Annotated in this window: 53 protein-coding genes, 1 tRNA gene, 4 pseudogenes and 1 riboswitch (1 of these 59 only partly in view); of the genes and pseudogenes, 24 read left to right on the top strand and 34 right to left on the bottom strand. The window is 53.5% G+C overall.

The features are described 5' to 3' along the window. Positions 1-1,294: pseudogene (locus ACI2I2_RS16580) on the bottom strand (hemagglutinin repeat-containing protein) (its annotated part extends 8,015 nt beyond the left edge of the window); the annotation flags it as partial. Between the two features lie 12 nt (positions 1,295-1,306). Then, entirely contained in the window at positions 1,307-2,968 is a 1,662-nt protein-coding gene (locus tag ACI2I2_RS16575) for a ShlB/FhaC/HecB family hemolysin secretion/activation protein (RefSeq protein WP_404658879.1), read from the bottom strand. 380 nt (positions 2,969-3,348) lie between these two features. Here ACI2I2_RS16575 and ACI2I2_RS16570 point away from each other — a divergent pair, with 380 nt between their 5' ends. The 3 genes and pseudogenes from ACI2I2_RS16570 to ACI2I2_RS16560 all read left to right on the top strand — a co-directional run. Beyond that, the gene (locus ACI2I2_RS16570; RefSeq protein WP_404658878.1) at positions 3,349-3,648 is read left to right on the top strand and encodes a DUF1889 family protein; all 300 of its coding nucleotides are present in this window, start codon (positions 3,349-3,351) and stop codon (positions 3,646-3,648) included. A 420-nt stretch (positions 3,649-4,068) separates the two neighbouring features. Then, on the top strand, positions 4,069-4,314 hold the full coding sequence (locus ACI2I2_RS16565; protein ID WP_404658877.1) for a hypothetical protein: 246 nt from the start codon (positions 4,069-4,071) through the stop codon (positions 4,312-4,314). A gap of 152 nt (positions 4,315-4,466) precedes the next feature. Continuing rightward, positions 4,467-4,574, top strand: a pseudogene (locus tag ACI2I2_RS16560) (ATP cone domain-containing protein); the annotation flags it as partial. 261 nt (positions 4,575-4,835) lie between these two features. Here the strand turns inward: ACI2I2_RS16560 and ACI2I2_RS16555 are convergent. Then, positions 4,836-5,301: pseudogene (locus tag ACI2I2_RS16555) on the bottom strand (tyrosine-type recombinase/integrase); the annotation flags it as partial. A gap of 169 nt (positions 5,302-5,470) precedes the next feature. Further along, positions 5,471-5,546, bottom strand: a tRNA-Ile gene (locus ACI2I2_RS16550). 126 nt (positions 5,547-5,672) lie between these two features. Here ACI2I2_RS16550 and mug point away from each other — a divergent pair. Beyond that, a complete protein-coding gene (gene mug, locus ACI2I2_RS16545; RefSeq protein WP_404658876.1) occupies positions 5,673-6,179 on the top strand; it encodes a G/U mismatch-specific DNA glycosylase in 507 nt (168 codons plus the stop codon). A 33-nt stretch (positions 6,180-6,212) separates the two neighbouring features. Here mug and ACI2I2_RS16540 read toward each other — a convergent pair whose 3' ends face one another. The 4 genes from ACI2I2_RS16540 to rpsU all read right to left on the bottom strand — a co-directional run bounded on the left by ACI2I2_RS16540 (position 6,213) and on the right by rpsU (position 10,998). Then, entirely contained in the window at positions 6,213-6,632 is a 420-nt protein-coding gene (locus ACI2I2_RS16540) for a hypothetical protein (protein ID WP_404658875.1), read from the bottom strand. Between the two features lie 291 nt (positions 6,633-6,923). Next, a complete protein-coding gene (gene rpoD, locus ACI2I2_RS16535; protein WP_404658874.1) occupies positions 6,924-8,768 on the bottom strand; it encodes an RNA polymerase sigma factor RpoD in 1,845 nt (614 codons plus the stop codon). A gap of 155 nt (positions 8,769-8,923) precedes the next feature. Further along, positions 8,924-10,669: a DNA primase gene (gene dnaG, locus ACI2I2_RS16530; RefSeq protein WP_404658873.1), complete on the bottom strand. Its 1,746-nt coding sequence runs from the start codon at positions 10,667-10,669 to the stop codon at positions 8,924-8,926. A 113-nt stretch (positions 10,670-10,782) separates the two neighbouring features. Further along, positions 10,783-10,998, bottom strand: a complete 216-nt coding sequence (rpsU, locus tag ACI2I2_RS16525) for a 30S ribosomal protein S21 (RefSeq protein WP_001144069.1) — start codon at positions 10,996-10,998, stop codon at positions 10,783-10,785. A gap of 227 nt (positions 10,999-11,225) precedes the next feature. Between rpsU and tsaD the strand changes: the two genes are divergently transcribed. After that, a complete protein-coding gene (gene tsaD, locus ACI2I2_RS16520; protein ID WP_404658872.1) occupies positions 11,226-12,239 on the top strand; it encodes a tRNA (adenosine(37)-N6)-threonylcarbamoyltransferase complex transferase subunit TsaD in 1,014 nt (337 codons plus the stop codon). An 80-nt stretch (positions 12,240-12,319) separates the two neighbouring features. Here the strand turns inward: tsaD and ureG are convergent, their stop codons facing one another. The 8 genes from ureG to plsY all read right to left on the bottom strand — a co-directional run bounded on the left by ureG (position 12,320) and on the right by plsY (position 18,030). Next, entirely contained in the window at positions 12,320-12,937 is a 618-nt protein-coding gene (gene ureG, locus ACI2I2_RS16515) for an urease accessory protein UreG (RefSeq protein WP_404658871.1), read from the bottom strand. 9 nt (positions 12,938-12,946) lie between these two features. After that, complete coding sequence (locus tag ACI2I2_RS16510) at positions 12,947-13,621, bottom strand: urease accessory protein UreF (protein ID WP_404658870.1); 675 nt, start codon at positions 13,619-13,621, stop codon at positions 12,947-12,949. Then, the gene (gene ureE, locus ACI2I2_RS16505; RefSeq protein ID WP_404658869.1) at positions 13,621-14,100 is read right to left on the bottom strand and encodes an urease accessory protein UreE; all 480 of its coding nucleotides are present in this window, start codon (positions 14,098-14,100) and stop codon (positions 13,621-13,623) included. Before ureE ends, ACI2I2_RS16510 begins: the two co-directional genes overlap by 1 nt. A gap of 9 nt (positions 14,101-14,109) precedes the next feature. Continuing rightward, positions 14,110-15,813: an urease subunit alpha gene (gene ureC, locus ACI2I2_RS16500; RefSeq protein WP_404658868.1), complete on the bottom strand. Its 1,704-nt coding sequence runs from the start codon at positions 15,811-15,813 to the stop codon at positions 14,110-14,112. Further along, on the bottom strand, positions 15,810-16,127 hold the full coding sequence (locus ACI2I2_RS16495; protein ID WP_330984943.1) for an urease subunit beta: 318 nt from the start codon (positions 16,125-16,127) through the stop codon (positions 15,810-15,812). Before ACI2I2_RS16495 ends, ureC begins: the two co-directional genes overlap by 4 nt. A 10-nt stretch (positions 16,128-16,137) precedes the next feature. Next, on the bottom strand, positions 16,138-16,440 hold the full coding sequence (locus ACI2I2_RS16490) for an urease subunit gamma (RefSeq protein WP_404658867.1): 303 nt from the start codon (positions 16,438-16,440) through the stop codon (positions 16,138-16,140). Between the two features lie 9 nt (positions 16,441-16,449). Beyond that, positions 16,450-17,274: an urease accessory protein UreD gene (locus ACI2I2_RS16485; RefSeq protein WP_404658866.1), complete on the bottom strand. Its 825-nt coding sequence runs from the start codon at positions 17,272-17,274 to the stop codon at positions 16,450-16,452. Positions 17,275-17,418: 144 nt separating this feature from the next. After that, the gene (gene plsY, locus ACI2I2_RS16480; protein ID WP_404658865.1) at positions 17,419-18,030 is read right to left on the bottom strand and encodes a glycerol-3-phosphate 1-O-acyltransferase PlsY; all 612 of its coding nucleotides are present in this window, start codon (positions 18,028-18,030) and stop codon (positions 17,419-17,421) included. A gap of 107 nt (positions 18,031-18,137) precedes the next feature. Here plsY and folB point away from each other — a divergent pair, with 107 nt between their 5' ends. Next, positions 18,138-18,500: a bifunctional dihydroneopterin aldolase/7,8-dihydroneopterin epimerase gene (folB, locus tag ACI2I2_RS16475; RefSeq protein WP_330984939.1), complete on the top strand. Its 363-nt coding sequence runs from the start codon at positions 18,138-18,140 to the stop codon at positions 18,498-18,500. 109 nt (positions 18,501-18,609) lie between these two features. Next, on the top strand, positions 18,610-19,431 hold the full coding sequence (gene bacA / locus ACI2I2_RS16470) for an undecaprenyl-diphosphate phosphatase (protein ID WP_404658864.1): 822 nt from the start codon (positions 18,610-18,612) through the stop codon (positions 19,429-19,431). Here bacA and ACI2I2_RS16465 read toward each other — a convergent pair. Together ACI2I2_RS16465 and ACI2I2_RS16460 are read right to left on the bottom strand one after the other, a co-directional pair. After that, the gene (locus ACI2I2_RS16465; protein WP_404658863.1) at positions 19,424-20,662 is read right to left on the bottom strand and encodes a multifunctional CCA addition/repair protein; all 1,239 of its coding nucleotides are present in this window, start codon (positions 20,660-20,662) and stop codon (positions 19,424-19,426) included. The genes bacA and ACI2I2_RS16465 overlap by 8 nt on opposite strands. Positions 20,663-20,733: 71 nt before the next feature. After that, on the bottom strand, positions 20,734-21,354 hold the full coding sequence (locus ACI2I2_RS16460) for a TIGR04211 family SH3 domain-containing protein (protein WP_404658862.1): 621 nt from the start codon (positions 21,352-21,354) through the stop codon (positions 20,734-20,736). A gap of 199 nt (positions 21,355-21,553) precedes the next feature. Between ACI2I2_RS16460 and ACI2I2_RS16455 the strand changes: the two are divergent. The 3 genes and pseudogenes from ACI2I2_RS16455 to hldE form a co-directional block, all read left to right on the top strand. After that, positions 21,554-22,456, top strand: a pseudogene (locus tag ACI2I2_RS16455) (inorganic triphosphatase); the annotation flags it as partial. Between the two features lie 31 nt (positions 22,457-22,487). After that, positions 22,488-25,328, top strand: a complete 2,841-nt coding sequence (gene glnE, locus ACI2I2_RS16450) for a bifunctional [glutamate--ammonia ligase]-adenylyl-L-tyrosine phosphorylase/[glutamate--ammonia-ligase] adenylyltransferase (RefSeq protein WP_404658861.1) — start codon at positions 22,488-22,490, stop codon at positions 25,326-25,328. Between the two features lie 47 nt (positions 25,329-25,375). Beyond that, complete coding sequence (hldE, locus tag ACI2I2_RS16445; protein ID WP_330984934.1) at positions 25,376-26,809, top strand: bifunctional D-glycero-beta-D-manno-heptose-7-phosphate kinase/D-glycero-beta-D-manno-heptose 1-phosphate adenylyltransferase HldE; 1,434 nt, start codon at positions 25,376-25,378, stop codon at positions 26,807-26,809. Between the two features lie 88 nt (positions 26,810-26,897). Here the strand turns inward: hldE and ACI2I2_RS16440 are convergent, their stop codons facing one another. After that, the gene (locus ACI2I2_RS16440) at positions 26,898-27,176 is read right to left on the bottom strand and encodes an accessory factor UbiK family protein (RefSeq protein ID WP_404658860.1); all 279 of its coding nucleotides are present in this window, start codon (positions 27,174-27,176) and stop codon (positions 26,898-26,900) included. Positions 27,177-27,309: 133 nt separating this feature from the next. Then, positions 27,310-27,459: riboswitch (FMN riboswitch) on the top strand. A gap of 102 nt (positions 27,460-27,561) precedes the next feature. Here ACI2I2_RS16440 and ribB point away from each other — a divergent pair. Beyond that, complete coding sequence (gene ribB / locus ACI2I2_RS16435; RefSeq protein ID WP_404658859.1) at positions 27,562-28,215, top strand: 3,4-dihydroxy-2-butanone-4-phosphate synthase; 654 nt, start codon at positions 27,562-27,564, stop codon at positions 28,213-28,215. A gap of 96 nt (positions 28,216-28,311) precedes the next feature. On the opposite strand, the gene zupT is transcribed toward ribB, so the two are convergent. Further along, a complete protein-coding gene (gene zupT / locus ACI2I2_RS16430; RefSeq protein ID WP_404658858.1) occupies positions 28,312-29,085 on the bottom strand; it encodes a zinc transporter ZupT in 774 nt (257 codons plus the stop codon). A gap of 195 nt (positions 29,086-29,280) precedes the next feature. Between zupT and ygiD the strand changes: the two genes are divergently transcribed. Then, positions 29,281-30,072, top strand: a complete 792-nt coding sequence (ygiD, locus tag ACI2I2_RS16425) for a 4,5-DOPA dioxygenase extradiol (protein ID WP_404658857.1) — start codon at positions 29,281-29,283, stop codon at positions 30,070-30,072. 98 nt (positions 30,073-30,170) lie between these two features. Here ygiD and ACI2I2_RS16420 read toward each other — a convergent pair whose 3' ends face one another. The 3 genes from ACI2I2_RS16420 to tolC all read right to left on the bottom strand — a co-directional run bounded on the left by ACI2I2_RS16420 (position 30,171) and on the right by tolC (position 33,661). Next, positions 30,171-31,331, bottom strand: a complete 1,161-nt coding sequence (locus ACI2I2_RS16420) for a glutathionylspermidine synthase family protein (RefSeq protein ID WP_404658856.1) — start codon at positions 31,329-31,331, stop codon at positions 30,171-30,173. A gap of 5 nt (positions 31,332-31,336) precedes the next feature. After that, entirely contained in the window at positions 31,337-32,002 is a 666-nt protein-coding gene (locus tag ACI2I2_RS16415; protein WP_404658855.1) for a DUF1190 family protein, read from the bottom strand. A 171-nt stretch (positions 32,003-32,173) separates the two neighbouring features. Further along, complete coding sequence (gene tolC, locus ACI2I2_RS16410; protein WP_404658854.1) at positions 32,174-33,661, bottom strand: outer membrane channel protein TolC; 1,488 nt, start codon at positions 33,659-33,661, stop codon at positions 32,174-32,176. 201 nt (positions 33,662-33,862) lie between these two features. Here tolC and nudF point away from each other — a divergent pair, with 201 nt between their 5' ends. Genes nudF through parE form a run of 5 tightly spaced genes read left to right on the top strand, consistent with a single transcriptional unit; the run spans position 33,863 to position 38,264 of the window. After that, positions 33,863-34,495: an ADP-ribose diphosphatase gene (gene nudF / locus ACI2I2_RS16405; RefSeq protein ID WP_404658906.1), complete on the top strand. Its 633-nt coding sequence runs from the start codon at positions 33,863-33,865 to the stop codon at positions 34,493-34,495. Further along, the gene (locus ACI2I2_RS16400) at positions 34,492-34,914 is read left to right on the top strand and encodes a DUF1249 family protein (protein ID WP_404658853.1); all 423 of its coding nucleotides are present in this window, start codon (positions 34,492-34,494) and stop codon (positions 34,912-34,914) included. Before nudF ends, ACI2I2_RS16400 begins: the two co-directional genes overlap by 4 nt. A gap of 24 nt (positions 34,915-34,938) precedes the next feature. Continuing rightward, positions 34,939-35,766 carry a 3',5'-cyclic-AMP phosphodiesterase gene (gene cpdA / locus ACI2I2_RS16395; protein WP_404658852.1) on the top strand — a complete coding sequence of 276 codons (828 nt, stop codon included), beginning with the start codon at positions 34,939-34,941 and terminating at the stop codon, positions 35,764-35,766. Then, on the top strand, positions 35,766-36,341 hold the full coding sequence (gene yqiA, locus ACI2I2_RS16390; protein ID WP_404658851.1) for an esterase YqiA: 576 nt from the start codon (positions 35,766-35,768) through the stop codon (positions 36,339-36,341). Before cpdA ends, yqiA begins: the two co-directional genes overlap by 1 nt. Before the next feature lie 27 nt (positions 36,342-36,368). Beyond that, on the top strand, positions 36,369-38,264 hold the full coding sequence (gene parE / locus ACI2I2_RS16385) for a DNA topoisomerase 4 subunit B (RefSeq protein WP_404658850.1): 1,896 nt from the start codon (positions 36,369-36,371) through the stop codon (positions 38,262-38,264). Positions 38,265-38,309: 45 nt separating this feature from the next. On the opposite strand, the gene ACI2I2_RS16380 is transcribed toward parE, so the two are convergent. Further along, positions 38,310-39,776 (bottom strand): catalase, encoded by a 1,467-nt coding sequence (locus ACI2I2_RS16380; RefSeq protein ID WP_404658849.1) that lies wholly within the window; start codon positions 39,774-39,776, stop codon positions 38,310-38,312. A 292-nt stretch (positions 39,777-40,068) separates the two neighbouring features. Between ACI2I2_RS16380 and ACI2I2_RS16375 the strand changes: the two genes are divergently transcribed. After that, complete coding sequence (locus ACI2I2_RS16375) at positions 40,069-40,278, top strand: CsbD family protein (protein ID WP_404658848.1); 210 nt, start codon at positions 40,069-40,071, stop codon at positions 40,276-40,278. 38 nt (positions 40,279-40,316) lie between these two features. Here ACI2I2_RS16375 and blc read toward each other — a convergent pair whose 3' ends face one another. From blc to ACI2I2_RS16360, 3 genes are all read right to left on the bottom strand, one after another. After that, entirely contained in the window at positions 40,317-40,853 is a 537-nt protein-coding gene (gene blc, locus ACI2I2_RS16370; RefSeq protein ID WP_404658847.1) for an outer membrane lipoprotein Blc, read from the bottom strand. A gap of 510 nt (positions 40,854-41,363) precedes the next feature. Continuing rightward, a complete protein-coding gene (locus tag ACI2I2_RS16365) occupies positions 41,364-42,338 on the bottom strand; it encodes a hypothetical protein (RefSeq protein ID WP_404658846.1) in 975 nt (324 codons plus the stop codon). 504 nt (positions 42,339-42,842) lie between these two features. Then, complete coding sequence (locus ACI2I2_RS16360) at positions 42,843-43,727, bottom strand: SDR family oxidoreductase (RefSeq protein WP_404658845.1); 885 nt, start codon at positions 43,725-43,727, stop codon at positions 42,843-42,845. Positions 43,728-43,969: 242 nt separating this feature from the next. On the opposite strand from ACI2I2_RS16360, the gene yajD reads away from it, so the two are divergent. Continuing rightward, positions 43,970-44,317 carry an HNH nuclease YajD gene (gene yajD, locus ACI2I2_RS16355; protein WP_404658844.1) on the top strand — a complete coding sequence of 116 codons (348 nt, stop codon included), beginning with the start codon at positions 43,970-43,972 and terminating at the stop codon, positions 44,315-44,317. 51 nt (positions 44,318-44,368) lie between these two features. On the opposite strand, the gene ACI2I2_RS16350 is transcribed toward yajD, so the two are convergent. The 7 genes from ACI2I2_RS16350 to qseB all read right to left on the bottom strand — a co-directional run bounded on the left by ACI2I2_RS16350 (position 44,369) and on the right by qseB (position 50,367). Next, positions 44,369-44,806, bottom strand: a complete 438-nt coding sequence (locus ACI2I2_RS16350; RefSeq protein WP_404658843.1) for a hypothetical protein — start codon at positions 44,804-44,806, stop codon at positions 44,369-44,371. 610 nt (positions 44,807-45,416) lie between these two features. Beyond that, the gene (locus ACI2I2_RS16345) at positions 45,417-46,262 is read right to left on the bottom strand and encodes a hypothetical protein (RefSeq protein WP_404658842.1); all 846 of its coding nucleotides are present in this window, start codon (positions 46,260-46,262) and stop codon (positions 45,417-45,419) included. A gap of 110 nt (positions 46,263-46,372) precedes the next feature. Beyond that, positions 46,373-46,882 carry a hypothetical protein gene (locus ACI2I2_RS16340; RefSeq protein ID WP_404658841.1) on the bottom strand — a complete coding sequence of 170 codons (510 nt, stop codon included), beginning with the start codon at positions 46,880-46,882 and terminating at the stop codon, positions 46,373-46,375. 444 nt (positions 46,883-47,326) lie between these two features. Further along, positions 47,327-47,641 carry a putative quinol monooxygenase gene (locus ACI2I2_RS16335; protein ID WP_404658840.1) on the bottom strand — a complete coding sequence of 105 codons (315 nt, stop codon included), beginning with the start codon at positions 47,639-47,641 and terminating at the stop codon, positions 47,327-47,329. A gap of 32 nt (positions 47,642-47,673) precedes the next feature. Next, positions 47,674-48,255, bottom strand: coding sequence for an NAD(P)H-dependent oxidoreductase (locus ACI2I2_RS16330; RefSeq protein WP_404658839.1), 582 nt, complete (start codon positions 48,253-48,255; stop codon positions 47,674-47,676). 106 nt (positions 48,256-48,361) lie between these two features. After that, on the bottom strand, positions 48,362-49,711 hold the full coding sequence (gene qseC, locus ACI2I2_RS16325; protein WP_404658838.1) for a quorum sensing histidine kinase QseC: 1,350 nt from the start codon (positions 49,709-49,711) through the stop codon (positions 48,362-48,364). After that, on the bottom strand, positions 49,708-50,367 hold the full coding sequence (gene qseB / locus ACI2I2_RS16320; protein ID WP_404658837.1) for a quorum sensing response regulator transcription factor QseB: 660 nt from the start codon (positions 50,365-50,367) through the stop codon (positions 49,708-49,710). The genes qseC and qseB overlap by 4 nt, the downstream gene beginning before the upstream one ends. 151 nt (positions 50,368-50,518) lie before the next feature. Between qseB and ACI2I2_RS16315 the strand changes: the two genes are divergently transcribed. From ACI2I2_RS16315 to ftsP, 5 genes are all read left to right on the top strand, one after another. Beyond that, complete coding sequence (locus ACI2I2_RS16315; protein WP_404658836.1) at positions 50,519-50,908, top strand: YgiW/YdeI family stress tolerance OB fold protein; 390 nt, start codon at positions 50,519-50,521, stop codon at positions 50,906-50,908. 117 nt (positions 50,909-51,025) lie between these two features. Continuing rightward, positions 51,026-51,892, top strand: a complete 867-nt coding sequence (locus tag ACI2I2_RS16310) for a GyrI-like domain-containing protein (RefSeq protein ID WP_404658835.1) — start codon at positions 51,026-51,028, stop codon at positions 51,890-51,892. 118 nt (positions 51,893-52,010) lie between these two features. Continuing rightward, on the top strand, positions 52,011-54,269 hold the full coding sequence (parC, locus tag ACI2I2_RS16305) for a DNA topoisomerase IV subunit A (RefSeq protein WP_404658834.1): 2,259 nt from the start codon (positions 52,011-52,013) through the stop codon (positions 54,267-54,269). Between the two features lie 156 nt (positions 54,270-54,425). Further along, a complete protein-coding gene (gene plsC, locus ACI2I2_RS16300) occupies positions 54,426-55,166 on the top strand; it encodes a 1-acylglycerol-3-phosphate O-acyltransferase (protein ID WP_404658833.1) in 741 nt (246 codons plus the stop codon). Between the two features lie 84 nt (positions 55,167-55,250). Next, on the top strand, positions 55,251-56,663 hold the full coding sequence (ftsP, locus tag ACI2I2_RS16295) for a cell division protein FtsP (RefSeq protein WP_404658832.1): 1,413 nt from the start codon (positions 55,251-55,253) through the stop codon (positions 56,661-56,663). Positions 56,664-56,883 lie beyond the last annotated feature (220 nt).

Here is a 56,883-nt window from a genome sequence, read left to right as displayed (position 1 = left end):
TGCCACGGTTGGTGAGCGTGCTGGCGTTAAGCTGTGTGTTGCCGTCCGCCAGCAGCTTGCCGCTCTGTGTCAGCGTGGTGGCGCTGGCCGTCAGGTTTTGCCCGGCGGTATTCTGGCCTTGGGTGGTGAGCGCGTCACTGGCATTGAGCGCAACGTTGCGCGCTGCGTTGATCTGGCTGGTGGCGTCCTGGCTGATATTTTTGGCTTTCAGCGCCGCATCCCGTCCGGCGGTCAGACTGGTCTTGCTCTGCGAAAGCGTGCCGTTGGCATTCAGCACCAGGTCGTTATCGCTGTTCAGCGATCCGTTGCTGAGCGCGATGTCGCTCTGACTGTTCAGCGTGATGTTGCCGCTGGCTTTATGGTCGCCGGTCAGGGTGATGCTCTGGCCTTTGGCGTCCAGTGCTCCGCTGGCAAGGCTGTTATGCACGGTGAGCTTGCCGTTGGCGTCGAGGGTGATATCGCCCTGACGAGCATTCAGGTCGCCAAGGTTAACGCCCACGCCTTTGTCGCTGGACACCAGATGAATTCTGTTGGCGTACATGCCGCCCAGCGCGCCGGTATCGACCGCCACCGACGGCGCAGCCCCTTCGCCTTGTTGCGCCGTGACGCTGCCGTCAGCGCCAACCCGGTTGGCCCCGACGATCACTTTCAAATCCTTTGCATGAATGGCGGCATTCACTTCGGTCGCACGCGAGATGATCGACAGCGCATCGCTGCCGCTGGCGTCAACCCCTTTGCCTTCAATCGTGATGCTGCCTTTTTTGACATCCAGCGCCTGTAAATTGCCGTTCGCGTCGAAAACGGGTTTGCCCGTGGTCAGCGTTGCCTGCGGAGTGTTGATAAAGCCGCAGCCGTTACAGGTGATGCCGTACGGGTTGGCGACCATTACATTCGCCGCTTTGCCCGCTACTTCGGTATAGCCCTGAAGCTGTGAACGGTTGCCGCCGGTCACTTCGTTGATAATGCCTTTCGCTTCCTTGCCTGCCTTCAGGTTCGGGTTGCCGTTGATGATCCCGCCGAGCTGTGTCTGGTTCAGCTTGCCGGTGGCATTGTTGAGGATCAGGCCTTCTTTGCCGACGTTGTAGTCTTTGAACTGGTTGTGCGAAATCCCCGCGCCGTTTGGCGTGGCGATGTTCACCACCGGCACTCCGTTCGCCGCTTTGTCTGCGGAGGTGTTGCCCGTTGGCGTCAGCGTGGCAGAAATCGCAGGCAGCAATGGCTGACCGGCGAGCAGGGCGCTGACCAGATAGCTGAGCAGACGGGACGTTAAGCGAACAGGAGGCTGCTGATTCATGACGATAATCCCTTAAAACGCGACGGCAACGCGGTAGTAAATGCTGACGTGGTCTGGCCCGAGCCAGTCCGGGTAAACAAGAGGAAGCCCAACGGTGAATGACGTTGATACCCAACGGTTGGCAGTACTGAGCCCGGCGGCTGTGCCCCAAAGGGTGCCTCCGGCATACGGATCGAGCCTGTCGGAGTGCAGCCAGCCGCCATCAAGAGCCACCAAAGCGCTGACCTGGCCGATGACCGGCAGCGTGAATAGCGTGTAGTTGAGTTCGTTACGCCAGTACGCGCCGTTGTCGCCGGAGATGCTTTGTTCTTTGAATCCACGAACCGAGCTTTCCCCGCCAATCGTCATGCGTTCGCTGCCGTACAGGCGGTCTGGCGTCCACTGGCCGTAAGCACTCGCCAGCCACCATAAATTGTCGGCAACGGGGCGCTGATAACTGGCGTTAAGGCTCCATTTGCGGAACTGGGCTTTAGGCAGGTCGCCGTTCTTATTGCCGTCACTTTCGGCATCAAACCACGGCATGCCGCGGCTGAACGTCGGGTTCAGCGTTGCTACGCCACCCAGAATTTTTTGCGTGTGATTCAGGCCAAACAACAGGCTGGTGAGCTTGCGGCTGCTGCTTTGCAACAGAACGTCATCCAGATAATTGCGGTTGATGCGGTGGCTCAGGCCCACAGACACGCCCGTCTTGATATCGCCATTGCGGAACAGAACGTGGGAAAAGTTAAAGCGGTGCGTTTCGGTGTCACCGCTGGAGCGCCAGATATAGCCGTTGTTATCAATGGTGCTGAGGTAGTTGTTCCAGCTGTAGCTGTAGTCAAACAGGCTGTAGCCGTAGGGGACGCTAACGCCTGCGGCAAAATTCTGCGCATCTTTAGAATTCGAAAACGCGCTGCTACGCCCGCCGCTGACAAACCAGCTGTCGGCTAGCCCCAGCAGGTTGTTGCCTGTCAGTCCGGCATTAATTTGCCCCACGCCTGTACTTTTTTGGCCGCTATTATCAAAACTCACTGAGCCAGAAAGGGGGAATTCCGGTGTGGCGGTCAAATTAACAATCGACCAGCCCTGTTTGCTTCCCGGCAATATTTCAATCTGAACCGGCGTGGTGCGGGCACGGTTAATTTGCTCCATGCCTTGTTCAATATCGCGAAGGTTAAGAATATGGCCCTCAAGCCCCGGGAATGCCATTTTCAGCTCGCGGTCCGGTGCGCCGTCCATACGAATTTTTTCGAGCCGACCTTCAAGAATGGCTAAATGCAGTTCACCCGAGCGTAAATCTTGTTCCGTCAAAAAAGCGCGGCTGGTGATATATCCCCGGCTGATATACCAGTCAGAAACGGTATTCGTGAGTTGGTTAATCCGCGCCATATCCAGACACTGGTTCAGCCAGGGCGCGAGTAATTTTTGCTGCTTGCGGGCATCAATCAGCGTGGCATCGTCGAGCACAATGCGATGGATAGTGAAACAAGGGCCAGTCGCTGAGGCAGGGAGTTCAGGCTGCGAGGGACGCGTTAGCGGTACAGCGCGCTCCAGCGACTCACGCTGCTGCTGGTTCTGAAGGAGCAATTGCTGCTGTTGTTGTTCGATGCTGTTGCGATCTGCTGGTGATAACGGTGCAGCGAAAACAGACTGACTGAATACCAGTAACACCCACACCGGGTATAACGCTTTCATCCCTGATCCTGTGGCTCTTAGTTATTTACGTTACTAATGCACTTAATGACATTTGTTTACATTTTTTGGTTACTTTAAACACAGTTCGGAAAATGTTCAAACAATAAAGGTGCGTAAACGGACTAATTCGGATTTTTAAAAGTTTTAATGTTGCAAAAATCGAGACTTTGGCTAAGGGGCGTATGTCGCGGGTGCGTGATTTTTATCGGAGGTGCGAAAGAGGGGCAGACCAAACTTGCAGCTCTAACTCAGTCATCCATACTTAGTTCACATTTGAGAGATTTAGTGTGAGTAAAGTGAATAAACGCTTTGATGTTTAAGTAAAAGTTGGGCGATATTATAACCTTGTACAGTGTCTGGACAATTTTAAGGATATGAATATGGCACCAGTAATCGATAAAGCATTGGACTTCATCAATGGTATGAATACTTCTGTTCCTGTCCCCCAGCCCATGGACGAAAGCACGACGAAAGGAATTTTGAAGTATCTGAAAGAGTTGGGCGAACCCGTCACTGCCGAAGATGTGATGGCCCGAGGCAGCCAGGAAGGCTGGGATGAGGGATTCACTCACAAAGTGGCCGGTTGGGCTGAAAAAATCAACGCCGGTGAGCGTCTGGTGATTAAAGATCCGGAATACTTTTCTGCGTACATGAGAGAAGAGCTGCAAGCACTGGTCTGAGTCAGCCATGCTCGAATGGACATGTCAGGTGTTGACTGCCGCCACGCCATTTTTGCGACACTGCGCGGTAGATAAAACAAAAAAGCCACTCTGTCGAGTGGCTTAATTATATGATTTTAAAGCTAAAATTTGGTTGGTCCTGTTGGGTTGAATCAACAGCCTGGCGATTATGAGTCCCTACTGATACTACCTAAAATCAATAGGTTGCGTTATTTGTCATTGACATACTTTGCATCTGTTTGCCAATGATTACCCGTTATATGCCATTTCTATCGCCACTTTATCGCCATTAAAAAACTTTACATTCTAAGCAGTTGATCTGCAGGTAAGCAATTCATATAACAATGTTATGTCCAGACTCAACCCGATGGACTGTTTAAAAGTGGTAAGGCGGCTTCCTCATATCCTTAAGGAATGGATATGAAAAAGCTTAAACGTAAACGTACAACCTGTGCTAAAACCGCTGGCTGCTCGAACAGTAGGGCCATTGAGAAGAAATTCCTATTCTCAGATAACCAACTGAGAACATTGGGTTTAACTGCTTCTTTAATCTCGATTTATAGGTCCGCTAAAGAGCTAGGTTGGTTTGAAAACCTACCAGTGATATGGGAGATACTAGGCACAGAATTTACCATTTTTTATCATTTTATTGATAAGTTCTTATAAAACAGGAGGTTGTATGAAAACAGCCGACATTTTGTATCTGAGTTCAGTAGTCTAACACCACTTATTAAACGGAGGAGTCTCCTCCATTGCACCTATCAGAAGGAAGTAGAACTTTTGATAGTTAGGGTTAACGTAAAAATGGAGTATTGAAGTTGTTAACACCTCATGTCATTAAGCGCGACGGCAGCATAGCCAACTTTTGTTCTGAAAGAATAAACGAAGCGATCATGCGTGCCGCGCTTGAGGCAATTATTGAGGAACAGCTTGGCAAGACTAATGACAGCCACCCTTTCAAGTTCTGCCGCCGTAGATTTGTTGGCTTTGAAAATAGCTACATATGTTTAGGGCTCAAAAGAGAAAAGAGAAGAGTAATACTTTTCGTTTCTGAACAGGGTGTCACTGAGCGTCTAGTCTCTGCGATTACGGGCACAATGGGTTACCTCTCGATCCCAGACATGCTTGCTCCAGTTGCGGCCATCCATCTACTTAAAGCATCGAGAAGGCTCGCTCGATCTCCCCCATCAGACCCTTCCTTGCATGCTTAAGTTAAGCGGATTTAGCTTTACAGCATCCTCTAAATGATCTGGCGCAAAGTGCGCATATCGCATCGTCATCTTTATATCTGTATGTCCGAGCACTCGTTGTAAAACCAATATGTTCCCTCCATTAATCATAAAGTGGCTGGCAAAGGTGTAGCGCAAAACGTGGGTGAATTGTCCTGCTGGCAGTTCAATGCCTGTTCTTTCCATAGCCGACCGAAACGCGCCATAACAATCACTAAACAACCAGCCGTTTTTATCATCAGGCAGAGACTCATAGAGTTCTTTGCTGATTGGAACAGTGCGGTTTTTCCTGCTTTTCGTTTTGGTGTAAGTGATTTTGAATTTCGCGAGCTGGTTTTTCCTGACTCTCAGCCTCAGACCACCGAGCGCCAGTGGCGAGACAGATTCTTACCACGGTTTTTAAATCAGGATGGTCATGCCGTTTGCTAATGGCTACAAAAGCAGACACCGGAAGGAGTGACCCGTTCGCTAGAGGCCCAAGCCAGTCGTACTGGGTTGCTGTTCCTGTCGCCATTTTATAGCCACTCAGAAAACAGATAACAAAAAAGCCACTCTGTCGAGTGGCTTAATTATATGATTCTAAAGCTTAAATTTGGTGGCCCCTGTTGGGTTTGAACCAACGACCAAGCGATTATGAGTCGCCTGCTCTAACCACTGAGCTAAGGGGCCGTGGCGGGGAATTATAAAGGAACTCCCGAAGCCAATCCAGTAAATGCTCTGCGGGTGCTGTTTTTATAAACAATGGCTTATCAATCTCTTATACTTTCCCACTCATTCCCTCAGTCGAGTTGTGTCATGGTCAAGGATATTCTTAAGCCCGGGTTGCGGGTGGTCTTCTGTGGTATCAATCCCGGTAAGTCTTCTGCGCATCTGGGGCTGCCTTTTGCCCATCCGGCGAATCGTTTCTGGAAAGTGCTGCATTTGGCCGGATTTACCGACCGTCAGCTTAAACCTGAAGAGGCTGAGCAGATGCTGGATTACGGCTGCGGTGTCACCAAACTTGTTGAGCGCCCTACGGTGCAGGCCAGTGAAGTGGCGCTTCACGAACTGCGTGAAGGGGGCCGGGGGCTTATCACCAAAATGCAGGACTACCAGCCGATGGCGCTGGCCATTTTGGGGAAGCAGGCGTTTGAGCAGGCATTCAGCCAGCGTGGTGCGCAGTGGGGCAAACAGGAGGTCACGGTAGGGGACACTGAGGTGTGGATTTTACCCAATCCCAGCGGCCTGAGTCGTATCACGCTGGATAAACTGGTTGAGGCATACCGGGAATTAGATCAAGCGCTGGTGGCTCGCGGGCGTTAACCCTGCCAGCCACCGCGATGAGCGTTGCTGTTCTTAGAGCTGAGTGGCCTGTGAAATCATAATCTGGCCTAAGGTGCTTTCAATCCGGTAGCAGAGCGTTTTCATTCTGGAATCGTAGGAATTGAGAACCAGCTCGTTAATCTGCGGTGAAATCTTCTCTTTTACTGACGCAAACTGGCTGCTTTTACGGGTCAACTGGCGCATTTCGGCACTGTACTTATTCCAGCTTTTCGGGCTGTAGCTTTTCAGCGCAGCCAGTTCATTGGCGCAGGTTGCTTCTGTCGCCAGGCGGGGTTTTGCCTGATTTTCGTTGTTGGCTGGCTTCTCTGGCTGCACTTCTGTGGCGATGGCCGGCGGAGAAGGCGGCGTCACCAGAGACACTGGCGCGAGTGGAGACTTGCTGGCACATCCAGCCAGTGCCAGACACAACACTGTGAGCCACAATTTGTTCATTAAATACGTTTCCCTGAAAGTGTGTAGACAAAAAGAATAAGAAAGATGGAATGCAGGAGGCGGCGCTTCGTTGGGTGCGCGAGTCAACGTCAGCCCTCGCGCAGCCAGCATTTTTTGTGAGTATACGGTGAGAGGCCTTCATTCTGATAAGTGCAAAAGCGAGCACAAATAGCCGCAAATAGAGCAACGAAGAAAACGGAGAGGGATGTTCTGGAATAAAGGCGAGGGTGATGAAATCAGGGACAAAAAAAGACCGCAGCAAGCTGCGGTCTTTTCATCTGAAGCCAGTGATTAATCGTCGAGGAAGCTACGCAGCACTTCAGAACGGCTCGGGTGACGCAGTTTACGCAACGCCTTCGCTTCAATCTGACGGATACGTTCGCGGGTCACGTCGAACTGTTTACCCACTTCTTCCAGCGTGTGGTCGGTGTTCATGTCGATACCGAAACGCATACGCAGGACTTTCGCTTCACGCGCGGTCAGACCGGCCAGCACGTCGTGCGTTGCCGCACGCAGGCTTTCTGTGGTTGCAGAATCCAGCGGCAGCTCGAGGGTAGTATCCTCGATGAAATCGCCCAGATGTGAATCTTCATCGTCACCGATTGGGGTTTCCATGGAGATCGGCTCTTTGGCAATTTTCAGCACTTTGCGGATCTTGTCTTCCGGCATCAGCATGCGTTCTGCCAGTTCTTCCGGCGTTGGCTCACGGCCCATTTCCTGCAGCATCTGGCGGGAGATACGGTTGAGCTTGTTAATGGTCTCAATCATATGCACCGGAATACGGATGGTGCGCGCCTGATCCGCGATCGAACGGGTGATCGCCTGACGGATCCACCAGGTAGCGTAGGTGGAGAACTTGTAACCACGACGGTATTCAAACTTGTCTACCGCTTTCATCAGGCCGATGTTGCCTTCCTGAATCAGGTCGAGGAACTGCAGACCACGGTTGGTGTATTTCTTAGCGATAGAAATCACCAGACGTAAGTTCGCTTCAACCATCTCTTTCTTCGCACGGCGGGCTTTCGCTTCACCGATGGACATGCGACGGTTGATGTCTTTAACCTGCTCGATGGTCAGGCCGGTTTCTTCTTCAATCTGCTGCAATTTCTGCAGGCCGCGCTGAACGTCTTCTTTTACGTCGTTCAGTTTTTCAGACCACGGCTTGTTCATTGCGACGGCGGCGTTGAACCAGGTTTCGCTGGTTTCGTTACCGGTGAACAGGGTGATGAAGTTTTTCTTCGGCATTTTGCACTGTTCAACGCACAGCTTCATGATGATACGCTCCTGAACGCGAACGCGCTCCATCATGGTACGCATGCTGTTGACCAGATAATCGAACTGTTTTGGCACCAGGCGGAACTGTTTGAAGACTTCAGACAGTTTCAGGATTTGTTCCTGAGCGGCGGCATGGCTGCGGCCTTTCGCTTTGATGGTGTCACGTGCAAGTTCGTACTGGGTACGTAGTTCGCCGAATTTTTCACGGGCCAGTTCCGGGTCGATGCTGTTGTCATCGTCACTGGAATCGTCGTCTTCTTCTTCGTCTTCATCTTCGTCGTCAGCCATCTCTTCCTGAGAGAGTTCAGACCCGACGTGAGTGGCGGTTGGGGCCAGATCTTCTTCGGCGTTAGGATCGACGAAACCGGTGATCAGATCGGACAGACGAGCTTCTGCCGCTTCAACACGATCGTACTGCTCAAGCAGATAGGTGATCGCTTCCGGGTATTCAGCAACGGAGCACTGTACCTGGTTGATGCCGTCTTCGATACGCTTGGCAATATCGATCTCGCCTTCGCGGGTCAGCAGTTCAACGGTACCCATTTCGCGCATGTACATGCGCACCGGGTCGGTGGTACGTCCGATTTCAGACTCAACGCTCGACAGCACCTGTGCGGCAGCTTCTTCCGCATCTTCGTCGGTGTTGTTTGAGTTTTCAGCAAGCAACAGATCATCGGCATCCGGTGCTTCTTCCATCACCTGAATGCCCATGTCATTGATCATTTGGATGATGTCTTCGATCTGATCGGAGTCGACGATATCTTCCGGCAGATGGTCATTGACCTCGGCATAGGTCAGATAGCCTTGCTCCTTGCCCTTGGTAACAAGAAGTTTAAGCTGTGACTGCGGGTTTTGCTCCATAAGACGGTATCCACACTTAATTCATTGATTGGTGTCGGTCGGCGAAAACAAGTTACCGACTTTTAAAGCGAGGGCCTGCTTATATTATTGCCGCTGCGCCTCGGTGCGGCCTTCGGGATCGTCCCGATTGCTATTCGGCACTTAAGCCGTTGAATTCATTTTTTGGCCAGTTCCTGGTTCAGTGTCCAGAGTTCCCGGCGTTCATCACTGCTTAACCCGTGTGTGCGGTCTCGAGCTATCAACTCTTCTTGCCGCTGGACTAACAGTGAATCGAACATATGGTTCAGTGAGTCGGTGAACGTTTTCTCAGCGATTTCCTTATCTGCTATATCGTCCCACATCGACAGTTTTTCAAGGGTAGCGGCTTCATTTGTACCGCGATACTGCTCCAGAAGCTGGCCGGTTGTCAGTCCAGGTTGTGACAGACAAGTGTTGACCAGTTCAGAAAATAAGCCAAGTCCGGGCAGCTTTTTCGGATCAAGCCCGGTCAGGGGTGGAACCAGAGCGCCAAGCTCGGGGTTTTGCACCAGTAACCCTATCAGTATACGCATGGTCGTGCGTTTTAGCTGTGGAGCAGGGCGGGCAGTGCCATTTTCTGCCTGTTTTGGCATTAAACGCTCAAGCTGGGCATCATCAAGAATGCCGAGCTTTTTCCCTAACTCCTGACGCAAATAGATGCGCAGCGTTTCGCCAGGAACCTGAGTAATCAGCGGCAGCGCCAGCGTACTGAGTTGTGCTCGCCCGTCCGGGCTACTCAAGTCGACCTGTGGCATCAGGCTGTTAAACAAAAACGTGGAGAGCGGCTGTGCCTGCTCCATCCTCGCTTCGAACGCCGCTTTGCCTTCTTTACGCACCAGCGTATCCGGATCTTCGCCATCCGGCAGAAACATAAAGCGCAACTGACGGCCATCTGTCATGTACGGCAGCGCGGTTTCCAGCGCGCGCCATGCGGCGTCTCGTCCTGCGCGGTCTCCGTCATAACAACAGATAACGTTGTTCGTCACCCGAAACAGCAACTGAATGTGATCGGCAGTAGTCGAGGTGCCCAGTGACGCAACGGCATAGTTGATGTCGTATTGCGCCAGTGCCACCACATCCATATAGCCTTCGACCACCAGCAGACGCTGCGGTTCAGCTTCGGTTTGTTGCGCTTCATAAAGGCCGTAAAGCTGGCGGCCCTTATGGAAAATATCGGTTTCCGGGGAGTTGAGGTACTTTGGCAGGGCATCGCCCAGCACACGCCCGCCAAACCCAATTACCCGGCCACGTTTATCGCGAATGGGGAACATCACTCGTTCGCGAAAACGATCGTAACTGCGTCCCTGATCGTTCGTGACTAACATGCCTGCGTCGGTCAGTGATTGCTGATTTTCGCGGTTGTTGCCAAAACGCTTTAATACGTTGTCCCAGCCTGGCGGTGCATAGCCAATCGCAAAACGGGCGATGACTTCACTGCTCAAACCGCGTTTCGTCAGATACTGACGCGCAGGGTCTGCGGTGGGTTGATTCAGGGATTGCTGATAAAACGTACTCAGGCCTTCCATTAACTGATAGAGACTTTGCCGCTGATGGCGTTCTATCTGGGTGGGGCCGGAGCCTGCTTCGTACGGCACTTCAAGGTTGTGCATGGCCGCCAGTTCTTCGACGGTTTCCACAAACTCGAGCTTGTCGTAGTTCATCAGAAAGTCGACGGCGTTACCGTGCGCACCACAGCCGAAGCAGTGGTAAAACTGTTTCTCACCGTTGACGGTGAACGAAGGCGTTTTTTCGTTATGGAAGGGACAACACGCGTGATAATTTTTGCCCTGCTTTTTCAGCTTAACCCGTGCATCGATAAGATCGACGATGTCCGTTCTAGCCAGCAAGTCATTGATAAAGACACGTGGGATACGTCCAGCCATAAGCCTCGTTATTTATCAGTTTTATAAACGAAAATAAGCCGCGCATTCCTTCCGGAAGCACGGCCTTTACAGCTTAAACTCGGTCTGGATTGAGAGCGTGCGCTCTCAACAGATTAGTACAGACGAGTGCGGCGTGCGTTTTCGCGAGCCAGTTTCTTCGCGTGACGTTTCACAGCAGAAGCTTTAGCGCGCTTACGTTCGGTCGTTGGTTTTTCATAGAACTCACGACGACGAACTTCCGCCAGAACACCTGCTTTTTCACAGGAACGCTTGAAGCGACGCAGTGCTACGTCGAACGGCTCGTTTTCACGTACTTTAATTACCGGCATGTAACTCTCACCTTTGATAAATTCGGTTTGCCGCTGGCATCAACGCCAGCTTATTTCAAAATGGTGCGGAATTTTACTGCAACTCCTGCTGCTTTGTAAAGCACCAATGCCGTTTTTGAACGGGACTTTTGTAAGGGGGAAGAGTATACACGAAGTCACCCCTCAGGGTATACATCGACCCGCATTCGCCCTACACTGCGCGGTATTGAAACGAGGTAAAAGCAACCATGCGTGTACTGGGAATCGAAACATCCTGTGATGAAACTGGCATCGCCATTTACGACGATGTAAACGGATTGTTAGCCAACCAATTGTATAGTCAGGTGAAACTGCACGCTGACTACGGCGGCGTTGTGCCAGAACTGGCCTCCCGCGACCATGTGCGGAAAACCGTTCCGCTGATTCAGGCTGCCCTGAAAGAAGCAAATTTAACGTCGCAAGATATTGATGCTGTCGCCTACACCGCTGGCCCAGGCCTGGTTGGTGCGCTGCTGGTCGGCGCAACGGTAGGGCGTTCTCTTGCGTTCGCCTGGAACGTGCCTGCGATCCCGGTTCACCATATGGAAGGCCATTTACTGGCCCCGATGCTGGAAGATAACCCGCCGGAATTTCCGTTCGTGGCGCTGCTGGTCTCTGGCGGCCACACTCAGCTTATTAGCGTGACGGGCATTGGTGAATATGAACTGCTCGGCGAATCTATCGACGATGCTGCCGGTGAAGCGTTCGATAAAACAGCCAAACTGCTGGGGCTTGATTATCCTGGCGGGCCAATGTTGTCGAAAATGGCTGCGCAAGGGACGGAAGGGCGCTTTGTCTTCCCACGTCCGATGACGGACCGTCCTGGTCTGGACTTCAGTTTCTCCGGCCTGAAAACCTTCGCAGCCAACACTATTCGTTCGAATGGCAATGACGATCAGACCCGCGCTGATATCGCGCGCGCGTTTGAAGATGCCGTCGTGGATACGCTGATGATCAAGTGCCGTCGTGCGTTAGATCAGACTGGCTTTAAGCGTCTGGTGATGGCGGGCGGCGTGAGCGCTAACCGCACGCTGCGCGCAAAACTCGCCGAGATGATGCATAAGCGTAAAGGCGAAGTGTTTTATGCGCGTCCGGAATTTTGCACCGATAACGGCGCGATGATTGCCTACGCGGGCATGGTTCGTCTCAAAACCGGCGAAAACGCGGGCCTCGGCGTCACCGTGCGTCCTCGCTGGCCGCTGGCTGAGCTGCCTGCTGCGTAGTTATTGCCGGGCGGCACTTCGTTTGCACCGGCCTACGGTTTTGTAGGCACGGTAAGCGAAGTGCCACCGGGCAACACACATTACCCCTTCAGCATCCCTTTATCTTCCAGAAACGCAATAATCGCAGGTAAGCCTTCGCCGGCTTTCAGGTTGCTGAAAGTCCAGGGTTTGTCGCCGCGCATGCGATTTGTGTCGCGTTCCATCACTTCAAGAGATGCTCCCACGTAGGGCGCAAGATCGGTTTTATTGATCACCAGAAAATCAGATTTAGTGATCCCCGGGCCGCCTTTGCGTGGGATCTTTTCCCCTTCGGCTACGTCGATCACGTAGATCGTCAGATCCGCCAGTTCCGGGCTGAAAGTCGCACTCAGGTTGTCGCCGCCGCTTTCCACGAAGATCAGATCCAGATTGCCGAATTTCTCGCTTAATGCCTCGACCGCCGCCAGATTCATCGAGGCATCTTCACGGATTGCGGTGTGAGGACAGCCACCCGTTTCCACGCCGACAATACGCTCCGGTGCCAGTGCGCCCGCTTCGGTAAGAATGCGCTGATCTTCTTTGGTGTAGATATCGTTGGTCACCACCGCCAGGTGATATGTGTCGCGCATTGCTTTACACAGCGCTTCCAGCAGGGCGGTTTTACCGGAGCCCACCGGGCCGCCTACGCCCACGCGCAGGGGATGTTTATAGCTTGCCATACCTTCTCCTCAGGAACGGAACAGTCGGGAATATTGGGTTTCGTGGCGCGCCGAAGCGATAGCCGCCAGCGGCGTCGCGGAACCAATGTGTTCATCGGGGCAATTCAGCCCTTGCTCGATGCCTGCGGCGTAATGCTCGCAGAGTGTCATAATCAGTTTTTGCGCGGCCTGTTGCCCAAATGGCACCAGCTTGACGCCAGCCATCACCGCGCTTTCAATCCAGCTGTAACCGAGCGCCAAAGCCAGTTCGGGCAAATCGATTTTCCAGCGTACGCCAAGCCATGCCATGCCGCACAGTTGGCTTTGGTTAAACAAAGATCGCCACTCCTGTGGACATTCCGGATGCCAGTCATACAGCAGGCGGGTGAAAGCTTGCCCGCGATTACGTTCTTCTTCGCGCAGTTCACGCGTTTCGCGACAGGCCAGAAGCCATGCCGTCCAGCGCATTGCGGCTTCCGCGTCGTTTTTCTCCCACGCGTGGTACAGCCTGGAAAACAACGGCAGATCCACATGAAAAAAGCTGTGTTCCATCTGCTGCAGCTGCCAGTGGGCAAACGCCTCAGCATTTTTGACCCAGCCTGCTTCAACCGCCCATTCCAGCCCTTGCGACCAGCTATAGCCCCCGACGGGCAGATTGCTGCTGGCGAGCTGCAACAAACGCAATTTTTGCGTGGTGTTCGTCATCAGTGGCTGTGCGAAGGGTCGTGCGAATGATGATGGTGGTGGTGTCCTTGCGCTTCGCTGGTATAGGCCCCGGCTTCTGGCTCGAAAGGCAACTGCGCGAAGCTCACTTCTAGCCCGAACTGGCGCAGCATATCGTCCAGCACGTGGTCGTGGTGATAACGCAGTTCACCCGGCATGATTTGCAGTGGCACGTGGCGGTTCCCAAGGTGATAACAGGCTTTGGCTAGCTGGAACGGATCATCACAGCGCACCACGGAGACGCCCTCATCGGCGGCTATTACCGCAATAAATTCGTGTCCGTCTTCGCTGCAAAGAACGTCGCCGCCTCTTAGCTGCAGGCCTCGTGGAAGCATCAGGCCTGCTTCGCGGCCATCGCTGAGCGTGACTTTGGCGCGGCTTTTCACTCGCACGTCGATGGGGAGCGTCACGCTGGCCGTGAAGTGATGGGCGTTATCCACCCGTTGAGTCAGATACAGCATTGTCGCTCCTTAAAACAGAAAATAGCGTTGTGCCATCGGCAGCACATCCGCGGGTTCGCTGGTAATGAGTTGCCCGTCGACGCGCACTTCATAGGTCTGTGCATCGACGGTGATATCAGGCTGCAGGCTGTTGTGGATCATGTCGGCTTTTTTGACCGTTCGGCAGCCTTTCACCCCTGCTATCTGGCTCTTCAGCCCAAGCTGTTGAGGGACGTTGTTATCGATAGCGGCTTGAGAGAGAAACGTCAGGCGGCAGTGATGTCTTGCAGCGCCCAGTGCGCCAAACATCGGGCGATAGTGCACGGGCTGCGGTGTCGGAATGGAGGCGTTGATGTCGCCCATTGGTGCCATAACAATCATCCCGCCTTTGACGATCGCCGCAGGTTTGACCCCAAAAAAGGCCGGCGACCAGAGCACTAAATCAGCCAGTTTTCCCGCTTCTATCGACCCGACTTCATGGGCGATACCGTGCGTCAGCGCCGGGTTGATGGTGTATTTGGCGATATAACGTTTCACGCGGAAGTTATCGTTCTCGCCTTGCTCTTCCTCCAGCGCGCCACGCTGAACTTTCATGCGGTGCGCCACTTGCCAGGTGCGAAGAATGACTTCCCCGACGCGGCCCATGGCCTGGGAATCCGAAGAGGTGAGCGAGAACGCGCCGATGTCATGCAGGACGTCTTCTGCGGCAATGGTTTCACGACGAATACGCGATTCGGCAAACGCCACGTCTTCAGCGATATCCGGCGACAGATGGTGGCAAACCATCAGCATATCGAGATGCTCGTCGATGGTATTGACGGTGTACGGCAGCGTCGGGTTGGTGGAAGAGGGCAAAATATTCGGCCGCGAACAGGCGGTGATAATATCCGGTGCGTGGCCGCCGCCCGCGCCTTCGGTGTGGAAGGTGTGAATGGTGCGATCGCCAATGGCGGCCAGCGTGTCTTCCACAAAGCCAGCCTCGTTGAGGGTGTCGCTGTGCAGCGCGACCTGAATATCCATTTCCTCTGCCACCGTCAGCGAACAGTTGATCGCCGCGGGCGTTGAGCCCCAGTCTTCATGAATTTTCAGGCCAACCACGCCTGCCGCGACTTGCTCACGTAAAGCATCAGGATTCGAGCCATTGCCCTTACCGAGCAGGCCGATATTGACGGGCAACGAATCAATCGCCTGAAGCATCCGGCTGATATACCACGGGCCTGGCGTACAGGTGGTCGCGTTGGTGCCTGCTGCCGGGCCAGTGCCGCCACCAATCATGGTTGTGACACCGGAGACTAAAGCTTCTTCGGCCTGCTGCGGGCAGATCCAGTGAATGTGGGTGTCGATCCCACCTGCGGTGACGATCTTTCCTTCGGCGGCGATCACTTCTGTGCCTGCGCCAATCGGGATTGTCACGTTGGGTTGAATATCCGGGTTGCCCGCTTTGCCGACGGCGAAGATCCTGCCGTCTTTCACGCCGATATCGGCTTTAACGATCCCCCAGTGATCGACAATCAGCGCGTTGGTCAGCACCAGATCCACGCAGGCGTCGGCGGTCATCTGGCCCTGACCCATGCCGTCGCGGATAACTTTGCCACCGCCGAATTTCACCTCTTCACCATAAGTGGTCAGATCGTCTTCCACTTCAATCCACAGTTCGGTATCGGCAAGCCGCACTTTATCGCCGGTTGTCGGGCCGAACATGTCTGCATAGGCCTGGCGGGAAATCTCGCTCATGGTTTTGCCTCCAGTTCGCCCATGACCTCGCCACGAAAGCCGAAAATGCGTTTGTTGCCTGCTACTGCCACCAGCTCGACTTCTCGCTTTTGCCCTGGCTCGAAGCGCACCGCGGTGCCTGCCGGAATATTCAGGCGATAGCCTTTGCAGGCTTCGCGATCGAATTTTAGCGCGGGGTTAACCTCGTAAAAGTGATAGTGCGATCCCACCTGAATCGGCCTGTCGCCGTGGTTTTCGACGATCGTTTTTCGCGTTTCCCGCCCTGAGTTCATCGCAATGCTGCCGCTCTGGATCTTGTATTCACCGGGGATCATGAAAGCCTCTTCAGATTATCGGGTTATGAACGGTGACAAGTTTGGAGCCATCCGGGAAGGTGGCTTCAACCTGAATATCCGGGATCATCTCTGGCACGCCTTCCATCACCTGATCGCGGGTTAAGACATGGCGGCCGTCTTCCATCAGCGAAGCCACGCTTTTCCCGTCGCGGGCACCTTCCATGATGAAGGCGCTGATCAGTGCCACGGACTCGGGGTAGTTGAGTCGCAGGCCACGGGACAGGCGGCGCTCGGCCACCAGCGCGGCGGTAAACAACAGCAATTTATCTTTTTCTCTTGGCGTCAGTTCCATAGCGGTCTCTCAGGTCTGCCAGATTCGGGGTAACACAGGGGATTTGTTGAGCAGTTGCGGGCGCAGGTACTGCCAGATTTCTCGCATCGCGCGTTGGCAGATAAGGTTGTCGTGCGATAAAAAGCGCACCGTTAGCAGGTCGTCGGTTAACGTTGCCCCGGCATAAAAATTCAGCGGAGTTAACAACTCGCGAACGCCTTCCAGCATATTTTCAGTTGCCGGATAGAACACCAGGTTACCGACCCAGGGTTGTTCCGCCACCGCGCTGAGACTGCCGTCGGCAAGGTGCAGGCGTTCCATCAGCAGCGGCATTCCGCTTTTCCAGACTTCAAGGCGGCTGGAAATTTCACCTTGCCCGAAAGCTTCACCCATCACTGGCCGCCCGAGGCAAAATAATTCCCAGGCCAGCAGCTGCGAGCGCTCATGTAAATGGAACACGGTGTGAAGCTGAGCGCGGGCGGCGGGGAAGAAAATAGTGTCCTGCGGCAGCCATTCGAGAATCGCATTTTCAGCAAGGTCAAAACGTTGGCTGAGCCGCGCCTGCGGGCCATGGCTACGGTAAAACTTACTGGCACCGGGCATGGTGATCAGCGCGTGGCTGTTAGGTTCCAGTGTAACGTTGATATCCAGTTCATCGCCGCCGACTATGCCGCCGGGGGGATGTAGCAGATAAAGGTGGCAAGTGTCTTCTTCGGGATAAAAAGGGCGCTGAACGGTCAACGGGCCCGTATGGCGAGCAGAGGCCAGCACCGTTTTTTCCGGCGTATGGCGGAACTGTAAGGCGAGCGTGGCATGCCAGCCTTTTTTTGCACTCTCCAGTCCTGCGCCAGACAAAACGGTACCTCTGCAATTGCGTGATTAATCAGACGCTAATGAGTATGGATCAGCAGAGGAATTTGCAGGTCATAGGAAAGGCTTATGATGTTAAGTAAATGTAATAATTGATGTCGCCGCCCGGATGGCGGCGAGGTGAAGGGCTTAGTCCTGCGATTTTTTCTTTCTGAGGCGGGTCCAGATTTTAGTTTCTTGCCGACGCCACAGGCGCTGAATGTTGTCATGGTGGCGCAGTAAAATAAGGCAGGAAAGCATCGACACCGGGAAGGTGTACTGCGGCATAAACCACCAGACGTAAAACGGCGCAACCAGCGCACTGACTATCGCCCCAAGCGAGGAATAGCCGCTCAGCAATATGGTCAAAAGCCAGGTGCCCGCCATCACGCCGGTGAGATCCCAGCCAATCGGTGCGATGGCACCAAAGGCCGTGGCAACCCCTTTACCGCCGCGAAAACCAAAGAAGACCGGCCAGATGTGACCGAGACAAGCGGCGATGGCGACTATCCCAAGCCAGAAGGGAGTAAACCCCAAAGCCCAGGCGCCCCACGTCGGCAACATGCCTTTGAGGATGTCGAAGATCAGTACAGCTACGGCTGCTCCCTTGCCGCCAATTCGTAAAACGTTGGTCGCTCCGGGGTTACCAGAGCCGCTTTCACGGGGATCAGGCAGACCCGCGAGGCGACAGACCAGAATGGCGCTGGAAATTGAGCCGCAAAGGTAGGCGAGGAAGACCATTCCAGGCGCGATTGCACTCATAACGCTGTTCCGTTTTGAAAATGTATCGGTATTCTCTTCATCTGTGGATAATACGCATATTTTGCCGGAAGTGGTATCCGGCGCGGGCAAAAAGCAGGCAGGGCGTGATGGATATTGTATTTATAGAGCAACTTTCGACAATCACCACCATTGGTGTTTACGACTGGGAACAGACCATCGAACAGAAGCTGGTGTTCGATATCGAAATGGCGTGGGACAACCGGAAATCGGCCGTCAGCGACAACGTTGAAGATTGTCTGAGTTATGCCGATATCAGCGAAGCGGTGATTGCTCACGTAGAAGGCGGAAAATTCGCGCTGGTGGAACGTGTTGCGGAAGAAGTCGCTCAGCTTTTACTGACGCGTTTTAACTCACCGTGGGTGCGCATCAAACTGAGCAAACCTGGCGCTGTGGCGCGAGCAGCAAATGTGGGGGTGATCATCGAGCGTGGCACAATTCCGAAAGGATAAGTTTAGATTCATCATCGTTAAACGAAACACCGATAGATATGTCTTAATGCTGACGTAGAGTTAGCGGTCTTATTTTTCATTTTTTTTCTTTACTTTAAGGGTTTATTTGATGAGCGATATGCACTCGCTGCTGGTAGCGGCCATCCTGGGTGTTGTCGAAGGACTGACAGAATTTTTGCCGGTGTCCAGCACGGGCCACATGATTATCGTGGGCCATCTGCTGGGGTTTGAGGGAGAGACGGCGAAAACCTTCGAAGTGGTTATCCAGTTAGGGTCGATTCTGGCCGTAGTCGTGATGTTCTGGCGTCGGCTGTTTGGTCTGATTGGTATTCACTTCGGACGCCCGCCGGTACATGAAGGCGAAGGCTGCGGGCGTTTGTCTCTGATTCACGTTTTGCTGGCGATGATCCCGGCCGTGGTGCTTGGGCTTGTGTTACACGATGCCATCAAGGCGCTGTTTAACCCGGTGAACGTGATGTATGCGCTGGTGGTCGGTGGCGTGTTGCTGATTGCGGCGGAAGTGTTTAAGCCAAAACAGCCACGTGCAATGGGCCTGGACGATATGACCTATGGTCAGGCGTTCGCGATTGGCTGTTTCCAGTGTCTGGCGCTGTGGCCGGGCTTCTCCCGCTCCGGGTCAACCATTGCGGGCGGGATGCTGATTGGCGTGAGCCGTTATGCCGCGGCAGAGTTTTCCTTCCTGCTGGCAGTGCCGATGATGATGGGCGCGACTGCGCTCGATCTCTACAAAAGCATCGGCTTCCTGACCACGTCAGATATTCCGATGTTTGCTGTCGGCTTTATCACGGCGTTCGTGGTAGCGCTGTTTGCGATTAAAACCTTCCTGCACATCATCAAACGCATCACCTTTATCCCGTTTGCTATCTATCGCTTCATTGTGGCGGCAGCGGTTTACGCGGTGTTCATGTAACCTGCGGGCAGCGTTTTTCTTTCCACTGCGCGACGGCTTCGATACGGCGTCGCGTCAGTTCCTCCCTGACTTCCGGCCCTTTAAATCCTGCATCAATCACCGGTTTGGTCGGTACAGATTTTGCCACTTCCCAGGCTTCACGCAGTAAACGCCCTTGCGGATAATCACAGGCTTCGAACGTGGTACGCCCACGCACATCGGCTTCGCTGGTGAGGGCAATTTGTTCCACACGCTGCGGCTTGCGCCACGCATCAATCGAATCAAACAGCTTTACTATGGTTGCCGGTTTGAGAATGGGCATGGTGTGGATGAGGTCGTGAAATTCCGCGACCAGCTTGGCCAGATCTCGCATTTCATTTGGCACGCGTAAACGAGCGCACAATTGCTCGACGAGTTTCACCCCTGCCGGGCCGTGGCCGTGATGGCGAGGCCAGAACTCTTTTGGCGTCAGCCCTTTGCCCAGGTCGTGGCAAAGCGTTGCGAAACGGACATCCAGTGCAGGCGAAAGCATCGCAGCCATCGACAGCGTCATCAGCGTATGCACGCCAGTATCGATTTCAGGATGCCACTTCGCCGGAGCAGGCACGCCGTACAGTGCGTCAATTTCCGGGAACAGGACCTTTAACGCGCCGCAGTCGCGCAGCGTCTGGAAATAGACCTGGGGGTTGCGGGTGCCAAGTGCGTTCTCGGTTTCCTTCCAGACGCGCTCCGGCGTGAGATGTTCAAGCTCGCCTGCCGCCGTCATTTCACGCATTAACGCCATAGTTTCATCGGCAATGCGGAAGCTCAGGTGAGCGTAACGAGCGGCAAAGCGCGCCACGCGCAGCACGCGTAAAGGATCTTCACTGAAGGCAGGGGAGACATGGCGAAGCAGACGGTTTTTCAGATCGTTCTGACCGTGGTACGGATCGATAATCGTGCCGTCTTCGCTTTGCGCGAGGGCGTTAACCGTCAGGTCACGGCGCAATAAATCTTGTTCAAGGGTGACGTCCGGGGCGGCATAACAAGTGAAGCCGGTATAACCGGAGCCGGATTTTCGCTCGGTACGCGCGAGGGCATATTCTTCGTGGCTTTCAGGATGGAGAAAAACAGGAAAGTCGCGGCCTACCTGCTGGTAGCCCGCGTCGAGCATTTGCTGTGGTGTGGCACCGACAACCACCCAATCTTTGTCTTTGACCGGCAGGCCTAACAACGCATCACGAACCGCACCACCGACCAGATATGTCTTCACGCCACACAACCCTCTCACTTTGATTATCGGAAGATAATACGTAAGTGTAGAGGCGTTTGCGAATCGGACGGTCAGTTCATCCAGCGATCTTTGCGCTTGCGGCTTGGCACCAGCAGCGGCAGCACCAGGCCGAGGATCAGGCCCACACCCAGCACGCCGCCACCGTACATGAACCACTGCATGATGATGGTGCGCTGTTTGTCATCGAGCTGCAGATTGGCGGCATTCACCTTTTTCTGCGCCACGATGAGTTCGTTTTTCAGCTTTTGATTCTCTTCTTTCAGCCCATTAATGACGCTGTCGCTGCCCGCGACTTTCTTCTGCATATCTGCAGTGCGCTCATTCCAGGTGGCATCAATATTGTTCAGCTTGTCAGTGAGCGTTTTCACCTGGTTTTCCAGGTCGGGAACGCGAGTTTTGAAGCTCGGTTCGCTCTTCAGCTCTTTTAACGGGATCCAGGCGGTACGGCCGTTGCTGTCACGCACCTGTCCATATTGAGTACTGTCGTTGGTTTGCAGAAGAGTGACCGCTTCTCCTGCGGTGACGGTGCCAGCCAGACGATAGTTGTCGCCCGGTCCGCTGCGGACCCAGGTGTTCAGTTCATCTGAAACGTAACGGGTTTCTTCCGCGTGAACGGCAGCAGTTGCGCTAAGCGCTAATAAAGTTAATCCAATCAGGCGTAATTTAGGCATCAGGTCATTCGTTATTGTCATAAAGTGAAATGATAGTAATGGCATCAGTCTGACGATGCCAGGCATTCTGCCGCAATCAGAATCCTCCAGGAGGAGATTGCATGGCAAAGTACCGCGAAATACACTCTACTGACAAAAAAGATGCGCGTAAGTTCGGCGTAACGTTCAATCAAGGCTTCGCAACCATAAGAAATCAGTCATGGATCAGGAAATCGAATTGAAGTTCATCGTTGAGCCGCAGGGGGTCGATACCTTGCGCCAGCAGCTCAACAGCCTCTCTGCGGAACACGTTCCGGCCGCGCAATTACTCAATATTTACTACGAAACGCCAGATAACTGGCTGCGTAAGCACGACATGGGCCTGCGCATCCGCGGCCACAACGGTCGCTATGAAATGACGATGAAAATCGCGGGGCGTGTGGTGGGCGGTTTGCATCAGCGCCCTGAATACAACATCGATCTGGATAAGCCTGAACTGGCGCTGGAAAAGCTGCCTGCGGAAGTGTGGCCCGAGGGAAAATTACCCGGTTCGCTGGCCTCTCAGGTGAAGCCGTTGTTCAGCACCGATTTTTACCGTGAAAAATGGCTGATTAACCACAATCAGAGCCGTGTCGAACTGGCGCTGGATTTGGGCGAGGTCGCTGCTGGTGGGCATCAGGAAGCTCTCTGCGAACTGGAGCTGGAACTGCTTCATGGCGACGTTGAAGATATTCTGGACATCGCCGAGAAGCTGCTTTCTGCGGGCGTTTTACGCCAGGGAAGTCTCAGCAAAGCGGCGCGAGGATATCATCTGGCGCAGGGCAATGCCGAACGAGCCCTGAAACCTGCGGAATTTACCGCCGAAGGTAATGCCGCGCTAGAAGCGGCGCTTGCGCACTGGCAGTATCACGAAGAGCTGTGGTTACGTGGCAACCACGCGGCAAAAGCGGAAGTGTTGAAAGCGGTCGCATTTATCCGCACGGCACTGGCAAGTGACCATGAAATGGCCTCTGAGCAAATGGCACAAATCGCGGAGGCGATTGCCGTGGCTGACAACGCCCACAACGCCGTTTTCCAGCCGCAAATTGCCAGAGCCAAATTGATGCTGACGGCTTTTTTAGTCACCGGACGATAAGCAAGTAACGAGGGCAGTCATGACGCCGTTTTCTATGCAGTTACAGCTTCACTGGCAGACGGTCGTCGACAGACTGCCAGCAGAATTTCCTTCCTCAGAATTAAGCCCGCAGGCTCAGGCGGCGATGACGTTCAGTGATTTCATCGCCCAGAGTCTGACGGCTCATCCGGAGTGGATTAGCGAGCTGGAAAGTTCGCCGCCGCAGGCTGACGAATGGCAGCATTACGCCGCCTGGTTACAAGAGGCACTTGCTGACGTGAGCGATGAAAACAGCCTGATGCGGGAACTGCGTCTGTTCCGTCGCCGGGTCATGGTTCGCATCGCCTGGGCGCAAGCGCTCTCCATTGTCAGTACCGAAAGCAGTTTGCAGCAGCTCAGCCACTTAGCCGAAACGCTGATTGTCACCGCGCGAGACTGGCTGTATGACGCCTGTTGCCGTGAGTGGGGCACGCCCTGTAACGCCGAAGGAAAACCGCAGCCACTGCTGATTTTAGGCATGGGCAAACTGGGTGGCGGCGAGCTTAACTTCTCCTCGGATATCGACCTTATTTTTGCCTGGCCGGAGCACGGTTCCACGCAGGGCGGCCGTCGTGAGCTGGATAACGCCCAGTTCTTTACCCGCATGGGGCAGCGCCTGATTAAAGCGCTGGATCAAGCGACGATGGACGGCTTTGTGTATCGCGTTGATATGCGTCTGCGTCCTTTTGGCGACAGCGGCCCGCTGGTCCTGAGCTTTGCCGCGCTGGAAGATTATTACCAGGAGCAAGGGCGTGACTGGGAACGTTATGCGATGGTCAAAGCCCGAATCATGGGCGATCGCGAAGGGCTGTACGTAGAAGAATTGCGCTCCATGCTGCGTCCTTTCGTCTTCCGCCGTTACATCGATTTCAGCGTGATCCAGTCACTGCGTAACATGAAAGGGATGATTTCTCGCGAAGTGCGTCGTCGCGGTCTGAAAGACAACATCAAGCTGGGCGCGGGCGGTATTCGCGAAATTGAGTTTATCGTTCAGGTCTTCCAGCTGATTCGCGGCGGGCGTGAGCCTGCACTGCAAGGCCGTTCTCTGCTGCCAACGCTTGAAGCCATCAATAATCTGCATCTCCTTCCTGATGGTGAAGCGGCACAGCTGCGCGAGGCGTATCTTTTCCTGCGCCGTCTGGAAAACCTGCTGCAAAGCATCAACGACGAACAGACTCAGACGCTGCCGGAAGATGACCTCAATCGGGCGCGTCTGGCCTGGGGAATGGGCTTTGCCGACTGGGATGCGCTTTCCGCTGAGCTTGGCGACCATATGGCGCAGGTCCGGCAGATTTTTAACGAGCTGATTGGCGATGACGAAGAAACGTCCGCCGATGAACAGCTCTCCGAGCACTGGCGTGAACTCTGGCAGGATGCATTGCAGGAAGACGACACTACGCCGGTGCTGGCGCATCTGAGTGACCACGATCGCCATCAGGTGCTGGCGCAAATTGCCGATTTCCGCAAAGAGCTTGATAAGCGCACCATCGGCCCGCGTGGGCGTCAGGTGCTGGATTCTCTGATGCCACATTTGCTGAGCGAAGTGTGCAGCCGTGAAGACGCGCCTGTGCCGCTCGGTCGAATCACGCCTTTGCTGACGGGCATCGTCACCCGCACGACCTACCTCGAACTGCTGAGCGAATTCCCGGGTGCGCTCAAACACCTGATCCGCCTCTGCGCTGCCTCGCCGATGATTGCCAGCAAGTTGGCGCGTTATCCTCTGTTGCTGGATGAACTGCTCGATCCGAACACGCTTTATCAGCCTACGGCGACAGACGCCTATCGTGACGAATTGCGCCAGTATCTGCTGCGCGTACCGGAAGAGGACGAAGAACAGCAACTGGAAGCCTTACGCCAGTTTAAACAAGCACAGTTGTTGCGTGTGGCGGCGGCAGACATCGCCGGAACGCTGCCAGTGATGAAAGTGAGCGATCACTTAACCTGGCTTGCAGAAGCGATGATCGATGCGGTTGTGCATCAGGCGTGGACACAAATGGTGGCTCGTTACGGGCAGCCGAAACATCTGGCTGAACGTCAGGGGCGCGGGTTTGCCGTTGTCGGATATGGCAAGTTAGGCGGCTGGGAGCTGGGTTACAGCTCTGATCTCGACCTCGTGTTCCTGCATGATTGCCCGGTGGAAGTGATGACCGATGGCGAGCGTGAAATTGACGGGCGGCAGTTCTATCTGCGTCTGGCGCAGCGCATCATGCATTTGTTCAGCACCCGAACGTCCTCGGGCATTCTGTACGAAGTGGACGCTCGCTTACGTCCTTCTGGCGCGGCGGGCATGTTGGTGACCACCACCGAGGCTTTTGCCGATTATCAGCGTACGGAAGCATGGACATGGGAGCATCAGGCGCTGGTTCGTGCCCGCGTTGTTTACGGTGACCCGCAATTGCAGATGCAGTTTGATGCCATTCGTCGCGACATCCTGACCACGCCGCGAGAAGGTGAAAAGCTGCAAACAGAAGTGCGTGAAATGCGCGAAAAAATGCGAGCACATCTGGGCGGAAAGCACCGTGATCGCTTCGATATTAAAGCAGATGAGGGCGGGATCACCGATATTGAGTTCATTACACAATATCTGGTATTGCGCTATGCCCATGACAAACCGAAGCTGACGCGCTGGTCGGACAATGTGCGTATCCTCGAACTGCTGGCGCAAAACGACATTATAGAAGAGGAAGAAGCACTGGCGTTGAGCCGTGCCTACACCACACTTCGTGATGCCTTGCACCATTTAGCCTTGCAGGAAGAAGCCGGGCACGTCGCGCCAGAGGCGTTCAGTTTGGAACGCGAGCTGGTCACCTCCAGTTGGCGGAAGTGGCTGGTTATGCCATGAATTATGCTATTATCGCGCGCAATTGATGAATCTTTCAGGAGTCTGGAATGAAAGTAACGCTGCCAGAATTTGAACGTGCTGGTGTGATGGTTGTCGGTGATGTGATGCTGGATCGCTACTGGTATGGCCCGACAAGCCGCATCTCCCCGGAAGCTCCGGTTCCCGTGGTCAAAGTTGATACCATTGAAGAACGCCCTGGCGGCGCGGCTAACGTGGCCATGAACATTGCTTCGCTTGGCGCCTCTTCTCGCCTGGTCGGCCTGACCGGCATTGATGACGCGGCGCGTGCCTTGAGCAAAGCGCTGGCGGATGTGAATGTGAAGTGCGATTTCGTCTCTGTGCCCACGCATCCGACCATCACCAAGCTGCGTGTGTTGTCGCGCAACCAGCAGCTGATTCGTCTGGACTTTGAAGAAGGCTTCGCGGGCGTTGATCCACAGCCTATGCACGAACGCATCCAGCAGGCGCTGGGGCATATCGGTGCGCTGGTGCTGTCTGATTACGCCAAAGGCGCGCTGGAAAGCGTGCAGAGCATGATCCAACTGGCAAGAAAAGGCGGCGTGCCAGTGCTTATCGATCCGAAAGGAACCGATTTCGAACGCTATCGCGGTGCCACGCTGCTGACGCCAAATCTTTCTGAATTTGAAGCGGTGGCGGGGAAATGTAAGACCGAAGCCGAAATCGTGGAACGCGGCATGAAAGTGATCGCTGACTACGAGCTCTCCGCGCTGCTGGTGACGCGTTCTGAACAGGGCATGACTCTGCTGCAACCGGGCAAAGCACCGCTGCATATGCCCACTCAGGCGCAGGAAGTTTACGACGTGACCGGTGCCGGTGACACGGTGATTGGCGTGCTGGCGGCAACGCTGGCGGCAGGTAATTCTCTGGAAGAAGCGTGCTTCTTTGCGAACGCTGCGGCGGGTGTCGTGGTGGGCAAACTGGGGACCTCAACCGTTTCGCCTATCGAGCTGGAAAACGCGGTTCGCGGTCGTGCGGACACCGGTTTTGGCGTGATGAGCGAAGAAGAGCTGAAGCAGGCCGTCCTGGCGGCGCGTAAGCGTGGTGAGAAAGTGGTGATGACTAACGGCGTGTTCGACATTCTGCACGCGGGCCATGTGTCTTATCTTTCGAACGCCCGCAAGCTTGGCGATCGCCTGATCGTGGCGGTGAACAGCGATGCGTCCACTAAGCGCCTGAAAGGCGAAACCCGTCCGGTGAACCCACTTGAACAGCGCATGATTGTGCTGGGTGCGCTGGAATCCGTTGACTGGGTAGTCTCTTTCGAAGAAGACACACCGCAGCGCCTGATTGCCGGTATCCTGCCAGATTTGCTGGTGAAAGGCGGCGATTACAAGCCGGATGAAATCGCAGGTAGCGAGGAAGTCTGGGCGAACGGTGGCGAAGTGATGGTGCTCAATTTTGAAGACGGCTGTTCAACCACCAACATCATCAAGCGCATCCAGAAAGACAGCGGGAAATAAAATCCCATGCCCGGTGGCGCAACGCTTACCGGGCCTACACGTAGGCCGGGTCAGGCATCGCCGCCACCCGGCATTACACCACGCGCTCTCAGGCTTTATCATCCACTGGCGGAATAGCAGGAATAGCCGAGCGGTTTTCCAGCTCGCTGATGCGCTGTTCCAGCAATGCCAGCTTCTCGCGAGTACGCAGCAGCACTTGCGTTTGCACGTCAAACTCTTCGCGGCTCACCAAATCCAGACGGGTCAGCTGAGATTGCAGAACCTGACGGATTTTCTTCTCAACGTCATCACCAAAGTCACGCAGGCCTTGCGGCATGGACTCATGAACCTGGCGGGCAATCTGTTCAATTTTTTTCGGATCAATCATTACGGTTTCCCTGAGTCTGGTCGGTTTTGCAGAGTATTGTAGTGCCTTATGGCGGGCCTATAAACCAGAAATGTTTGAAGCTTATGCAAACCCGACCATTGCCGCCAATAATCATTAGCGTTATAGTTATCTCGCTTATTCTCAGGGCGGGGCGAAATTCCCCACCGGCGGTAAATCAACTCAGGTTGAAAGCCCGCGAGCGCTTCAGATTTCGGTCTGAAGGACAGCAGATCCGGTGAAATTCCGGGGCCGACGGTTAAAGTCCGGATGGGAGAGAGTAACGATCTACGGGCTCGGCCCGCTCACGTTATTTTTTTGCCGCTTAGCCGGTGCTCCTAAGACTGCCCTGATTCTGGTAACCATAATGTTAATGAGGTCTTTTACCATGAATCAGACGCTACTTTCCTCTTTTGGTACTGCTTTTGAACGTGTGGAACACGCGTTAGCTGCGCTGCGCGAAGGCCGCGGCGTGATGGTGCTTGATGACGAAAACCGCGAGAACGAAGGTGACATGATTTTTGCCGCCGAAACCATGACCGTTGAGCAAATGGCGCTGACCATTCGCCACGGCAGCGGCATTGTGTGCCTGTGCATCAATGAAGAACGTCGCAAGCAGCTCGACCTGCCGATGATGGTCGAAAACAACACCAGCGCATTCGGGACCGGTTTTACCGTGACTATCGAAGCCGCGCACGGTGTGACCACCGGTGTTTCAGCAGCAGACCGCGTAACCACCGTTCGTGCTGCTATCGCTGATGATGCCAAGCCATCTGATCTGCATCGCCCTGGCCACGTTTTCCCACTGCGTGCGCAACCGGGTGGCGTGTTAACCCGTGGCGGTCACACTGAAGCGACCATCGACCTGGTTTCACTGGCTGGTTTCAAACCTGCTGGTGTTCTGTGTGAGCTGACTAATGATGATGGCACCATGGCGCGTGCGCCGGAGTGCATCAAGTTCGCAGCCGAGCACAACATGCCGGTTGTGACCATCGAAGATCTGGTGGAATACCGCCAAAAGCACGAACGTAAGGCCAGCTGATTCAGTCTGAGCCTGAAAAGAAGAACGCCGGGATAATCCCGGCGTTTTGCTCTGTACTGTTTGCTGAGTGAGTGTTTTTGTCGGCCGGCATTTGTGTCAGGCAAAATCCATCGACTGCAACAGCACCAGACTTAAGCCCATCACTGACATACCACACAGCACGCCATAACTTGGGTTGTTATGCGGGTCGATTTCTTTGGCGAGCGGCATCAGCTCATCAACCGACAGCGCCACCATAATCCCAGCGACCGCCGCCATGATGGCCGCCATCACCACTGGTGACACCAGTGAACCCAGAATCAGCCACGCCAGCACACCTCCCAGAATTTCAGCCATCCCGGAAATACCTGCCCAGAAGACCGCTTTACGTTTCGAGCCTGTCGCCGCATAGACTGGCCCAGCCACTGCCAGACCTTCAGGAATATTGTGCAATGCAACGGCCAGCGCGATACCGAAGCCCAGTTCCAGATTACTGCTGGCAGTGACGTAGGTCGCTACGCCTTCCGGGAAGTTGTGCAGGCTGATACCCAAAGTCAGTAAAATGGCGGTACGACGCAGGTTGCGAGGCATGACAGCTTTATCACCCTGCATGAGATCTTGCGGATGTGCGTGCGGTAAAGCCCTGTCGAGCGCGAAATAACCCAGCAGGCCGATAACAAACATGCCGTAGCCGAGCACTGGCGACATGCCTTCCGTCCCGAGCGCGGCGGGCAGCATTTCCATCAGTGAGATCAGCAGCATAATCCCGGCGGCAAAGCCCAGAGAAAACGCCAGCACACGGTTGGAGGGCTTCTGCCCGATAACGCCCAGCACCGCGCCAATGAAGGTGGCCCCACCAGCCAGTAAGGTCAGGATCAAAGGAACTGACATGGAATCTCCTATATGATAATGATTATCATTTATAGTAAAGTGAGCACGGCGAGAAAGCGAGTGCGCCGTGACGCTTTTACGTGTCCTTACATTCAAATTTCCTGATGATCTTCATCATGCTTATCTGAGTTCATCCCTGACAGAAAACGCGTAATGTAGACCCATCAAATCGACTGTTCCTGTAAGGATATCATCATGTCTTCTTCCCGTATGCCAGCACTGTTTTTAGGTCACGGTAGCCCGATGAACGTGCTGGAAGATAACGTGTACACTCGTGCCTGGCAGACGTTGGGAGAAACACTGCCGCGCCCTAAAGCGATTGTGGCGATTTCCGCGCACTGGTTTACTCGCGGGACTGGCGTGACGGCGATGGAAGCCCCGAAAACCATTCATGACTTCGGTGGCTTCCCTCAGGCGCTTTACGATACGCATTACCCGGCACCAGGGTCTCCTGAACTGGCACAGCGTCTGGTTGAACTGCTCGCGCCAGTGCCCGTTGCGCTGGACAAAGAGGCGTGGGGCTTTGACCACGGTTCGTGGGGGGTACTGATCAAGATGTACCCGAATGCCGATATCCCGATGGTACAGCTCAGCATCGACAGCACCAAGCCCGCTGTCTGGCATCTCGAAATGGGACGCAAGCTGGCGGCACTGCGTGATGAAGGCATTATGCTGGTGGCAAGCGGCAACGTGGTTCATAACCTGCGAACAGCGCGCTGGCATGGCGAAAACACACCTTATCCGTGGGCGACATCGTTCAATGAATTTGTGAAAGACAACCTGACGTGGCAAGGCCCGGCGGAAGAACATCCGTTAGTGAATTACCTTGATCACGAAGGCGGTGCGCTGTCTAACCCAACGGCCGATCACTATCTTCCGCTGCTGTATGCGTTAGGCGCGTGGGATGGCGAAGAGCCAATTACGCTGCCGACTGATGGTATTGAAATGGGTAGTTTGAGTATGCTTTCGGTGCAGATCGGAGGTTAAAGCAAAACGGCAACCTTGGGGTTGCCGTTTTTAGTGTTTGCTTCCTCTCCACGTGGGAGAGGGTTGGGGAGAGGGCATCAGGCCGCACCTGACCAGAATCACTCCACAAAAATATGCGGATAGAAGCGTGACAGATCCTGAGTGATCAACGCGCGGTCTTCTCGAATGCCGATCCCGGCAGGTTGATCGTTGATAAGCCAGCTGCCGATCAGCGTATAGCTGTCGCCAAACTTTGGCAGTTCGCAGAACTGCTGGACGATCATCCCTTCTTCGCCGTAGGGCCCTTCTACTGCTTCCAGCACTTTACCGTTCTCAACGATTGAGACGTTAGCGCCTTCACGGGAGAAGATCGGCTTCATTACGTACTTTTCCATTTCTGGATAGCTGTCTTCAGCAAAATAGGCCGGCAGCAGATTCGGGTGATCCGGGAACATTTCCCACAGCATCGGCAGCAGCGCCTTGTTGGAAATAATGCTCTTCCAGGCGGGTTCCAGCCAACGTACGCCAGCGTCTTCCAGCTTGGTGGAGAACATTTCACGCAGCATGTATTCCCACGGATAAAGCTTGAACAGGTTACTGATAACCTGATCCTGCACATCGGTGAACTGGCCTTTTTCGCCCAGCCCGATGTCTTCCATATAGAGGAACTCGCTGGCGACGCCCGCTTCATTGGCGCAGTCCTGCAGATATTGCACGGTACCGCGATCTTCTACGGTGTCCCGACAGCAGGCAAAATGCAGCAGGTTAAAACCGTGCTGTTCGCGCAGTTCGGCGAAACGCTCGATCAGTTTTTCCTGCAGGCTATTGAACTGGTCGCTGTTGGCCGGAAGCTGGCCCGCATTCTGCTGATCTTCGAGCCAGATCCACTGGAAGAAGGCCGCTTCATACAGTGAAGTTGGCGTATCGGCATTATTTTCCAGTAACTTAGGTTCACCTTTCCCATCCCACGCCAGATCGAGACGTGAGTAGAGTGAAGGCTGACGACTAGCCCATGACTGACGTACAAAACCCCATGTGTGCTTTGGAATGCGGAATTTGGCCATCAGCTCATCGCTGGCGACCACACGCTCCACCACTTTGAGGCACATCTGATGCAGCTCCGCTGTAACTTCTTCGAGCTTATCGACCTGAGCGAGCGTGAGCTGGTAGTAGGCATCTTCACACCAGTACGGTTCGCCGTACATGGTGTGGAAGTTGAAGCCATACTCTGTGGCTTTTTCGCGCCAGTCAGGGCGCTCAACAATGCTGACTCTTTCCATGGTTGTTAGCCGCCCATGGAGCGAGAAGACGTACCAGAAGCGCTACGCTGCATGGTGGATTGCTTCGCAACCGACTCACCAAAACCACCACGGGTGACGGTGCTGGTGGTAGCAGGTTTAGGGGCCATCGCGGTTTTCGGCACGTTCATGGTACGGCCTGGCTGGGCTGCGCCATATCCTTTACCGCTGGCATCGGTGTACTGGCCGTAAGCCGGGCTTGCCGGGTTTTTCGAGCTGAACAGCGGCTGTTGCTGCATTCCGCCGCTCATCATGCGGCCCATCATGTAGCCTGCCATCAGCGGCATCCAGAAGCTGCCGCCACCGCTTTGCGCTTGTGCCTGGTTTTCAGGGGCCATGCCTGCCTGAGCCGGTGCCTGCTGACACTGGCCTTCACCAAATTCGGCGACGCAGTCTTCACGGCTGGCATATTTTGGCGCGGTGCGCTCGGCTTCTTTCAGCGCGTTATTGTAGGAGGCAGTACATTCCGCACTTTTGCCTGGGTTTGCGCTGGAGCAGTCGTCGGCGTTTTGATACATCGACACCGTTTCATCCGTTTTTTCACAGCCCGAGAGCATAAAAACGGCGGTAACAGCCAGCGCAACTGGCGTCAAATGGCGTGCGCCCCAGTTCTTGCGGAACGAAGCGTGATTAATGGATTTTGTCCGTTTCATTGTTTTTCATCCTGGACCCAGTGGTAGTGCCCAGAATAGTGGATGAGTGGTTGAAATTGAAGCGATGCGAGCCAGCAGGGGGAGATCTTTACGTTGCCTTACGTTTACAACGTTATCGCCAACGGAGCAGGAAGTGATATCCGGCGGACAGCGCCGCCGGATAAGCCCGAATCAATTTTTGAACGGGTTGGAGCCTTTGCTGCTGGTGCTGGAAGTTGTACGTGCAGACGCAGGCTGTGCCGCTGGGGCCATACTCGCGTCATTGCCGTTGTAGCCATCAGCACTTGCGTCCTGTTGCGCGTTTTCCGGCGCGACAGTTTCTGGTGAGGTCGGCACTTCTTTTCCGAGCGCACCGTTGAGCGCCATCAGATCGTTCTCGTTCAGCGTACCGAGCGCTGATTTGATGTTCAGCTGGTTGATCAGATAGCTATAGCGAGCGTTAGACAGACTCTGTTTTGCCTGATACAGCGTTGAGGTGGCATCTAACACATCAACGATAGTACGGGTACCCACCTGGTAACCGGCTTCAGACGCATCCAAAGAGCTTTGTGCAGAAACCACCGCTTGTTTATAAGCGTTGATGCTGCTGATGGAGGCGTTGATGTTATTAAAGGAAGAACGCACGGTCTGAACGACGCTACGGTGCGCACTTTCCAGCTGTTCGCTGGCGCCAACAAAGTTGTACTGAGCTTGTTTCACCTGAGAGGTGACGGAGCCACCGCTGTACAGTGGCAGGCTGAAGTTCAGGCCAATCTGATTCTGTCCGATGTTACGGTCAGTATACTGGCTGCTGGTGGCGTTGCTGCCGTCATACTTGGTGTCAGTGACGCCAGTAGAGGCTGTCAGGCCGACGGTAGGCATGTGGCCGGTTTCTGCATAACGAATCTGCTCACGCGCCAGATCCTGGCTCAGACGTGCCTGCAACAATGCCAGGTTGCGATTTTCGGCTTCTTTCAGCAGTGAGTTTACCGCTTGCGGTTTGTCCGTTTTAAAGGTGCCGACATTCAGCGAAGCCAGTTGCGGATAGAAGTTGCCGGTAATCTGACGCAGTTGCTCAACCGCGTTATCGAGGTTGTTACGGGCAGTGACTTCATTCGCCAGCACGGTGTCGTACTGTGAACGGGCGTTCTGTACGTCAGTGATAGCCACCAGGCCTACGTTAAAGCGCTGAGTGGTTTGATCCAACTGACGGTAAACAGCCTGTTTCTGCGCTTCGGTGAAGGACAGCGAGTCAATGGCATTCAGCACGTTGAAGTACGCGGTGGCGGTATTCAGGATCAGCGTCTGCTGATCGGTCTGATAGCTGACATCCTGGATGCCTGCAGTTTTTTCCTGCAGCGTCAGGGCGCGCCATTTCGACATATCGAAGATGGTCTGCGTTAAGGTCAGCGCGGCGCTGGTTGCGTTGGAATTGATACCGTTGCTATCTTTATAACCGTTTGTGTAGGTGTAATCTGCACCTAAGCCGAGCTGCGGCAGTAATGGACTGCGTGCTTCGTTAATTTTCTCGAATGCAGCATCACGATCGGCGGCGGACTTACGCAGGTCCGGGTTACTCAAACGTGCCTGCTGATAAACCTGTAACAGGTTTTCCGCCTGGCTCACAGCACTGAACCCTGCGAGGCTCAAGCCGATAAGGATGGGGAGCAATTTCTTCATTTGCATTCCTTGTTGTGAAGCATTTAGCGCTGATCTAATTCAAAAAGATTCGTCGATTGTACCAGAGTCCGACCGCGTAAAAAGTTGGCGTAACGTGCCATCTGGCGTTAATTTGCACCAATCTACCACAGCATTATTAAAACAGTAGTCAAACTGACCCGAAATCCCTAATTTCATCACTTAAACATCAGGAAAACGATGATGACCAGCAAGCACTCGTCTGGCGTAACCTACGCCAAAAATGATGTAGAAATTATTGCACGTGAAACGCTTTATAGCGGTTTTTTTTCGATAGATCTGTACCGTTTTCGTCACCGATTGTTTAACGGCGAAATGAGTGGTGAAGTGCGTCGTGAAATTTTTGAGCGCGGGCACGCCGCTGTCTTGCTACCCTTTGACCCAGTGCGTGATGAAGTGGTGCTGGTCGAACAGATTCGCATCGCGGCGTATGACTCAAGCGAAAGCCCATGGTTGCTGGAAATGGTCGCCGGGATGATAGAAGAGGGCGAAAGCCCGGAAGATGTGGCTCGCCGGGAAGCCGTTGAAGAGGCCGGGCTGCAAGTCGGGCGAGTCAAAAATATGCTGAGCTACCTGGCAAGCCCGGGAGGCACCAGCGAGCGCTTAACCATTCTGGTAGGTGAAGTGGACGCCACGACCGCACACGGTATTCACGGTCTGGCTGAAGAACTCGAAGACATTCGGGTTCACGTGGTAAGCAGGGAACAGGCTTATCAATGGGTAGAAGAGGGGAAAATCGATAACGCAGCCTCTGTCATCGCCCTGCAATGGCTGCAATTGCATTATCAGGCATTACGAAACGAGTGGACAAAATGAAGCGCTATACACCTGACTTCCCTGAAATGATGCGCCTGTGCGAAACCAATTTCGCGCAGCTACGCCGCCTGTTGCCTCGCACTGACGCACCCGGCGAAACAGTGAGCTATCAGGTGGCCAACGCACAATACCGGTTAACGATAAGCGAATCGACCCGCTACACTACCCTGGTGGACATTGAGCAAACGGTTCCGGCCATCAGCTACTGGAGCCTGCCGTCAATGTCGGTGCGGCTTTACCACGATGCGATGGTCGCTGAAGTGTGTTCGAGTCAGCAGATCTTTCGCTTCAAAGCACGGTATGATTACCCGAATAAAAAGTTGCATCAACGCGACGAAAAGCATCAAATTAACCAGTTTTTAGCCGACTGGCTGAGGTACTGTTTAGCACATGGAGCGATGGCGATTCCGGTTTGTTAGCGTCGTGAAACCTAAGGACACCATTTGGAAAGCCTGTTAAATCTCTCTCTGGCTGGTGGGGCCGGGGTCAGAGTCTTACAAATTACTGATACTCACCTGTTTGCTGAAAAACATGAAACGTTGTTAGGGGTGAACACCTGGGAAAGCTATCAGGCGGTTCTGGCGGCCATCCGCGCCTCGCAACGTGAGTGCGATCTCGTTGTCGCCACAGGGGATTTAGCACAGGATCATTCGTCCGCGGCTTATCAGCATTTTGCTGAAGGCATCGCGGGCTTCGCTGCGCCCTGCGTCTGGTTGCCCGGCAACCACGATTTTCAGCCTGCGATGTACAGCGCATTGCAGGATGCAGGCATTTCGCCAGCGAAAAGGGTTATTGCCGGTGAGCACTGGCAAATTCTGATGCTCGACAGCCAGGTGTTTGGTGTCCCTCACGGCGAGCTAAGCGAATTTCAGCTCGACTGGCTGGAGCAACGGCTGACACAATCCCCGGAACGCAACACGCTTTTACTGTTGCACCATCATCCTCATCCGGCAGGATGCAGCTGGCTGGATCAACACAGCTTGCGTAATGCCGGGGCGCTGGATCGTGTGCTAATGCGTTTCCCGCGAGTGAAAAACCTGCTTTGCGGTCATATTCATCAGGAGATGGATATCGACTGGAATGGGCGACGCATGATGGCTACCCCGTCTACCTGTGTTCAGTTCAAACCCCACTGTGCGAACTTTACGCTTGATACTATTGCGCCGGGTTGGCGCTGGCTGGAACTGCATGCCGATGGCACGTTGACCACCGAGGTCTGTCGCCTCGATGGCTCGCAGTTCCGCCCGGATACCGCTTCAGAAGGATACTGATGTCTACGCTTCTTTATCTCCACGGCTTTAACAGCTCACCGCGTTCTGCCAAGGCTACGACCATGAAAACGTGGCTGGCGGAACACCATCCCGACATCGAGATGGTCATTCCACAGCTCCCGGCATTTCCGGCGGAAGCGGCAGAGCTGCTGGAGAAACTGGTCCTGCAACACGGCGGCGAACCGCTGGGGATTGTGGGGTCATCGCTGGGCGGCTACTACGCCACCTGGTTGTCACAATGCTTTATGCTGCCAGCCGTGGTCGTCAACCCTGCGGTGCGTCCATTTGAGTTGCTGACAGGCTACCTTGGGCATAACGAGAATCCCTACACCGGGCAGCAATATGTGCTAGAGTCACGCCATATTTACGATCTGAAAGTGATGCAAATCGACCCGCTCGAAGCGCCGGATCTTATCTGGTTATTGCAACAGACGGGTGATGAAGTGCTTGATTACCGCCAGGCTGTGGACTACTTCGCCTCCTGCCGCCAGACGGTCGAGGAAGGCGGTAATCACGCATTTATCGGCTTTGAAGATCATTTCACACAGATTATCGATTTCTTAGGGCTGCGTTAAACGGCCCGTACAATTCGTGAACATACCATGACCCAATCTTCTTATAATGCTGATGCCATTGAGGTACTCACCGGGCTAGAGCCAGTTCGCCGCCGCCCGGGGATGTACACCGATACCACACGTCCTAACCACTTAGGTCAGGAAGTGATTGATAACAGTGTGGATGAGGCACTGGCAGGCCATGCTAAACGCGTGGAAGTTATCTTACATGCTGATCAGTCGCTGGAAGTTATCGACGACGGTCGCGGCATGCCTGTGGACATTCACCCGGAAGAGGGCGTCCCGGCCATCGAGCTTATCCTCTGTCGGCTGCATGCGGGCGGTAAATTCTCCAACAAAAACTACCAGTTCTCCGGCGGCTTGCACGGCGTAGGGATATCGGTGGTTAACGCCCTGTCAAAACGCGTGGAAGTCAACGTGCGTCGCGACGGCCAGATTTACACCATGGCGTTCGAAAACGGCGACAAGGTGGAAGATTTACACGTCACCGGCACCGTCGGAAAACGTAACACCGGAACCAGCGTTCACTTCTGGCCGGATGAAAGCTTCTTCGACAGCCCGCGCTTCTCCGTTTCACGTCTGACACACCTGCTGAAAGCCAAAGCTGTTCTGTGCCCGGGCGTAGAAATTGTCTTTAAAGACAAGGTCAATAACAGCGAGCAAAGCTGGTGCTACGCGGACGGTCTGAATGACTATCTGTGCGAAGCCGTCAACGGCCTGCCGCTGCTGCCAGAAAAACCGTTCGTCGGCAGCTTTGCTGGCGACACCGAAGCGGTTGACTGGGCGCTGCTGTGGCTGCCGGAAGGGGGCGAACTGCTGACTGAAAGCTACGTCAACCTGATCCCAACCATGCAGGGCGGCACGCACGTGAACGGCCTGCGTCAGGGTCTGCTTGATGCGATGCGTGAGTTCTGCGAATACCGCAATATTCTGCCGCGCGGCGTGAAGCTGTCGGCGGAAGATATCTGGGATCGCTGTGCCTACGTGCTGTCGGTGAAAATGCAGGATCCGCAGTTCGCGGGTCAGACCAAAGAACGTCTTTCTTCGCGTCAGTGCGCGGCCTTTGTTTCTGGCGTAGTGAAAGATGCCTTCAGCCTGTGGCTGAACCAGAACGTGCAGGCCGCAGAAATGCTGGCCGAAATGGCCATTTCCAGCGCTCAGCGTCGTTTACGCGCCGCCAAAAAAGTGGTGCGTAAGAAACTGACCAGTGGCCCGGCACTGCCTGGCAAGCTGGCAGATTGCACCGCGCAGGATCTGAACCGCACCGAACTTTTCCTCGTGGAAGGGGACTCGGCGGGCGGCTCCGCGAAACAGGCGCGCGATCGTGAATATCAGGCGATCATGCCGCTGAAAGGTAAGATCCTCAACACCTGGGAAGTGTCATCTGACGAAGTGCTGGCCTCGCAGGAAGTGCACGATATCTCTGTGGCGATCGGCATCGATCCGGACAGCGACGATCTGAGCCAGCTCCGTTACGGCAAGATCTGCATCCTCGCGGATGCGGACTCCGATGGTCTGCACATCGCCACGCTGCTGTGCGCCCTGTTCGTCAAACATTTCCGTCATGTGGTCAAAGCCGGACACGTCTACGTTGCCATGCCGCCGCTGTACCGTATCGATCTCGGCAAAGAGGTCTATTACGCGCTCGACGAGCAGGAAAAAGAAGGCGTGCTGGATCAGCTCAAGCGTAAGAAAGGCAAGCCGAACGTGCAGCGCTTTAAAGGCCTGGGTGAAATGAACCCGCTGCAGCTGCGTGAAACCACGCTCGATCCGAATACCCGCCGTCTGGTTCAGCTGTTCATCGATGATGATGCCGATCAGCAGACGGACGCGGTGATGGACATGCTGCTGGCTAAAAAGCGTTCTGAAGACCGCCGTAACTGGCTGCAGGAAAAAGGCGATATGGCGGATCTGGAAGCCTGATCCGGTTCAAATGTGAAAAGCGCCCGAAGGCGCTTTTCAGAAGCATCAGGATGTGGCTTTTTTGCTCATCACTTTTTGTTTAATGCGGGCCCCAATACTGGCATCGATCTGTGTCCAGTAGTCGAATGCTCGTGAGAGAACCGGCTCCTCAACGCCATCGAGCAGGTGTCCGGCAACATTATCGACAAGCCTTTCACGTGCAGCCTCGTCCATGACCTTATTGACCAGCGCATTTGCCTGCCCAAAGTCATCATCATCCTTACGAAGCGTGTAGGCGGCGCGAACCATTTCTCCCTGTACAGGCCAGGTTGAATCGACCGGCAGCGTGTTGCCTTCGGCCGACGGCCCACCTTTCGAATTAGGCGCATATACCGGGTCGCTGACAGGTGTGATGCGCATAGCGCCATCTTTGCTGTAGCTGTTGACCGGGGAATGAGGGGCATTCACCGGGATCTGCTTGTAGTTCACGCCCAGACGCGCCCGGTGAGCATCTGCGTAGGCAAAAATACGACCAATCAGCATTTTGTCAGGGCTCAGACCGGTGCCGGGTACGAGGTTGTTAGGCTCAAAGGCGGCCTGTTCAATTTGCGCGTGATTGTCTGTGGGATTGCGGTCGAGCGTGAGTTTGCCCACTTTAATCAAAGGGTAATCTCCATGAGGCCAAACCTTGGTTAAGTCGAAGGGATTGAAGCGGTAGTGTTCTGCCTCCGCCATTGGCATGATCTGCATGTACAGGGTCCAGCTTGGGAAATCCCCTTGTTTGATGGCGTTGAACAAGTCGCGAACGTGATAGTCGCCATCCTGTCCGGCCAGCTTGTCAGCTTCATCCTGCGTAAGGAAATCAACGCCCTGATCGGACTCAAAATGGTATTTTACCCAGAACTTTTCTCCCTCGGCGTTAACCCACATATAGGTGTGGCTGGAGTAGCCGTTCATATGACGCCAGCTTTTGGGGATCCCCCTGTCACCCATCAGGTAGGTAACCTGATGCGCTGACTCCGGCGATAATGTCCAGAAATCCCACTGCATGTCATGGTCGCGAAGATTGTTATCGGCGCGACGCTTTTGCGAACGGATGAAATGTTGAAATTTCATAGGGTCCCTGACAAAGAATACCGGCGTGTTGTTTCCTACCAAATCAAAGTTGCCTTCTTTGGTGTAAAACTTAATAGCGAATCCGCGTGGGTCGCGCCAGGTATCAGGGCTGCCACGCTCTCCCGCCACGGTTGAGAAGCGAACCACCACCTCCGTTTTTTCACCTGGCTGGAATACACTGGCTCGGGTGTACTGACTGACATCATCCGTCACTTCAAAATGCCCAAAAGCGCCGCTGCCTTTAGCATGAGGTTGGCGTTCAGGAATGCGCTCCCGGTTGAAGGCCGCCATTTGCTCAATAAGATAATGATCATGAAGCAAAATAGGACCATCGGCTCCGACGGTGAGAGAGTGCTCATCACTGGCAACCGGTATCCCAGCGTCGTTGGTCGTGTGCTTATCGGTATTATTGCTCATCAAAGGCTCCTCAGGGTTTCTTATTGGTGTGCTACAGCTTCAGCTTAGTTCACTTACAGAATTCGTAATGAAAGAACCGCGATGAAATTATTGCCATAAGTAACCATAATAAAAGACAGCGTAAAATTACCGCTCCGAAAAACCACAATCCGTTATAGAAGAATCCTAAAAATTCATTTTTAAGCGTCATGCACCCCAAAATTAACCAGCGTTAAAATGGAAAATCGATTATCTCTACTATATTTATCTGGTTGTTAAGCAAACCCGTACAGACTTAACTTTGGAGAAAGTGATGAACGAAGATCGCATTAGTGGAAACTGGAAACAATTCAAAGGAAAAGTGAAAGAAAAATGGGGCAAGCTGACGGATGACGATCTGGATGTCATCGAAGGTAAGCGAGAGCAGCTGGCTGGGCGTATTCAGGAGCGTTACGGCTACGCAAAAGACCAGGCTGAAAAAGAGATGAAAGACTGGGAAGACAGCAATAAGTATAAATGGTAATAATAAAAGGCCTGCAAAATGCAGGCCTTTATAAACAGTTAGTTGTGACGATCGTGTTTTACCCAAATGAGCTTGTTTATTGGGAAACCGTATTCTTTGGCAATCTCAAGGTATTTTATTTTTACACTGGTTGGAATATCTGGCGTTCGTGATAATATCCAAAGATAATCCCGATTCTGACCACTGACCAGTGCATATTTGTAATCGGGGTCGATCGCGATCACATTATATCCAGCGTAAAATGGGCCAAAGAAAGAGACTTTGAGCGCGGCGACGTTTTTTGCCTCGACAAATACGGCTTTCCCTTCGCTTTCTTTCCACTTCATTTTTTCCGGGTCATATCCCCGATTCACAACCCGGAGGGTACCATCTTTATTTAATGCGTAGTCAGCCGTAACATTATCGAGCCCTCGTTCAAAATAATAATCGAGGCGAGCGATTTCATACCATTTCCCCAGATAATTATCGGCTTCAAAATTGTCTACGGGCTTTACGCCTTTTGGTGGCGTAGGGGATTTGCAGGCAACAAGCGTTAACACAACGGTAAGTCCTGTAACCGCATGCCATAATTTCATAACGATCTCCTTTCAGTCAGTCTGATATAAGTGTAGAGAAAAATCGATAAATTATGTGACGGGGAGAACGAATCAGAATCTTCAACAATCCTCAGCCTCTGGCGGGTACCTGACTTGCTTTTCACTCTTTGCAGATGCTTGAACGTCTTACCCAACAGAATGCGCTGTACCAGACCTCTTGACTCCCGGATGATAACGTCCCGGCGTTAGGTCCTGCATTTCTTCCTTGATAGCCTTAAGGTTGCCGTTTTGTCCGAACGGCATTTTGATATCTAAAGAAGGGTTTCATCTTCTCGTTTCCACACGTGGAATGGGGGGGTAAGGGGTGACAAAAATCCTGAATGCCTTTCCTGGCATTCAGGTTAAGTAAGGGTAGGGATTTATTTTAAAGCGTAATGCCTTTGATACCGGTCAATGGACAAACAAGGCAATCAGAATAATGATCGGAATGGGTACACCTAAAAAGAAAAGCAGTAATGAGCGCATAATAACCTCCTTCGTAATCAAACATTATAAGTCGCGTTGACGACCGCCAAAGGTCGCACTTAAGCTGGCAACGAAAGCACCAATCAGCAGTGAGATAAAGGTCCAGAGGGTGACGTAGCTGGTGGCTTTTCGTGCCTTATCTGCTGCCTGCTGGGCTTTCAGCTTCGCCTCTTTCAGTTTCGCCTGAGCCTTGTCGTAATTGGCCTGAACCCGCTGTTCAGCTTCTTTTGGATCGATCCCCGTTGTTTGAGAAATGAGCTGAGCCACATACTGAAGGTCTTCAGGAGGCAGCGAACCGGTGCTGATGCTATTGGCAAAAATACCGGTGACTTCACCCATCTGGGCTGGCGTCACTGGCTGATGAGGTGCAGGCTGGCCAACCGCCGGTGAATCTGTTGCGGCGGGCGTAGTGTTGGTGGCAGAGGGACTTGATCTAAATAACGACTGAATGAAATATTGCATCGAGGTCCCGGACACATTGGCCGAATGACCTGCCATACTCGCTGCGCCGGTCAAGGAGGCTGCAGCGGCACCGCCTGCTACGGATCCCACTACTTTTGCACTTCCGCCAACGAGGGAGCTTACCGTTGCGGACAACAACACTGCCGAGACAAGCAGCGCGACGGCCCAGGTCAGAAAACCGTGTGCGGTATCACGGAAGTAGACTTCATCCACGTGCGTATCCACCCATTTGGTGCGCAGCCGCCCGGCTAAATACCCCCCCATTCCGGAGGCCACGATTTGGGTAAACGTTAGCCAGGCGATTGCCGCTATCCCTACGGTGCCAGCGTCCAGGCCATGATTCTCCCAGGGAGAAACCGACGTCAGGCCTAATCCGGCACCCAGCATGAGGAGGATCAGCGCCAATGAGGCTGCCGCCGCTGCGCCGGCCAATATAGCTCCCCATGAGACGGCGCTGGGGTTGTTCCCCGTCGGTAGGGGGAGGGGCAAATCGGGATCTCGATGATGAACGACAGGTTGATCGTAGAGAGTAGTCATTTCTGTTTTCCTTTAATGTGTCTGGCGTCCTGACGCAGATGTTTGCAATGCGTTCAGAGGGAACTTATTGAAATAACAGGAAACACTATATGGTCAAAAATTGATGTTAGGATGGTGAAGAAATAATGAATAGGTTGATCTTGAAATATAAAGCATAACTACATGATCTCATAATAGTTCATATTCTTTCATTAACCATGAACAGTAACGAAAATATGGCTGGATATTGTAATTTTTTGTAAGTAACAGGGGCGGGTTGCTTTCAATATAAATTCATTGTTGATTGCGTGAGCGTGGCATTCCTATTTTAGGGACGCAAAGAAAAATAAAAGTTGTGTGACTTCTCAACCTTAAAAAAGCCCTGATTTTAACTAAGTAATAGGCTTGCAATTATCCATTCTGGACTCAGAGCATAAAAATCCGTTGTCATTGAGACAACGGATATGAAATGACCTTTATCCGAACGGGCAATTCGGATGACGAGCAGTGTAACCGTGTTAGCCGTCAGGCGACGCCAGTCCCGCCATCAGAGCACCACACCTGGCCTGACGCGTATGAGCACTCATCGGATGCCAGCAGAACATAGAGCGGGGCGATTTCGACGGGCTGACCCGGGCGTCCCAGCGGGGTGTCTTCCCCAAACTGCTGTACCTTTTCCTGAGGCTGTCCCCCACTGGACTGCAGCGGCGTCCAATAGGGGCCTGGTGCAACCGCATTGACCCGAATGCCCCTGGGCCCAAGTTGCTTTGCCAGAGACTTTGTAAAAGCCACATTGCACGCTTTGGTCTGCGCGTAATCCAGTAGAATTTCGCTAGGCTTAAAAGCCTGAACCGATGAGGTGTTAATAATCACCGCCCCTTCTTTCAGGTGGCGCAGGGCAGCGCGTGTGATCCAGAACGGCGCATAGACGTTTGTTTTGAAGGTCGCGTCAAAGGCCGCCGTCGTCAAATCCTCGATCGATTCGCAGAACTGCTGTCTGCCAGCGTTATTGACCAGAATATCCAGGCCGCCCAGCTCCGAGGCCGCGCGCTCTACCAGCGTTTCACAAAACGACTCCACCCGAATATCGCCAGCAATGGCGACGGCTATACGCCCTTCGGCCTGAATCAGGGCAATAACTTCCGCCGCATCCGTTTCTTCTTCCGGCAAATAACCGATGACCACATCAGCCCCTTCCCGGGCGTAAGCTATGGCAACGGCTCGGCCAATGCCTGAATCGCCTCCGGTAATGAGGGCCTTTTTACCGACGAGCTTGCCCGATCCTTTGTAGCTTTTCTCACCGTGATCGGGCCGCGGCTTCATCTCTGATGCCAGGCCTGGAGTAGGTTGTGGCTGCTCCACAAACGGTGGACGCGGATAAGATTGCGATTCATTGTGTCCTGATGACATACCGGCCTCCTTTATTTGGGAATATAAAGCATAGACAGTGCGGCACGCCCTTTCAGGCCGTCAGGCAGAATTCGGAATTATCGGTACGTTTTACTCCCCGACATCCGGGTTAAATAAGTAATACCAAAAGAGAATGGTGCGGATTGCCGTGATGCTTACAGACTATCGTTTTCCTCCTGCTTTATTTTGGGTAAAGTGGGGGCATTATCGTAAAATGTCGCTTTTAGCGCAGGTACACTCCAATGGCTTTGATCCCTAAAAACTACACCCGGCTGGAAAGCGGTTACCGCGAGAAAGCACTGAAAATTTATCCGTGGGTCTGCGGACGCTGCTCGCGTGAATTTGTGTATTCGAACCTGCGTGAATTAACGGTTCACCACATTGACCATGACCACACCAACAACCCCGAAGACGGCAGTAACTGGGAATTGTTGTGCCTGTATTGTCACGACCACGAACACTCGAAATACACCGAAGCGGACCAGTACGGCACCACGGTTGTCGCAGGGGAAGACGCACAAAAAGACGTCGGCGAAGCCACCTATAATCCCTTCGCTGATTTAAAAGCGATGCTGAATCAGAAGAAGTAATCCCCTCGATAAAAAAGCCCGGTAAGCGCCAGCGCCACCGGGCAATTCCTTTCAGTGTGAAACTGCACTTCCTGCCCAACGCGGCGCTTTCAAATCCCCGGCAAACATCCACACCAGTTCACACAACAAGCCTTTCAGCACTTTTGCATTTTCCGGCGGCAGCGAGTGTCCACACAGCAACTGCGCCAACGTCTGGCAGTAATTGCACAACACTTCCGCATCTGGCTCGAATCGTTGCGGTTCATCGAGAAGCTCTTCTACGGTAAAGCGTTTGATTAAATGCTGAGGAATTGGCTCGCCTAAAGTTGGACGAAGCAGGGCCAGGCACGCACTGAGCCTGCCTAACAGCGCCAGATTTTGCGTAGTGTCGTCGCATTCAATCAGAATTTCAGCAAAGCGGTCGCAGTAGTCTGCCAGATCGGTAAAGTCAGTTGCGGCGCTAAAGGGAAGAGTAAGTACATCGGCGTTTGTTTCGAGGGTTAATGCCATAAGGGCAACCTCCACTAAGTGACAAGTGTGCCGCCAGCGGAGAGGTCAATCTCACGGGTGGCGGACCGGGCGGGGTTGACCTTACCGGCCTTAGTGACACCGGCGCGTCTTGCGACGCCCCCACCCGGCCCACCATTGTAGTGCAGCCGTGCGCACGACACAAAAAAGGCGCAGACGCGCCATTGTGTCGTCACTAAGGTTTCTCAGGAGGTCAAGCCCGACACCTGATTTGGCAGGTGCGAAGGGGAGAATACTGCGATAACCAGGCAGCAACAAGGGGTATTTCCGGAAGGAAGATCTCGTTTGGGAATGAAATCGTGCTGGGTTGGTTACATCATTTTAATCAATGGTTTTGGTCTGCTTTGAGCGAGGAGCGGAAGTTGGCATTCCAACCGTCAAAGGGTATATCAAGCATTGCTGTGTGTCGATCCGTGTGAAGTTGGTCCGTCCACTATGCATCTTACGGGGGAGGGCGTGCTTTTAAGAAAGACGCCCACACTAATAAATTAATATTCTATTGAATAATTGACTGATAGAGCCACATCAATATATATAGTTTCATACCAGACGTTAAACCATAATTTGATGTTTTTCCGGTGTGCTGGTTGGGTTATTCTTGAATAATTTTAAACTGGAATTTAGAAAGGTTTGAAGATACTTTCATAGTGTCGTCATATTCTGGATGTTTGGAAATCATGTCGCAAAAGTAATTGTGATATGAAGCGAGCCAGGCAAATTTAGAAAAAACGGTTGGAATAGCAGCATAAGCCTTTAATGCTTTTTCAATCTGCTGTTTGTGAAGGATTAAAGAATTCGTATCTAGATGTTGCTCATGTATACCATCAATAATACACTCCACGAGATAATTTATAAAATAACGACCATCCGGTCCTTTCAGCACATCTCTCAGTTGTGGAGCCGCACCTTTAGCGTAGTATTTGAGATGCTCGTCTACCATCTTCATGGTGTCATCGCACAACACGACAATAGGGTTAACAGCCACGTTACTTTCCAGGCGATATGACTCCAGCAATGCGGCACCATAGACACTATTTTTATCCATGAATAGCTGTCCGACTGCAAGCCCACCACGAATAAAAAATCCATTAAGCGCCATTTTGAACTGATATTCTCGGATCGGAAAGAGAATGAGTCCAAATTCTGATTCCATTTCACTGCTAAAATCAGGATGCGCAAGTACCACGTTGTCTGTAAATGATTTAAAGTAAAGCATTGACTCATCGGTATCTTCCTCAAGCGAGGAAAGACTTTCGGTGAGGATATGGTGAAATTCAGCTAATAAAGTATCTTCGGTGCCATTTATATAACTGGCACTTGTTTTCGCTGAAAATCCAAGAACATCCAAAAAGGCGCAATATGATTTTCGATGAATTGGCTTTTCATTATGAAAGTAATCATTTTTTTTATTATATTTATTTTCTTTTTTGGTTTTCATTATATGACTAAATCCTTAAGGTGATATTTATTTTTTCAAAGTGCTTTGGTGTCACAATTCTAGGGTGATTATGTGTTTTAGTATGGCCTGCATCAGACTCATTACTTGCTTTAATACTTTTGATAGCTATCAAGTGGTAAGCCTTTATCTCCAGAAATTTTAAGAATATTACAAACAATCTCAAAATATGGCGGCTGAATACCTTCAATTTCTTTAAATTTACCATGATTGTTTAACGAGCGAATAGTTTTGAAATTATCCCACAATCTGTTTTTGGTTATAAAATCGTTAACTTCGTGGTGTTTCGTGAAACTATGTTCTCGATAAATTTTTATGTACTCGCTGATTTCTTTGGTTTCATTCGAAGAAAGAGGTTTGCCTCTAATAACTGACTCCGAAATCTGTCCCTGCTGGGAATACTCTCGGTAGAGAAATACCATTTTACTAAATCTATCTGAACCACTGGATACTAGTAATTGCAAACTTTGCCACGAAAGTTGCGTTATATTTGTGATGTGAATAGTGCTTTTTCTACCTTTGCTATTAGATACTTGAACTACTTTATTTACACTGAAATTTGCGATTTCTCTGTAAAGACTTACGTCATAATCAATCTTCATAATGACCTCCAATTATAAATATTATTGAAATTTAACACAAAGTTAAGGAGATTCGAAGTTCTGTGTATGACTTTATCAGTTAAGGTTGTCCCGAGGGCGAATTTAAACTACTCAGAGGGGGTATTCGAAATCATTATATCTGCAATCTGTGGGGCGTTCGTGGTTTTCTCACCTCAAAAAGATCTGTCAGTACGTTGTTGAATATAGGGTGCTGGAGGTTATCAAAGTACGTTAAGGGATTGAGCGCCAGAATCCTTGGATGGAAAAACATCGCTGAACCAACGTCCGCTCCTGCCCCAAACCCATCCCTAACACACCACTCCGTACCCCATTCCAGTTATCACCACCCAACAAAAAGCCGGATAACGCGAACGAGGCGTCTCCGGCTTTAAGAGTTGAATAAACCCGGTAAACAAAGTGTCACCGGGTTATTGAGAAGGGGAATTAAACGCCTTGTTCCAGAATGCGAATGTGGCTTTCCAGAACGTTGGCTTTCACCGCTTCACTCCACGCTTTCATGTGCGCGGTTTGCAGGTGGGCTTCCAGATGGGCCACGGTTTCCCACAGTTCCACCATCACGATGGAGTCCGGGGCGGTGGTCTGGAAACTCACGCCCGCGGCGTGATCGACCATTGGCGCATAGCCATGGCACCCTTCTTCCTGCAAAACGGTAGGGATAATTTTTGCGAACTCATCCAGTACAGCCTGACGATGGTGCTGGCCCGGACGGGTACGAATTTCAGCAATCACAGTTAACATAGTTCAAGCGCTCCTTGTGTTCAGACCCTCAGTTAACCAAAAATCTCGCCAAGATGCTTGCGATATTCTGCTACATCACGCGGCACGTCAGGCATTTTGATCACGTCATTGGCGATAAAGGTTGGCAGCGCTTCCATCCCCAGGAACTGATTGGCTTTGTGGAACGGCAGATAAACGCCATCAACGCCCACGCCGTGGAAGAACTGGTCTTTCTCAGTGAAGGCTTCCATGGGGGCGTTCCAGGTCAGGGACAGCATGTATTTTTTGCCCTGAATCAGGCCACCGGAACCGTATTTTTTGCTCTCGTCAGAACGGGTGCGGCCATCGCTGGCGTACAGGGAACCGTGACCTTCAGTGAACACATCATCGATGTATTTTTTCACGGTCCATGGCGCGCCCATCCACCAGCCAGGCATTTGCCAGATAACCGCATCAGCCCACAGGAAGTTCTGCACTTCTGCTTTGACGTCATAGTCACTGTCGGCGCGAACAACACGGACTTCATGCCCGGCGTCGCGCAGGAAACCGTCCGCGACCTCGGTCATGGTGTCGTTCAGCTGGCCGTTGGAGTGACCGAATTTTTTACCGCCGTTGATAATCAGGATCTTGCTCATGGTTACACCTCTGAAAACTAAGTTTGTCTGCCATTGTAGCGCCGACACCGTAGCGGTGAAATTCGCAAAATGTACAAAGTCTTTTGCTGTATGAGCAATAATCCCGTTACCAACGAAGGTGCGCGATGAAACCGCCTTCAGGCGCATTGCCAAACGTCACGGACATCTGATGCAGTGAGGCGATGCGCCGCACGATAGACAACCCAAGGCCGCTGCCGGGTTCGTCTTGCCCTGGCGGGCGGTAAAAACGTTCGCCAATACGGGCCAGCGCTTCTGGGCTTATGCCCGAACCGTTGTCGCGAACCGTGAACTGAGTGGTCTCAAGCGTGACATCCACTGTGCTGCCACGTGGGCTGTAGCGAACGGCGTTATCGAGCAGATTGCGCACCATCAGGCTGAGCAACAGCGGCTGGCCTGTGCGGCTGACCTGCGCGTCAACAATGTTCAGGCGGACTTCAATTCCTGCCTGCTGTGCCGGATGGTAAATATCCATCACCGCGGATTGTAGTAAATCTGCCAGCGAGACTTGCTCCACGTCATCCAGTTGCGACAGGGAGTCCAGCCTTGAAAGGGTCAGCAGTTGATCCACCAGGCGTGCAGCTCTGTCGATGCCGAAATGAAGCTGAGAGAGCGCTTTTTCGCGTCCTTCAGGATCGTCCATTGAAAGCTGGGCAACTTCGGTTTGCACTTTCAGCGCGGTGAGCGGGCTGCGAAGCTCGTGGGCGGCATCGGAGGTAAAACGTCGCTCGCGCATCATCATTTCGTGCGAGCGAGTAAAAAGCTGATTCAGGGCGTCGACCAGCGGGCGAACTTCCCCGGGCACGCCGGAAGAGCTCAGCGGCGAATCGGATTCTGGCGAGCGTTCCCGCAATGTGCGGGTGAGTTTTTTCAAGGGCGCCAGTTCACGGCTGAGCAGCACAATCAGCAGCAGCACCATCAGCGGAAGGGCGACCAGCCACGGCGTGAGCTGCGATGTCACGATATCCAGCGCCATTTCCTGTCGATAATCCCACTCCTGGCCGACCACGATGCGATAGCGCCCGTCAGCAGTGGTGACCCACAAAAAACGCCATTCATCGTCATCATTATTTAACCGCCCATCGTCAAACCCTTCGCGGCGATAGTGGTAGGGGATGTCCTGGCCATTATCGCCGTCATTCACCACCATTCGCCCGTCGGCGGTATAAATCGCAAAGGCCAGTGCGTCATCGTCCAGATGCCCGTGCTTGATTTTCTTTTTGGTCCGCAGCGCAGGCGTGGTGACGTGCAGCTCGTCAAAGTCCATCACGCTCAGGCGTTTGGCGAACAGCATTTGTTGGGTATCAAACAGCTTATCGAGCTTTTCGGTGGTCTGCTGCCAGGCGATAAAACTGGCGCAGCTCCAGGCGACCAGCGTCAGCAGGATAAACAGCAGCGTCAGGCGCAGACGCAGGCTCATGTGATGCAAAAATCTCATTGGTCACCCAGGGTGTAGCCGATACCGTGTACCGTGCGGATAAAATGGCTGCCGAGTTTACGACGCAGATGGTGAACGTGGACCTCCACCGCGTTACTGGACACCTCATCATCCCAGTTATACAGCTTCTCTTCGATGAGCTTGCGCGGCAGCACGCGACCCGCATTGCGCATCAGCAATTCCAGCAGCGCGAACTCTTTGGGTTTAAGGGATAACGCTTCATCATTCAGGAAGGCCGTCAGGCTGTCAGGATTGAGCGTGACCGGCCCATGACACAGTGCATTGCTGGCCTGGCCGTGAGTGCGACGAATCAGGGCTTCCAGGCGCGCGGCCACTTCTATCAGGGCGAACGGTTTACACAGGTAGTCATCAGCCCCAAGGCGAAGCCCTTCCACGCGCTGGGCGAGCGCATCACGAGCAGTGAGGATCAGCACGGGCTCTTTGCGACCCGCCGCACGCCATTCACGCAGAATGTCCAGCCCGTCGATACCCGGTAAAGTGAGATCAAGGATAACGGCATCGTAGGGCGCGGAAAAAAGTGCGACTTTTCCTTCTTCGCCGCGGGTGAACCAGTCCAGCGTAAAGCCCATTTTGATGAGCCCGGCTTTCAGACCATCACCAATGAGTTTGTCGTCTTCTACCAGTAAAACTCGCATTCTTTCACCTGTTTACGCGCCCGTATTGCGGTCAGTAAACCCTTGCCGCGCCGCGCTGTACAGCAATAAATAATCTTTTTTCTCCTTAAGAAGTTGTTAAGATCTGAACGGTTTAATAAGGACCAGACACCACTCAAGGGAGAGATTAAAGATGAAAAAGATTTTTGCGGTTGCCGCCATTGCGGCGTTGATGTCAGCCCCGGTTTTTGCCGCTAACACTCAGGGCGGTTTCTCCGGCCCGGGCGCTACGCAGTCCGGCGGTTTTGTTGGGCCAAACAGCAGTGTGACCACCGTTGAAAAAGCCAAATCTCTGCGTGATGACGCATGGGTGACGCTGCGCGGGAATGTGGTTGAGCGTACCTCCGACGATCGCTATACCTTTAAAGATGCCACTGGCACCATTAATGTCGATATTGACCACAAGCGCTGGAACGGCCTTACCGTCACCCCGCAGGACGTGGTAGAAATTCAGGGGGAAGTCGATAAAGACTGGAACTCTGTTGAAATCGACGTGAAGCAAATCAGTAAAGTCAGCAAGTAATCCTCGTGCCGCCGTTTTCGCGGCGGCGCTGCTCCTTCCTTCTCGGGGCTGCATTGCGCAAGATCGGTCAGGATTGTTGTCGACCGAACGGGCAAAGTAGGTCATCAGGAGGATGCGATGAACGAAGCAATCACCTCGGCGTATCGAGAACGTTTCACCCTGGTCTGTGACTATATTGCACGCCATCTGGATGAACCGTTGACCCTGGAAATGTTGAGCAGCATGGCGTGCTGTTCGCCGTATCATTTTCACCGTCAGTTTCTGGCCTTCAGCGGCCAGCCGTTGTACCGCTATATTCAATGGTTACGCCTGCGTCACGCTTCGTGGCGGCTGGCGTTTAATCCGCAGGATAAAATCATTGATATTGCCCTGGATGCCGGGTTTCAGAACCCGGAATCGTTCAGCCGTGCCTTCAAAACCGCGTTTGGTCAAAGCCCTCGTCAGTTTCGACAACAGCCGGACTGGCTCGACTGGCACCAGCGCGTCCCGAAAATAGCCTCACAGGAGCCACAAAGGATGGACGTGAAAATTGTCGATTTTCCACAAACCAACGTCGCCATGCTGCAACATCGCGGCAGCCCGGATTTGGTGAACGCCAGCGCGGCGAAATTCATCGAATGGCGCAAAAGCACGGGCCTGTCACCGGTTCGCGAAAGCAAAACCTTCGGCATTGCCTGGGATGACCCGGCCACCACGCCGCCGGAAGCCTTCCGTTTTGATATCTGCGGCAGCGTTTCTGCAGCGATTCCAACGAATGACTTCGGCGTCATCAACGGTGAAATTGAAGGGGGCCGCTATGCAGTAGGACGCCATTCAGGTTCTCTGGATAACCTCTCGCAAACTGTCTGGGCGATGTTCCGCGACTGGCTACCGGGCAGCGGTGAGACCCTGCGCGACGCGCCAGCGTTCTTCCATTATCTCAATTTCGTCAATGATGTTCCGGAGCATGAATTGCAGACGGACATCTACCTGCCGCTGAAATAGCAGAAGCCGCCGGGCCTCCGGCGGCCCCCCTGTGACTCCTCACGCGAGATAAGGTATTATCGCCCGATGCTTGCCGTCTGTACCCCAGTGCGGCGCAAAGATTGAGGAACACACATTAATGAGCGATATGGCAGAGCGCCTTGCGCTACATGAATTTACGGAAAAGGCTTATCTCGACTACTCCATGTACGTCATCATGGATCGTGCGCTGCCGTTTATCGGTGACGGACTGAAGCCTGTTCAGCGTCGTATTGTTTACGCAATGTCCGAGCTTGGCCTGAGCGCCAGCGCCAAATTCAAAAAATCCGCCCGTACCGTCGGTGACGTGCTGGGTAAATATCACCCGCACGGTGACAGCGCCTGTTATGAGGCGATGGTCCTGATGGCCCAGCCGTTCTCTTATCGTTACCCACTGGTCGACGGTCAGGGAAACTGGGGTGCGCCGGATGATCCGAAATCCTTCGCCGCAATGCGTTATACCGAATCCCGTTTGTCGAAGTATGCCGAAGTGCTGCTGGGCGAACTGGGTCAGGGAACCGTTGACTGGGTACCGAACTTTGACGGCACGATGCAGGAGCCGCGCATGCTGCCCGCGCGCCTGCCAAATATTCTGCTGAACGGCACCACCGGTATCGCCGTGGGTATGGCGACAGACATTCCGCCGCATAACGTGCGTGAAGTCGCCAAAGCCGCTATCACCCTGATTGAACAGCCGAAAACCACGCTGGATGAGCTGCTGGATATCGTCCAGGGGCCGGATTATCCAACGGAAGCGGAAATCATCACTTCTCGCGCGGATATCCGCAAAATCTACCAGAGCGGTCGCGGTTCCGTGCGTATGCGCGCGGTCTGGAAGAAAGAAGACGGAGCCGTGGTGATCACCGCGCTGCCACACCAGGTTTCGGGTGCGAAAGTGCTGGAGCAAATCGCCGCTCAGATGCGCAACAAAAAGCTGCCGATGGTCGACGACCTGCGCGACGAATCAGATCACGAAAACCCGACGCGTCTGGTTATCGTGCCGCGCTCTAACCGGGTCGACATGGAACAGGTGATGAACCACCTGTTTGCCACCACCGATCTGGAAAAAAGCTACCGCATCAACATGAACATGATCGGTCTGGATAACCGTCCGTCGGTGAAAAACCTGCTGGAGATCCTGACCGAGTGGCTGGCCTTCCGCCGTGATACGGTGCGCCGTCGCCTGAATTTCCGTCTCGAAAAAGTGCTCAAACGCCTGCATATCCTCGAAGGTTTGCTGGTGGCGTTCCTCAACATCGACGAAGTGATCCACATCATCCGTACGGAAGATGAGCCGAAGCCGGTGCTGATGTCTCGCTTTGGGATCAGCGAAACCCAGGCTGAAGCGATCCTCGAGCTGAAATTACGTCACCTCGCCAAACTGGAAGAAGTGAAGATCCGCGGTGAGCAAAACGATCTGGAAAAAGAACGCGATCAGATTCAGGCGCTGCTCGCTTCCGAGCGCAAGATGAATAACCTGCTGAAGAAAGAGCTGCAGGCTGATGCCGAAGCCTTCGGCGACGACCGTCGTTCTCCGCTGCATGAACGCGAAGAAGCGAAGGCGATGAACGAGCACGACATGCTGCCGTCAGAGCCGGTCACCATCGTGCTGTCTCAGATGGGCTGGGTGCGAAGCGCGAAAGGCCACGACATCGATGCCAAAGGGCTGAGCTATAAAGCGGGCGACAGCTGGAAAGCTTCCGCGAAAGGCAAGAGCAATCAGCCGGTGGTGTTTGTCGACACCACAGGGCGCAGTTACGCCATCGATCCTATCTCGTTGCCATCGGCACGCGGGCAGGGTGAGCCGCTCACCGGTAAGCTGACGCTGCCACCGGGTGCAACGGTTGAACACATGCTGATGGAAAATGACGATCGTAAACTGCTGATGGCTTCTGATGCGGGTTACGGTTTTGTCTGTACCTTCAACGACCTGGTGGCACGAAATCGTGCAGGCAAGGCGCTGATCACGTTGCCGGAAAACTCACAGGTTATGCCGCCGCTGGTCATTGAAGATGAGTCTGACATGCTGCTGGCGATTACCCAGGCGGGCCGCATGTTGATGTTCCCGGTCAGTGACTTGCCACAGCTGTCGAAAGGGAAAGGCAACAAGATAATCGGCATTCCGTCCGCCGATGCGGCGAAAGGCGCTGACGGCCTGGCACACCTGTACATCATTCCACCGCAGAGCACGCTGACCATTCACGTGGGCAAACGTAAGATTAAGCTGCGTCCGGAAGAACTGCAGAAGGTGACGGGCGAACGTGGTCGTCGCGGGACGCTGATGCGCGGTCTGCAGAAAATCGACAAAATCGATATCGACTCGCCGCTGCGCGCCAGCGCAGGTGACAGCGAAGAGTAACCCCATTGCCCCTTCCGTCCGGAAGGGGCTGTAAAATTTGCGGCAAAACCGTTGTTAATTCGTGCGTTGCGATTAACAATACCCCATTAAGGGTTCTGCAAGTTTCATCCTCTGACCGGTATATAATTCTAAGCGGTTAGGTTCTTAGAGGTAGCTATGCTATTGATTTTTCGCGCAATCATCGTTGTCATTTACTGCATTCTGGTGTGCATTTTTGGCTGTATCTATTGCCTGTTTAGCCCACGTAATCCGAAGCATGTTGCGACGTTTGGTCATATGTTTGGTCGCCTGTCGCCGGTTTTCGGCCTGAAAGTCGAAAAACGCTTACCGGAAGGATATGAAAACTTCGGTAATGCCATCTACATCGCCAACCATCAAAATAACTATGACATGGTGACGGCAGCCAATATCGTGATCCCGCCAACGGTCACGGTCGGCAAGAAAAGCCTGCTGTGGATCCCGTTCTTTGGTCAGCTTTACTGGTTGACGGGTAACCTGCTGATTGACCGAAACAATCGCGCCAAAGCGCATGGCACCATTGCCAGCGTGGTGAATGCTTTTAAAAAGCGCAAAATCTCTTTCTGGATGTTCCCGGAAGGGACTCGCAGCCGCGGTCGCGGCCTGCTGCCGTTCAAAACGGGGGCCTTTCACGCTGCCATCGCGGCAGGCGTGCCCATCATTCCGGTGTGCGTTTCCAATACATCGAATAAAATTAATCTCAACCGCCTCGACAACGGTCTGGTGATCGTTGAAATGCTGCCGCCTATCGACAGTACGCAATGGGGTAAAGATCAGGTTCGCGAGCTGGCGGCACATTGCCGCGACATAATGAGTGCCAAAATCGATGAGCTCGATAAGGAAGTTGCTCGTCGCGAAGCGGAAAAAAAGAAAAAGTAAGAGCCTTCACGAGCCGGTTTACGGTGGTGAACGCAGTTTGGGAACGGTTTCCCTCTGTTTAGTTGTCAGTTTCATGGAGTTAATATGTCACTCAGTCGGCGTCAGTTTATTCAGGCATCAGGGATTGCGCTTTGTGCAGGTGCGGTGCCGCTGAGGGCAAATGCAGCGGGGCAACAGCCCGCGCTGCCGGTTCCACCGCTGCTGGAATCTCGTCGCGGACAACCCCTGTTTTTAACCCTGCAACGTGCCCACTGGTCTTTCACCCAGGGCACGCGCGCACCGGTCTGGGGAGTGAATGGCCGTTATCTTGGGCCGACCATCCGTGTCTGGAACGGCGACGACGTCAAACTGATTTACAGCAACCGCCTGACGGAAAACGTGGCGATGACCATTCGTGGTCTTCAGGTGCCAGGCCCGTTGATTGGCGGAGCGGCGCGCATGATGTCACCGAATGCCGACTGGGCACCGGTGCTGCCGATTCGTCAAAGCGCGGCCACACTCTGGTATCAGGCGAATACACCGAACCACATGGCGCAGCAGGTTTACAGCGGCCTGGCCGGAATGTGGCTGGTCGAAGATGATGTGAGTAAGTCCTTACCTATTCCGAATCACTACGGCGTGGACGACTTCCCGGTCATTATTCAGGACAAACGGCTGGATAACTTTGGTGCGCCGGAGTACAGCGAGCCGGGTAGCGGCGGGTTTGTCGGCGATACGTTGCTGGTGAACGGTGCGCAAAGTCCTTATGTCGAAGTATCTCGCGGCTGGGTGCGCCTGCGTTTGCTGAATGCGTCAAACTCTCGCCGTTATCAACTGCAAATGAGTGACGGTCGTGCGCTGCACGTCATTTCTGGCGATCAGGGTTTCCTGCCAGCGCCAGTCTCCGTCAAGCAGCTCTCACTGGCTCCGGGCGAGCGTCGTGAAATCCTCATCGACATGACCAATGGCGATGAAGTGTCGATTACCTGCGGCGAAGCGGCGAGCATCGTGGACCGTATTCGCGGTTTCTTCGAACCGTCGAGCATTCTGATCTCCACTCTGGTGCTGACGCTGCGCCCAACAGGCCTGTTGCCGCTGGTGACAGACAGCCTGCCAATGCGCCTGCTGCCGGAAGAAGTCATGACCGGGACGCCAATTCGTAGCCGTGATTTCACTCTTGGTGACGATCCGGGTATCAACGGCCAACTGTGGGACCCACAGCGCATCGACGTAACCGCGCAGCAGGGCACCTGGGAGCGCTGGACGCTGCGAGCCGACAGCCCGCAGTCCTTCCACATTGAAGGGGTGATGTTCCAGATCCGTAACGTGAACGGCGCAATGCCCTTCCCGGAAGACAGAGGCTGGAAAGACACGGTGTGGATCGACGGGCAAGTAGAGCTACTGGTTTACTACGGCCAGCCTTCGTGGCCACATTTCCCGTTCCAGTTCGCCAGCCAGACGCTGGAACTGGCGGACCGTGGCTCGATTGGCCAGATGCTGGTGAACCCGGCACCTTGATTTCCCCCTCTCCCTAACCCTCTCCCAAAGGGAGAGGGGACTGTCACGTGCTCATGTCTTTCTCCTTCTTCTCCCAAAGGGCTGAGGGAACTGTCATGTACTCATGTCTTTCTCCTTCTCCCAAAGGGCTGAGGGATCCCCAGTAATATGGTCATTCGCCTGTGACCATATTACTGTACTCTTTCCCTAATAATTTCAGTGCATTAACTATATTCATTCG

The sequence above is a fragment of the Scandinavium sp. NPDC088450 genome, assembly GCF_044900545.1.
GTDB lineage: Bacteria > Pseudomonadota > Gammaproteobacteria > Enterobacterales > Enterobacteriaceae > Scandinavium.
The sequence above is the reverse complement of the archived record's forward strand: the minus strand, read 5'-3'. Positions and strand labels throughout refer to the sequence as shown.

Coding starts and splice junctions, on each gene's coding strand:
- ACI2I2_RS16575 (WP_404658879.1), bottom strand. CDS start 2,968: ATGAAAGCGTTATACCCGGTGTGGGTGTTACTGGTATTCAGTCAGTCT.
- ACI2I2_RS16570 (WP_404658878.1), top strand. CDS start 3,349: ATGGCACCAGTAATCGATAAAGCATTGGACTTCATCAATGGTATGAAT.
- ACI2I2_RS16565 (WP_404658877.1), top strand. CDS start 4,069: ATGAAAAAGCTTAAACGTAAACGTACAACCTGTGCTAAAACCGCTGGC.
- mug (WP_404658876.1), top strand. CDS start 5,673: ATGGTCAAGGATATTCTTAAGCCCGGGTTGCGGGTGGTCTTCTGTGGT.
- ACI2I2_RS16540 (WP_404658875.1), bottom strand. CDS start 6,632: ATGAACAAATTGTGGCTCACAGTGTTGTGTCTGGCACTGGCTGGATGT.
- rpoD (WP_404658874.1), bottom strand. CDS start 8,768: ATGGAGCAAAACCCGCAGTCACAGCTTAAACTTCTTGTTACCAAGGGC.
- dnaG (WP_404658873.1), bottom strand. CDS start 10,669: ATGGCTGGACGTATCCCACGTGTCTTTATCAATGACTTGCTGGCTAGA.
- rpsU (WP_001144069.1), bottom strand. CDS start 10,998: ATGCCGGTAATTAAAGTACGTGAAAACGAGCCGTTCGACGTAGCACTG.
- tsaD (WP_404658872.1), top strand. CDS start 11,226: ATGCGTGTACTGGGAATCGAAACATCCTGTGATGAAACTGGCATCGCC.
- ureG (WP_404658871.1), bottom strand. CDS start 12,937: ATGGCAAGCTATAAACATCCCCTGCGCGTGGGCGTAGGCGGCCCGGTG.
- ACI2I2_RS16510 (WP_404658870.1), bottom strand. CDS start 13,621: ATGACGAACACCACGCAAAAATTGCGTTTGTTGCAGCTCGCCAGCAGC.
- ureE (WP_404658869.1), bottom strand. CDS start 14,100: ATGCTGTATCTGACTCAACGGGTGGATAACGCCCATCACTTCACGGCC.
- ureC (WP_404658868.1), bottom strand. CDS start 15,813: ATGAGCGAGATTTCCCGCCAGGCCTATGCAGACATGTTCGGCCCGACA.
- ACI2I2_RS16495 (WP_330984943.1), bottom strand. CDS start 16,127: ATGATCCCCGGTGAATACAAGATCCAGAGCGGCAGCATTGCGATGAAC.
- ACI2I2_RS16490 (WP_404658867.1), bottom strand. CDS start 16,440: ATGGAACTGACGCCAAGAGAAAAAGATAAATTGCTGTTGTTTACCGCC.
- plsY (WP_404658865.1), bottom strand. CDS start 18,030: ATGAGTGCAATCGCGCCTGGAATGGTCTTCCTCGCCTACCTTTGCGGC.
- folB (WP_330984939.1), top strand. CDS start 18,138: ATGGATATTGTATTTATAGAGCAACTTTCGACAATCACCACCATTGGT.
- bacA (WP_404658864.1), top strand. CDS start 18,610: ATGAGCGATATGCACTCGCTGCTGGTAGCGGCCATCCTGGGTGTTGTC.
- ACI2I2_RS16460 (WP_404658862.1), bottom strand. CDS start 21,354: ATGCCTAAATTACGCCTGATTGGATTAACTTTATTAGCGCTTAGCGCA.
- glnE (WP_404658861.1), top strand. CDS start 22,488: ATGACGCCGTTTTCTATGCAGTTACAGCTTCACTGGCAGACGGTCGTC.
- hldE (WP_330984934.1), top strand. CDS start 25,376: ATGAAAGTAACGCTGCCAGAATTTGAACGTGCTGGTGTGATGGTTGTC.
- ACI2I2_RS16440 (WP_404658860.1), bottom strand. CDS start 27,176: ATGATTGATCCGAAAAAAATTGAACAGATTGCCCGCCAGGTTCATGAG.
- ribB (WP_404658859.1), top strand. CDS start 27,562: ATGAATCAGACGCTACTTTCCTCTTTTGGTACTGCTTTTGAACGTGTG.
- zupT (WP_404658858.1), bottom strand. CDS start 29,085: ATGTCAGTTCCTTTGATCCTGACCTTACTGGCTGGTGGGGCCACCTTC.
- ygiD (WP_404658857.1), top strand. CDS start 29,281: ATGTCTTCTTCCCGTATGCCAGCACTGTTTTTAGGTCACGGTAGCCCG.
- ACI2I2_RS16420 (WP_404658856.1), bottom strand. CDS start 31,331: ATGGAAAGAGTCAGCATTGTTGAGCGCCCTGACTGGCGCGAAAAAGCC.
- ACI2I2_RS16415 (WP_404658855.1), bottom strand. CDS start 32,002: ATGAAACGGACAAAATCCATTAATCACGCTTCGTTCCGCAAGAACTGG.
- tolC (WP_404658854.1), bottom strand. CDS start 33,661: ATGAAGAAATTGCTCCCCATCCTTATCGGCTTGAGCCTCGCAGGGTTC.
- nudF (WP_404658906.1), top strand. CDS start 33,863: ATGACCAGCAAGCACTCGTCTGGCGTAACCTACGCCAAAAATGATGTA.
- ACI2I2_RS16400 (WP_404658853.1), top strand. CDS start 34,492: ATGAAGCGCTATACACCTGACTTCCCTGAAATGATGCGCCTGTGCGAA.
- yqiA (WP_404658851.1), top strand. CDS start 35,766: ATGTCTACGCTTCTTTATCTCCACGGCTTTAACAGCTCACCGCGTTCT.
- parE (WP_404658850.1), top strand. CDS start 36,369: ATGACCCAATCTTCTTATAATGCTGATGCCATTGAGGTACTCACCGGG.
- ACI2I2_RS16380 (WP_404658849.1), bottom strand. CDS start 39,776: ATGAGCAATAATACCGATAAGCACACGACCAACGACGCTGGGATACCG.
- ACI2I2_RS16375 (WP_404658848.1), top strand. CDS start 40,069: ATGAACGAAGATCGCATTAGTGGAAACTGGAAACAATTCAAAGGAAAA.
- blc (WP_404658847.1), bottom strand. CDS start 40,853: ATGAAATTATGGCATGCGGTTACAGGACTTACCGTTGTGTTAACGCTT.
- ACI2I2_RS16365 (WP_404658846.1), bottom strand. CDS start 42,338: ATGACTACTCTCTACGATCAACCTGTCGTTCATCATCGAGATCCCGAT.
- ACI2I2_RS16360 (WP_404658845.1), bottom strand. CDS start 43,727: ATGTCATCAGGACACAATGAATCGCAATCTTATCCGCGTCCACCGTTT.
- yajD (WP_404658844.1), top strand. CDS start 43,970: ATGGCTTTGATCCCTAAAAACTACACCCGGCTGGAAAGCGGTTACCGC.
- ACI2I2_RS16350 (WP_404658843.1), bottom strand. CDS start 44,806: ATGGCATTAACCCTCGAAACAAACGCCGATGTACTTACTCTTCCCTTT.
- ACI2I2_RS16345 (WP_404658842.1), bottom strand. CDS start 46,262: ATGAAAACCAAAAAAGAAAATAAATATAATAAAAAAAATGATTACTTT.
- ACI2I2_RS16340 (WP_404658841.1), bottom strand. CDS start 46,882: ATGAAGATTGATTATGACGTAAGTCTTTACAGAGAAATCGCAAATTTC.
- ACI2I2_RS16335 (WP_404658840.1), bottom strand. CDS start 47,641: ATGTTAACTGTGATTGCTGAAATTCGTACCCGTCCGGGCCAGCACCAT.
- ACI2I2_RS16330 (WP_404658839.1), bottom strand. CDS start 48,255: ATGAGCAAGATCCTGATTATCAACGGCGGTAAAAAATTCGGTCACTCC.
- qseC (WP_404658838.1), bottom strand. CDS start 49,711: ATGAGATTTTTGCATCACATGAGCCTGCGTCTGCGCCTGACGCTGCTG.
- qseB (WP_404658837.1), bottom strand. CDS start 50,367: ATGCGAGTTTTACTGGTAGAAGACGACAAACTCATTGGTGATGGTCTG.
- ACI2I2_RS16315 (WP_404658836.1), top strand. CDS start 50,519: ATGAAAAAGATTTTTGCGGTTGCCGCCATTGCGGCGTTGATGTCAGCC.
- ACI2I2_RS16310 (WP_404658835.1), top strand. CDS start 51,026: ATGAACGAAGCAATCACCTCGGCGTATCGAGAACGTTTCACCCTGGTC.
- parC (WP_404658834.1), top strand. CDS start 52,011: ATGAGCGATATGGCAGAGCGCCTTGCGCTACATGAATTTACGGAAAAG.
- plsC (WP_404658833.1), top strand. CDS start 54,426: ATGCTATTGATTTTTCGCGCAATCATCGTTGTCATTTACTGCATTCTG.
- ftsP (WP_404658832.1), top strand. CDS start 55,251: ATGTCACTCAGTCGGCGTCAGTTTATTCAGGCATCAGGGATTGCGCTT.